General features: G+C 33.8%; 54 protein-coding genes, 1 other RNA gene and 7 pseudogenes (2 of these 62 only partly in view). 22 read left to right on the top strand and 40 right to left on the bottom strand.

The genetic code is table 11. The features are described from left to right. Positions 1 to 516: the 5' portion of a hypothetical protein gene (locus tag ABWU62_RS06500; protein ID WP_353287885.1), read on the bottom strand. The gene continues 636 nt to the left of window position 1, outside the view; 516 of the gene's 1152 nt are visible here — the first part of the coding sequence; it begins with the start codon at positions 514 to 516; its stop codon lies off the left edge, out of view. Between the two features lie 340 nt (positions 517 to 856). Continuing rightward, positions 857 to 1837: pseudogene (locus ABWU62_RS06495) on the bottom strand (IS256 family transposase); the annotation flags it as partial. Positions 1838 to 1918: 81 nt separating this feature from the next. Between ABWU62_RS06495 and ABWU62_RS06490 the strand changes: the two are divergent. Then, positions 1919 to 2924, top strand: a protein-coding gene (locus ABWU62_RS06490; RefSeq protein WP_353287097.1) for an IS630 family transposase whose coding sequence is annotated in 2 segments (ribosomal slippage) — positions 1919 to 2380 and positions 2382 to 2924 — 1005 coding nt in all. Because the reading frame shifts where the segments join, the coding sequence is not laid out codon by codon here. On the opposite strand, the gene ABWU62_RS06485 is transcribed toward ABWU62_RS06490, so the two are convergent. From ABWU62_RS06485 to dnaG, 4 genes and pseudogenes are all read right to left on the bottom strand, one after another. Further along, entirely contained in the window at positions 2887 to 3711 is an 825-nt protein-coding gene (locus ABWU62_RS06485) for an ankyrin repeat domain-containing protein (RefSeq protein ID WP_353287884.1), read from the bottom strand. The two genes, ABWU62_RS06490 and ABWU62_RS06485, sit on opposite strands and share 38 nt — an antisense overlap. A 34-nt stretch (positions 3712 to 3745) precedes the next feature. Next, a pseudogene (locus ABWU62_RS06480) lies at positions 3746 to 4045 on the bottom strand (DnaJ domain-containing protein); the annotation flags it as partial. A gap of 266 nt (positions 4046 to 4311) precedes the next feature. Further along, positions 4312 to 5616 (bottom strand): Na+/H+ antiporter NhaC family protein, encoded by a 1305-nt coding sequence (locus ABWU62_RS06475; RefSeq protein WP_353287882.1) that lies wholly within the window; start codon positions 5614 to 5616, stop codon positions 4312 to 4314. 98 nt (positions 5617 to 5714) lie between these two features. After that, positions 5715 to 7457 (bottom strand): DNA primase, encoded by a 1743-nt coding sequence (gene dnaG, locus ABWU62_RS06470; protein ID WP_353287881.1) that lies wholly within the window; start codon positions 7455 to 7457, stop codon positions 5715 to 5717. A 145-nt stretch (positions 7458 to 7602) separates the two neighbouring features. Here dnaG and ubiG point away from each other — a divergent pair, with 145 nt between their 5' ends. The 3 genes from ubiG to tsaB all read left to right on the top strand — a co-directional run bounded on the left by ubiG (position 7603) and on the right by tsaB (position 10612). Then, positions 7603 to 8769, top strand: coding sequence for a bifunctional 2-polyprenyl-6-hydroxyphenol methylase/3-demethylubiquinol 3-O-methyltransferase UbiG (ubiG, locus tag ABWU62_RS06465; protein ID WP_353287880.1), 1167 nt, complete (start codon positions 7603 to 7605; stop codon positions 8767 to 8769). Positions 8770 to 8876: 107 nt separating this feature from the next. Further along, the gene (locus ABWU62_RS06460; RefSeq protein ID WP_353287879.1) at positions 8877 to 10007 is read left to right on the top strand and encodes a cation:dicarboxylate symporter family transporter; all 1131 of its coding nucleotides are present in this window, start codon (positions 8877 to 8879) and stop codon (positions 10005 to 10007) included. Next, the gene (gene tsaB / locus ABWU62_RS06455; RefSeq protein WP_353288183.1) at positions 10007 to 10612 is read left to right on the top strand and encodes a tRNA (adenosine(37)-N6)-threonylcarbamoyltransferase complex dimerization subunit type 1 TsaB; all 606 of its coding nucleotides are present in this window, start codon (positions 10007 to 10009) and stop codon (positions 10610 to 10612) included. Before ABWU62_RS06460 ends, tsaB begins: the two co-directional genes overlap by 1 nt. Here the strand turns inward: tsaB and ABWU62_RS06450 are convergent. Further along, on the bottom strand, positions 10582 to 11166 hold the full coding sequence (locus ABWU62_RS06450) for an AAA family ATPase (RefSeq protein WP_353287878.1): 585 nt from the start codon (positions 11164 to 11166) through the stop codon (positions 10582 to 10584). The genes tsaB and ABWU62_RS06450 overlap by 31 nt on opposite strands. A gap of 235 nt (positions 11167 to 11401) precedes the next feature. Here ABWU62_RS06450 and ABWU62_RS06445 point away from each other — a divergent pair, with 235 nt between their 5' ends. Beyond that, positions 11402 to 12112, top strand: a complete 711-nt coding sequence (locus ABWU62_RS06445) for a class II aldolase/adducin family protein (RefSeq protein WP_353287877.1) — start codon at positions 11402 to 11404, stop codon at positions 12110 to 12112. A gap of 168 nt (positions 12113 to 12280) precedes the next feature. Here ABWU62_RS06445 and ABWU62_RS06440 read toward each other — a convergent pair whose 3' ends face one another. Further along, positions 12281 to 12928: a heme exporter protein CcmB gene (locus tag ABWU62_RS06440; protein ID WP_353287876.1), complete on the bottom strand. Its 648-nt coding sequence runs from the start codon at positions 12926 to 12928 to the stop codon at positions 12281 to 12283. Between the two features lie 108 nt (positions 12929 to 13036). On the opposite strand from ABWU62_RS06440, the gene ABWU62_RS06435 reads away from it, so the two are divergent. Next, complete coding sequence (locus ABWU62_RS06435; RefSeq protein ID WP_143689614.1) at positions 13037 to 13420, top strand: TraR/DksA family transcriptional regulator; 384 nt, start codon at positions 13037 to 13039, stop codon at positions 13418 to 13420. Here ABWU62_RS06435 and ABWU62_RS06430 read toward each other — a convergent pair. From ABWU62_RS06430 to ABWU62_RS06330, 20 genes and pseudogenes are all read right to left on the bottom strand, one after another. Next, positions 13410 to 13744: pseudogene (locus ABWU62_RS06430) on the bottom strand (IS5 family transposase); the annotation flags it as partial. The gene ABWU62_RS06435 and the pseudogene ABWU62_RS06430 sit on opposite strands and share 11 nt — an antisense overlap. A 111-nt stretch (positions 13745 to 13855) precedes the next feature. Then, positions 13856 to 15019 carry an ankyrin repeat domain-containing protein gene (locus ABWU62_RS06425; RefSeq protein WP_353287875.1) on the bottom strand — a complete coding sequence of 388 codons (1164 nt, stop codon included), beginning with the start codon at positions 15017 to 15019 and terminating at the stop codon, positions 13856 to 13858. 176 nt (positions 15020 to 15195) lie between these two features. Continuing rightward, complete coding sequence (gene ispG / locus ABWU62_RS06420; protein ID WP_353287874.1) at positions 15196 to 16476, bottom strand: flavodoxin-dependent (E)-4-hydroxy-3-methylbut-2-enyl-diphosphate synthase; 1281 nt, start codon at positions 16474 to 16476, stop codon at positions 15196 to 15198. A 16-nt stretch (positions 16477 to 16492) separates the two neighbouring features. Further along, positions 16493 to 17119: a TRP75-related protein gene (locus tag ABWU62_RS06415; RefSeq protein ID WP_353287873.1), complete on the bottom strand. Its 627-nt coding sequence runs from the start codon at positions 17117 to 17119 to the stop codon at positions 16493 to 16495. 176 nt (positions 17120 to 17295) lie between these two features. Further along, a complete protein-coding gene (locus ABWU62_RS06410) occupies positions 17296 to 17934 on the bottom strand; it encodes a hypothetical protein (protein WP_353287872.1) in 639 nt (212 codons plus the stop codon). Between the two features lie 121 nt (positions 17935 to 18055). Further along, positions 18056 to 20164 (bottom strand): FtsK/SpoIIIE family DNA translocase, encoded by a 2109-nt coding sequence (locus ABWU62_RS06405; protein ID WP_353287871.1) that lies wholly within the window; start codon positions 20162 to 20164, stop codon positions 18056 to 18058. Further along, complete coding sequence (locus tag ABWU62_RS06400; protein ID WP_353287870.1) at positions 20165 to 20443, bottom strand: YggT family protein; 279 nt, start codon at positions 20441 to 20443, stop codon at positions 20165 to 20167. Positions 20444 to 20589: 146 nt separating this feature from the next. Further along, positions 20590 to 21822 carry an IS256 family transposase gene (locus tag ABWU62_RS06395; RefSeq protein ID WP_353287327.1) on the bottom strand — a complete coding sequence of 411 codons (1233 nt, stop codon included), beginning with the start codon at positions 21820 to 21822 and terminating at the stop codon, positions 20590 to 20592. Positions 21823 to 21843: 21 nt separating this feature from the next. Beyond that, positions 21844 to 23046 carry a hypothetical protein gene (locus ABWU62_RS06390; RefSeq protein ID WP_353287869.1) on the bottom strand — a complete coding sequence of 401 codons (1203 nt, stop codon included), beginning with the start codon at positions 23044 to 23046 and terminating at the stop codon, positions 21844 to 21846. Between the two features lie 580 nt (positions 23047 to 23626). After that, positions 23627 to 24571, bottom strand: coding sequence for an IS110 family transposase (locus ABWU62_RS06385; protein ID WP_265022222.1), 945 nt, complete (start codon positions 24569 to 24571; stop codon positions 23627 to 23629). A 495-nt stretch (positions 24572 to 25066) separates the two neighbouring features. Then, complete coding sequence (locus tag ABWU62_RS06380) at positions 25067 to 25495, bottom strand: ClpXP protease specificity-enhancing factor SspB (protein ID WP_353287868.1); 429 nt, start codon at positions 25493 to 25495, stop codon at positions 25067 to 25069. Between the two features lie 16 nt (positions 25496 to 25511). Then, positions 25512 to 25847, bottom strand: a transfer-messenger RNA (tmRNA) gene (ssrA, locus tag ABWU62_RS06375). Positions 25848 to 26345: 498 nt separating this feature from the next. Further along, positions 26346 to 26786: an ankyrin repeat domain-containing protein gene (locus ABWU62_RS06370; protein ID WP_353287867.1), complete on the bottom strand. Its 441-nt coding sequence runs from the start codon at positions 26784 to 26786 to the stop codon at positions 26346 to 26348. A 157-nt stretch (positions 26787 to 26943) separates the two neighbouring features. Beyond that, positions 26944 to 27966: an Obg family GTPase CgtA gene (gene cgtA / locus ABWU62_RS06365; RefSeq protein ID WP_353287866.1), complete on the bottom strand. Its 1023-nt coding sequence runs from the start codon at positions 27964 to 27966 to the stop codon at positions 26944 to 26946. Next, positions 27954 to 29228 carry a phosphopyruvate hydratase gene (gene eno / locus ABWU62_RS06360; protein WP_353287865.1) on the bottom strand — a complete coding sequence of 425 codons (1275 nt, stop codon included), beginning with the start codon at positions 29226 to 29228 and terminating at the stop codon, positions 27954 to 27956. The genes cgtA and eno overlap by 13 nt, the downstream gene beginning before the upstream one ends. A 335-nt stretch (positions 29229 to 29563) precedes the next feature. After that, positions 29564 to 30562: a glutamate ligase domain-containing protein gene (locus tag ABWU62_RS06350; protein ID WP_353287863.1), complete on the bottom strand. Its 999-nt coding sequence runs from the start codon at positions 30560 to 30562 to the stop codon at positions 29564 to 29566. Between the two features lie 9 nt (positions 30563 to 30571). Beyond that, the gene (locus ABWU62_RS06345) at positions 30572 to 31183 is read right to left on the bottom strand and encodes an SURF1 family protein (protein WP_353287862.1); all 612 of its coding nucleotides are present in this window, start codon (positions 31181 to 31183) and stop codon (positions 30572 to 30574) included. 1 nt (position 31184) lies between these two features. Next, complete coding sequence (bfr, locus tag ABWU62_RS06340) at positions 31185 to 31661, bottom strand: bacterioferritin (protein WP_353287861.1); 477 nt, start codon at positions 31659 to 31661, stop codon at positions 31185 to 31187. A 53-nt stretch (positions 31662 to 31714) separates the two neighbouring features. Beyond that, the gene (locus ABWU62_RS06335; RefSeq protein WP_353288182.1) at positions 31715 to 32188 is read right to left on the bottom strand and encodes an RDD family protein; all 474 of its coding nucleotides are present in this window, start codon (positions 32186 to 32188) and stop codon (positions 31715 to 31717) included. A gap of 15 nt (positions 32189 to 32203) precedes the next feature. Further along, positions 32204 to 32839, bottom strand: coding sequence for an HAD family hydrolase (locus tag ABWU62_RS06330; protein ID WP_353287860.1), 636 nt, complete (start codon positions 32837 to 32839; stop codon positions 32204 to 32206). 125 nt (positions 32840 to 32964) lie between these two features. Between ABWU62_RS06330 and ABWU62_RS06325 the strand changes: the two genes are divergently transcribed. Next, a complete protein-coding gene (locus ABWU62_RS06325) occupies positions 32965 to 33120 on the top strand; it encodes a hypothetical protein (RefSeq protein WP_353287859.1) in 156 nt (51 codons plus the stop codon). Here the strand turns inward: ABWU62_RS06325 and ABWU62_RS06320 are convergent. Further along, a protein-coding gene (locus ABWU62_RS06320) for an IS630 family transposase (protein ID WP_353287829.1) occupies positions 33117 to 34122 on the bottom strand; the annotation gives its coding sequence in 2 pieces (ribosomal slippage) (positions 33117 to 33659 and positions 33661 to 34122; 1005 coding nt in all). The two genes, ABWU62_RS06325 and ABWU62_RS06320, sit on opposite strands and share 4 nt — an antisense overlap. Between ABWU62_RS06320 and ABWU62_RS06315 the strand changes: the two genes are divergently transcribed. After that, positions 34116 to 34259, top strand: a complete 144-nt coding sequence (locus tag ABWU62_RS06315; protein WP_353287858.1) for a hypothetical protein — start codon at positions 34116 to 34118, stop codon at positions 34257 to 34259. The two genes, ABWU62_RS06320 and ABWU62_RS06315, sit on opposite strands and share 7 nt — an antisense overlap. Next, a complete protein-coding gene (locus tag ABWU62_RS06310) occupies positions 34237 to 35082 on the top strand; it encodes an ankyrin repeat domain-containing protein (protein WP_353287857.1) in 846 nt (281 codons plus the stop codon). The genes ABWU62_RS06315 and ABWU62_RS06310 overlap by 23 nt, the downstream gene beginning before the upstream one ends. An 84-nt stretch (positions 35083 to 35166) precedes the next feature. Here the strand turns inward: ABWU62_RS06310 and ABWU62_RS06305 are convergent. Further along, positions 35167 to 35959, bottom strand: a protein-coding gene (locus ABWU62_RS06305; protein WP_353287093.1) for an IS5 family transposase whose coding sequence is annotated in 2 segments (ribosomal slippage) — positions 35167 to 35694 and positions 35696 to 35959 — 792 coding nt in all. Because the reading frame shifts where the segments join, the coding sequence is not laid out codon by codon here. 226 nt (positions 35960 to 36185) lie between these two features. Between ABWU62_RS06305 and ABWU62_RS06300 the strand changes: the two genes are divergently transcribed. Genes ABWU62_RS06300 through ABWU62_RS06290 form a run of 3 tightly spaced genes read left to right on the top strand, consistent with a single transcriptional unit; the run spans position 36186 to position 37939 of the window. Next, the gene (locus tag ABWU62_RS06300; RefSeq protein ID WP_007302681.1) at positions 36186 to 36533 is read left to right on the top strand and encodes a ferredoxin family 2Fe-2S iron-sulfur cluster binding protein; all 348 of its coding nucleotides are present in this window, start codon (positions 36186 to 36188) and stop codon (positions 36531 to 36533) included. Between the two features lie 7 nt (positions 36534 to 36540). Further along, entirely contained in the window at positions 36541 to 37554 is a 1014-nt protein-coding gene (locus ABWU62_RS06295) for a hypothetical protein (protein ID WP_353287856.1), read from the top strand. Continuing rightward, positions 37538 to 37939: a cytochrome c-type biogenesis protein CcmH gene (locus ABWU62_RS06290; RefSeq protein ID WP_010401557.1), complete on the top strand. Its 402-nt coding sequence runs from the start codon at positions 37538 to 37540 to the stop codon at positions 37937 to 37939. The genes ABWU62_RS06295 and ABWU62_RS06290 overlap by 17 nt, the downstream gene beginning before the upstream one ends. Positions 37940 to 37998: 59 nt before the next feature. Here the strand turns inward: ABWU62_RS06290 and ABWU62_RS06285 are convergent, their stop codons facing one another. Further along, complete coding sequence (locus ABWU62_RS06285) at positions 37999 to 41235, bottom strand: UvrD-helicase domain-containing protein (protein ID WP_353287855.1); 3237 nt, start codon at positions 41233 to 41235, stop codon at positions 37999 to 38001. A 74-nt stretch (positions 41236 to 41309) separates the two neighbouring features. On the opposite strand from ABWU62_RS06285, the gene ABWU62_RS06280 reads away from it, so the two are divergent. The 5 genes from ABWU62_RS06280 to holA all read left to right on the top strand — a co-directional run bounded on the left by ABWU62_RS06280 (position 41310) and on the right by holA (position 44673). Then, positions 41310 to 42176 (top strand): 4-(cytidine 5'-diphospho)-2-C-methyl-D-erythritol kinase, encoded by an 867-nt coding sequence (locus ABWU62_RS06280; RefSeq protein WP_353287854.1) that lies wholly within the window; start codon positions 41310 to 41312, stop codon positions 42174 to 42176. Positions 42177 to 42179: 3 nt separating this feature from the next. Then, positions 42180 to 42536, top strand: coding sequence for an Mth938-like domain-containing protein (locus tag ABWU62_RS06275; RefSeq protein ID WP_353287853.1), 357 nt, complete (start codon positions 42180 to 42182; stop codon positions 42534 to 42536). Next, the gene (locus tag ABWU62_RS06270) at positions 42530 to 43339 is read left to right on the top strand and encodes a metal ABC transporter permease (protein ID WP_353287852.1); all 810 of its coding nucleotides are present in this window, start codon (positions 42530 to 42532) and stop codon (positions 43337 to 43339) included. Before ABWU62_RS06275 ends, ABWU62_RS06270 begins: the two co-directional genes overlap by 7 nt. A 114-nt stretch (positions 43340 to 43453) precedes the next feature. Beyond that, positions 43454 to 43636 carry a hypothetical protein gene (locus tag ABWU62_RS06265; protein WP_015588477.1) on the top strand — a complete coding sequence of 61 codons (183 nt, stop codon included), beginning with the start codon at positions 43454 to 43456 and terminating at the stop codon, positions 43634 to 43636. Between the two features lie 5 nt (positions 43637 to 43641). After that, complete coding sequence (gene holA / locus ABWU62_RS06260; protein ID WP_353287851.1) at positions 43642 to 44673, top strand: DNA polymerase III subunit delta; 1032 nt, start codon at positions 43642 to 43644, stop codon at positions 44671 to 44673. Here the strand turns inward: holA and gltX are convergent. Beyond that, positions 44634 to 45983, bottom strand: coding sequence for a glutamate--tRNA ligase (gltX, locus tag ABWU62_RS06255; RefSeq protein WP_353287850.1), 1350 nt, complete (start codon positions 45981 to 45983; stop codon positions 44634 to 44636). The genes holA and gltX overlap by 40 nt on opposite strands. Positions 45984 to 45996: 13 nt before the next feature. After that, complete coding sequence (locus ABWU62_RS06250) at positions 45997 to 46149, bottom strand: hypothetical protein (protein WP_353287849.1); 153 nt, start codon at positions 46147 to 46149, stop codon at positions 45997 to 45999. Here ABWU62_RS06250 and ABWU62_RS06245 point away from each other — a divergent pair. The 3 genes from ABWU62_RS06245 (at position 46143) to ABWU62_RS06235 (ending at position 50687) form a co-directional block, all read left to right on the top strand. Then, a protein-coding gene (locus ABWU62_RS06245; protein ID WP_353287097.1) for an IS630 family transposase occupies positions 46143 to 47148 on the top strand; the annotation gives its coding sequence in 2 pieces (ribosomal slippage) (positions 46143 to 46604 and positions 46606 to 47148; 1005 coding nt in all). The genes ABWU62_RS06250 and ABWU62_RS06245 overlap by 7 nt on opposite strands. Positions 47149 to 47311: 163 nt before the next feature. Then, positions 47312 to 49141 (top strand): translational GTPase TypA, encoded by a 1830-nt coding sequence (gene typA / locus ABWU62_RS06240; RefSeq protein ID WP_007302691.1) that lies wholly within the window; start codon positions 47312 to 47314, stop codon positions 49139 to 49141. A gap of 328 nt (positions 49142 to 49469) precedes the next feature. Further along, positions 49470 to 50687, top strand: coding sequence for a CCA tRNA nucleotidyltransferase (locus ABWU62_RS06235; protein ID WP_353287848.1), 1218 nt, complete (start codon positions 49470 to 49472; stop codon positions 50685 to 50687). Here ABWU62_RS06235 and ABWU62_RS06230 read toward each other — a convergent pair. Both ABWU62_RS06230 and ABWU62_RS06225 read right to left on the bottom strand, forming a co-directional pair. Then, a complete protein-coding gene (locus tag ABWU62_RS06230) occupies positions 50671 to 52152 on the bottom strand; it encodes a hypothetical protein (RefSeq protein WP_353287847.1) in 1482 nt (493 codons plus the stop codon). The two genes, ABWU62_RS06235 and ABWU62_RS06230, sit on opposite strands and share 17 nt — an antisense overlap. Before the next feature lie 80 nt (positions 52153 to 52232). Further along, complete coding sequence (locus ABWU62_RS06225; RefSeq protein WP_353287846.1) at positions 52233 to 52571, bottom strand: hypothetical protein; 339 nt, start codon at positions 52569 to 52571, stop codon at positions 52233 to 52235. A gap of 76 nt (positions 52572 to 52647) precedes the next feature. On the opposite strand from ABWU62_RS06225, the pseudogene ABWU62_RS06220 reads away from it, so the two are divergent. Beyond that, a pseudogene (locus ABWU62_RS06220) lies at positions 52648 to 53653 on the top strand (IS630 family transposase). A 512-nt stretch (positions 53654 to 54165) separates the two neighbouring features. On the opposite strand, the gene ABWU62_RS06215 reads toward ABWU62_RS06220, so the two are convergent. Further along, entirely contained in the window at positions 54166 to 54591 is a 426-nt protein-coding gene (locus ABWU62_RS06215) for an HK97 family phage prohead protease (protein WP_353287845.1), read from the bottom strand. A gap of 78 nt (positions 54592 to 54669) precedes the next feature. Between ABWU62_RS06215 and ABWU62_RS06210 the strand changes: the two genes are divergently transcribed. Beyond that, a protein-coding gene (locus ABWU62_RS06210; RefSeq protein WP_353287093.1) for an IS5 family transposase occupies positions 54670 to 55462 on the top strand; the annotation gives its coding sequence in 2 pieces (ribosomal slippage) (positions 54670 to 54933 and positions 54935 to 55462; 792 coding nt in all). A 4-nt stretch (positions 55463 to 55466) separates the two neighbouring features. Here ABWU62_RS06210 and ABWU62_RS06205 read toward each other — a convergent pair. The 4 genes and pseudogenes from ABWU62_RS06205 to ABWU62_RS06190 all read right to left on the bottom strand — a co-directional run. Next, positions 55467 to 55601, bottom strand: a pseudogene (locus ABWU62_RS06205) (HK97 family phage prohead protease); the annotation flags it as partial. Between the two features lie 176 nt (positions 55602 to 55777). Beyond that, complete coding sequence (locus tag ABWU62_RS06200; RefSeq protein WP_353287844.1) at positions 55778 to 56191, bottom strand: hypothetical protein; 414 nt, start codon at positions 56189 to 56191, stop codon at positions 55778 to 55780. 352 nt (positions 56192 to 56543) lie between these two features. Beyond that, positions 56544 to 56939 (bottom strand): annotated as a pseudogene (locus ABWU62_RS06195) (transposase); the annotation flags it as partial. A gap of 34 nt (positions 56940 to 56973) precedes the next feature. Further along, positions 56974 to 57671 (bottom strand): annotated as a pseudogene (locus tag ABWU62_RS06190) (IS256 family transposase); its annotated part runs 283 nt beyond the window's last position; the annotation flags it as partial.

The raw sequence follows: 57671 nt of genomic DNA, 5'->3' as shown, positions 1-57671 counted from the left end.
TTTTTGTTTAAATCCAGCAATCTTTTTAAAATCTTCAGCTATTTTTTTGGCTGCACGATCCATTCGACCTTCAAGATTATGAATCAATTTTTTAATAATCTTCACTTCATCTTTACGCCCTTTTTGAGCTTTAAGCTCCCGGTGCAATTCAACAATAATTTTTACTTTATCTTCCAATGAAGAATTTTCTGGAAAAACATCTTTAAGTTCCCGATTCAATTCGACGATCTTTTCAAAATCTTTAGCTACTTTTTTAGCTGCACGGTTCATTCGATCTCTAAGACTACGATTTAATTTTGCAATAGTCTTGATTTTATCTTCCAGTGAAGAATTATCTGCTATAGAAACATCTTTTAACTTTTTCTCGAGACTTTGTTTAGTTACTTGCCTTTTGTAAGCTTTAAGTTCCTGGCGCAACTCATTGATACTCTTCACTTTATCTTCTAGTGACAAAGCGCCCGCAAAAGCATTTTGAAATTTCTTCTCAATATTTGATATATCTTGAAGTTGTACCATACCTACTATATAAAAGCTTATACTAAAATAAGTATACTGGATAATTATGTAAAAATGATTAACATATAAGGAGCAACTCTTTATGCGGACACTTATGATTATAGATTTTTAAATTTTTTCTTGTTATAAGGTAACTCTAATCGTTATTAAAAGGAGTAAATGTATCTAATACTAATAGCGAGATTGACTAGCCACAAGTTTCTCAGGATTGGCAAAATGCAAGAAAAAGTTATGAATATAGCAATTATACTGATGACGGCAGTTTAATTGTCACCTAGATATGTGCATGCTATGAAAATTAGAAGCGGGAGTGTTAAATAAACTGTGTCAAGCCGCATTTTTAGTTCAACTCAATTTTCAGTCTGTTGGGAAAGAAAATGTCAAGCTGAGACATAGTTAATGCCCAATTAGGCAAAGCTGTAGTCCACTTTTGCTCTACCTTTTTTATAGCACAATATACCTGTTTGTACAAGGCATTTGTATTAGTAAATGAGCCCTTAGTTTTAGTAAATTTCCTAATTTGTCTATGCAATCCCTCAATTGGATTGGTGGTGTAAATCAGCTTCCTAACTGGTCCAGAATACTTAAAATAACCAGACAAATTTTCCCAATTGTTTTGCCATGATTTTGTAACCAAGGGATATTTTTCACTCCATTTTTCTTCCAGCTCAAGCAAATAATTCTCAGCAATCTCTTTACTTGAAGCACGATATATTTTTTTCAAATCATTTATGAAAACTTTTACATCTTTGCTAGATACATACTTCAGTGAATTCCTTATCTGATGCACTATGCATAGCTGTACTTCTGCTTTAGGAAATACACTATTTATAGCGGTAGGAAAGCTTTTTAGCCCATCAATACAGGCAATTAGAATATCTTCTACTCCTCTTTCTTTGAGGTCATTTAGTACTCCCAACCAGAAGTTAGCTCCTTCACTTTCAGCCAAATAAAAACCTAATACTTCTTTTCTGCCATTTTGATTTATGCCCAATATATTATACATACATTTACTTATGCAATGTCCGTCCTCCTTGACCTTAAAAAACATGCCATCCATAAATACTATTGGATACACTGATTGCAGTGGGCGGCTGCGCCATTCATTGATTACTGGTAGCAGTTTATCGGTAATACTAGATATCTCTGCTGCTGATATTTTGTGGTCATATATTTCCTCAACATGTGAAGCTATATCTCTGTATCCCATGCCACTGGCATATGTGCTTAAGACCTTTGCTTCAAGTTCTGGATGTAGGCTTGTTTGCCTTTTTTTGACTATTTGTGGTTCAAAGCTTCCCTCCCTATCTCTTGGTGTTATACCAATTCCCGCTATACAAGCAACGAATAGACAATAATGGAAAAAAAGCCATACTGGAGTAAGTAAAATAGCGAGGTTTAGATGGCATTAAGATCAAAATTATTGGATGAAAAAGTGGTGGAATCAGCAAAAGAGATGTTGAAGAAAGTAAGAAATAATGCGTATGTTGCAAAAAAACTAAATGCTGTAATTGCAGCAAAAAAGCACAGTATAACAGCTGTAGCAAAAATATGTTGCATTTCGAGAAAGGCAATTACTACATGGATAAAGCACATAAAATTTGGAAGAGAAGAAAAATTATTTTCTCCACCTCAACGCCGTAGAAAAACTATATTGAACCAAAGTCAACTTGAACAAATTGAGGTGTGGATAGAGGAAAACCCCAATATTACTATTAGAGAAATGAGAATAAGAATCCAAGAAAGATTTGGTTTGAATATCAGCAAATCCACAATACATCGTAATATGCAAAGAATGAAATTCTCATATATCACACCAAGACCAGTTCATAGTGGACAGGATAAAAATAAGCAAGAGGAGTTTAAAAAAAAACCTCAATGAAACTATTGTCATGCATTCTGAAAAAGAGCTATTTTTCTTCGATGAATCACGGTTTGGTACACATTCAAAAGTTGGACATGGGTGGTTTAAAAAAGGCAGTAGGACACAGGTTAAGGTAAAATTAGGTAGGGAAAATTTTTATCTCTATAGTGCAGTTAATCCCAGAAATGGAGAGAATTTTAGCTTATTTGCACCAAACGTCAACACTGCTTGTATAAATATATTCCTTGAACAGATGTCGCAATATTTAGGAATACGAAAGGCTTTTCTCGTGATGGATTGCGCTAGTTGGCATAAGTCAAAAAGTTTAAAGATACCTAAAAATATCGAAATTATATACCTACCACCATACTCACCTGACCTCAATCCTGTTGAGAGGTTTTGGTTATATATAAAACAGAACATTTTGCGCAATAAAATCTACGATACAATTGTTCTGCTTGAGAGCGCTTTGTGTAAATTTATTACCTCTATTTCCCCTTCCACGGTTAAACAACTCTGCAATGCTTCTTATTTGGTTCATTAATAATGAGAGTTGGTATAAGCAACTCCACAACATAATTTAATCTTTCTATTCTTTTAGTTATAAGATATTCTTGAACATAGTTAAGTAAGAGATCAAACGGAGTTTTATCTTTTTTATTTTTAACATCAAGCCCTGCACCTTTACTAAGAAGTGACTCAACAAAACCTTGGTATTTCGGTTCATCTAAACACAACCATTTTAATGTATGATGTAAAGCTGTATTTCCTTCTTTATCTGTATAGTTGATATCTAATCTATCTAAGTACTTATTAAAAAAATAATCCAAAAACTTTTCAGATTGGTATTCATAAGCATAGCTTAAGATGTCATTTGGTGATATTTCTATCCTTCCTTCAAAGAGCTCGAAAATTTCTATATGATCGTACGCAATAGCAATTTGCACTAGAGATGTAATGTCATCAGCAGCAATTGTAACTTCCCTTATTATAGAAGAGCACTCTTCAAATTCACCTGACTTGATCTTTTCCAACAAGTTCAGAATAGTGTATATATATTCACATTCGGGTTCTACTTTTGTAAACTCTTTGAATCCTTCGGTTAATTCTTCAGTCTCTTTAGCTTTGCCTATCTCGCTTTTTTGTTCAATGCTCTTGTGTAGTTTTTCTGCTTGCTCTTCGTTTAATTCTTGATATTTCTGAGAAAATATATCATATATTTTGTCAAAACTTTTTATTTGATTCGTTCGTGCATCGGATTTAAGTGTATCTTTTTTTACCTTATGCATTTCTTTTCTTAATTTATCTACTTCTTCATAAAACTTTCTCATTTTTTTCCCATGACGACTCTCTCTTACAAGTTTGTTGACTAAAATCCTCTCCCCTATCGTACCGAGCTTTGTTTATTTGGTCAGATAAAATTTCGTATGCTACTGATATTTCCTTGAATTTTGTTAATTTCTCTTCAAGTTGATCTTGTTGATCTTCTTCCGACTGTAATAGTAGCTTTCCGTCCTTCTTTTTTGCTTTTAGCTCATCTAACTCTCTCCCTTCGTCAATCAATTTATCTGGATGAAATTCAAGTGCCAATTTTCGATATGCTTTTTTTATCTCATCTGAAGTAGCATCTCTTTTTACTCCTAATATTTCATAATAATCAGGCATTTGTTTCTCCACTATTTTGATACATTTTTTATAACATTAGCAATACTACGTCTTTATGAAAGAACTGGTGCTATATAAACATTTTAGCAAATATTGTAATAATTGTCAATTTATTAATAAATTGAGTGAAAATTTGTAGAAAAATAGGTTGTGAAAATGAAGGTTTAGAATTATTCCAACAACAGACTAATTTGTATATGAATGTGACTCAACTTTACAGCATAATCAGTTAGCATAACTTACACAAAGCTACAGAAAGAGTTGTGTTATATTTGTGGTAATTGAGAAGCTAAAACCGCACGACGTCTGCCATTAATAACTATTTCACTTATTGCAACTGCTGCAAAAACAAAACAATAATATACTTTTGTTAGTACAGCAATAGGTGAAAGAGAGGCAATGCTGCTTGCTAGCAATATTTGAGAACCATAAGGTAAGACACTTTTTGTGATCGCAGTAAATATCTCTAATAAATATGCACTACGGTGTGGTGCAATGTTATATCTTTGTGCAAGTCTTTTTGCAATATTACTAGTTAATAAAATAGCAACAATATTGCTGGAAACCAAAATAGTAAACATAGATGATATTCCTGCAATCATAAGTTCAGCTTGACTTCTTGTGAGATTCACCTCATCCGTGAATTTATCTATCTTTTTCTGACTGTATTCGTACATTAAGTGGCTTAATCCACTACTGAAAAGAATAAATATCATTACTTCATTCATCTTATTAAAACCCCTACATATGTCATGAGAATAATCAATAATAGAATAATCAAAAAAAGCTATTCCTAATATTCCAGCAACAACCATATTAACAGCTAATGTTACCAGTGTGTTTATTTCAAATAAACCCATAATTATTAAAGATATATAAGGGATAATTTTGACTATGGATAAATAATTCAGACTTGAGAGAGAAACAACTTCTGTGCTATTTGAAATCATTACTAGATAAGTAAGTATTATAAGACCTGTAACAGATCCTGTCTTTAGGGTTAGTTTTAGTTTATCCTTTACTGAAGCTCCTTGTGAAGAAGTAGCAGCAATAGTAGTGTCAGATATCATTGAAAGGTTGCTGCCAAACATAGACCCACCTATCACAGCTCCAACGCCCACTGCACAATCAAAAGCTCCATTTTGTGCTAGATTCACAGCTATTGGTGTTATAAGTGCAATAACTCCGATTGATGTGCCTATTGCACTTGCAATAAACGCAGAAATTAAAAACATTCCAGGAAGTAATAATTGTGCTGGAAGAAAGCAAATAGTTAAGCTAGCAATCACATTTATACTACCAAGCGATTGAGTAACAGTAGAAAATGCACCAGCAAGGAGAAAAATCAAACACACGGTAAGAGTAGTTTTATTACCCATACCTTTTATAAGAGTATCAACGCTATGCTGAATTTTGTTTTTATTGAATAGGACAGCAAAAAATAATGCTGGTAATAAGCAAACTAACGGTGAAATTTGATGAAGAGGATTGTCAAACCCAAAAAAAGAAAAATAAATACCACTACCAAGATATAAGGCTAAAAAAATAATGAGAGGAAGAAATGCAAACACTTGTCGTAATTAAATAAATTGAAAATATACTAGAATAAGCTATTTTAAGCAACTACTAATACAGTGTTTTTCTAATAATTTTGAACATCTTAAGCCATCTACTTTTGAATAAATTCCATTTGCATTTCTTGTATACTATCCTCTATTTGCTTTATTTGTTCTATCAGCCTTTCCTCTAAGTCAAAATTACCGCCCAGCCTTGCTTTAATTTTTTCTTCTTGTAATACATTTAATTCTTTCCGTAATACTATGTTATTCCAGACATTTTCTGCCGATCTCTTCTCGTTTAATTGACTACTCAGTACATTGGTTTTTTCAAGTATAAACTTTATAATACTAGACTCCTGTAACAGAATTTCTTTATTAAAGTTGCTCTCGCTAGTTACCATATTAATTATGCACTGTTGTAATTTTTTCATCTCCATATGAGTAAACTCAAAATGGGAAAATTGCTCGAAAAATATAGGATGATTTAAAAATTCAGAAAACTCTATTACTATGCGCAGAATTATAGCTTGATTTTGCTCTGCTTCAATTAATTTTGGAGATTTGTTGTAGAGATACTCCTCTTTTGTTTCTCTAGGTCTATTTTTAAAAATTTGCTTTTTAAAGCTACTTCTCAGTTCATTAGCTTTATTGTAAAAATAATCTCTATAATACCTTCTAATACTGCTATTACTGATAGCATTTACATATTCCATGAACTTGTATTCAAGAATTGAATATTTTTCCGGGGCAAATTTTTCATAATTTTGCAAATTGCTATCGATTATGTGATGCCATAAATATTCAGAGTGCAGTTCTGTTGAGCGATTAAAAGCAGATAGTACATCTTCCGTCTTATATTCTAGCTCATTGCATATATCGTATGGGTCCTTGTTGCTTGGCAAAGTCACGAACTCCAATGTGTATCCAGGCTCCAGTATCGGCAGAACAAGTTCTGCAATTCGAATAGCAGCATGACGTCCAGCACTATCGCCATCCATACAGATAGAAATTTCTTTAGCAAATTTCCAAAGATTTTTTATCTGCTCTGCAGAAATTGCGGTACCAAGCGGAGCAACTGTATTGCTAATTCCCGCTTGATGTAGTGCTATTACATCCATATATCCTTCAACAACAAATAGATGCTGTTTTTTGCGTATTTCACTCAAAGCAAAGTTTAATCCATATAAATTTTCTCTTTTCTTAAAGAGCTGACTCTCTGGGCTATTTAAATATTTTGGTTGTTGATCAGGACTAAGCGCACGTCCACCAAAGCCAATAACTTTTCCTGCAATGTTGTATATAGGAAATATCAGCCGGTCATAAAAATAATCATGAAAATTTTTGTTTACTAATCCAATATCAATTAAAATTTTGTCTTCAATACCTGAAGAGTTTAAATACTCTTTCAAACCAGAGCTTGGTGCATAACCTATTCTAAATTTATCTATGATTTTGAGTGAAATCTTGCGCTGCTTTAAATAATCTGCAACGCCCTGATTTTTTTGTGCAAACCGATTTGCAGCTAAATTCAATGCTAAAAACAGTTTGTTGTTCTCTTTAGCAACGCTGAGGTTTTTGGGTAACTCAACACCTGCAACAGATGCCAATTTTTCCAACGCTTCCTTAAAACTTAAGCCCTCAGTTTGTGAAATAAATTCAAACGCATCACCATGAGCTGAGCAGCCGAAACAGTAATATAAGCCCTTAATATTGCTGACCGAAAAAGATGGAGTTTTTTCGTTATGAAATGGGCAGAGTCCAACAAAACTATCTCCTCTTTTTATTAGCCTGACTTTTTTTCCTACTATGTCGGACAACAATAATTTTGACTTTATAATATCTATATGATCCATTTTACCGAATTAGTAGTGGTAGGATAAAAATTATATAGAATTTATGCATATCTGACTCGAAATTTATTCAGAAAGATCAGGAGAGCTTGACAAAAAGCTCAAAATAAATTACCCATATAAATATCCTTGAGTTACGATTTCTCATATGTCAGATGTAATATCGATTGCCTCGGACCATGCCGGTTATGAATTAAAATCAGAAATAAAGCCTTACTTGGAAACTTTAGGTTATACAGTGACAGACCGTGGCTGCACTGCCGAGCAAAAGAGTGTAGACTACCCTGACTATGCTGTTGAAGTTGTAGAAGATATAACAAATAAAAAAGCAAATTATGGGATATTAATCTGCGGTACAGGTTTGGGCATGAGTACTGTGGCAAATCGTTTTGAAGGAATCTACGCTGCTTTATGTAATAGTGTTGAGATCGCAAAATTAGCTCGCGAGCATGGCAACGCGAATATACTTTGTCTTGGTGCAGGGTTTACTGCGAGTGGATTAGCAAAAGACATAGTCAAACAATTCCTCGAAACAGAATTTTCAAAAGAAAGTAGACATAAAGAACGCCTTGATAAACTTAGCAATATTAGCAAGAAAAAAACCACAAAAACTTATAACGAAGATGAAATATCAAAATTCGCTAAAATAGCAGGTGAATGGTGGAATGAGAATGGCAAATTCAAGCCATTGCACATGATGAATCCTGTGAGAGTATCATACATTGTTGAGAAAATAAAAGAATTAAAAAAATGCGATTTAAAAGAACTATCATTGCTCGATGTTGGGTGTGGTGGTGGCATTTTGTCAGAGTCAATGGCGCGTATTGGTATTAGCGTTGCGGGAATAGATGTATGTGAGGAAAACATAAAAGTGGCACAGTCGCATGCGAAGAAAGTAGGGTTAAATATAGAATACACACACACTAGCATTGAAGAGCTAAGCAATGACAAGAAGTATGACGTGGTTTTGTTGATGGAGGTGGTTGAACATGTCGATAATTTAGAGTTTTTCATGAAAAAAGCAATAGAGCTGTTGAAGCCAGAAGGGCTAATTTTTATATCGACAATAAATAGAACTATTAAATCCTTCTGTCTTGCAATAGTCGGCGCAGAGTACATATTAAACTGGCTGCCAAAAGGCACACATAATTGGAATAAATTTCTCAAGCCATCAGAAATTGCAAATCATCTAAGAGAGAACAATGTAACACTGCAAAACATGGCTGGTATGGAATATAATGTAATAAAGCGTGAATGGAACTTGACCAAAGGTGTGGATGTTAATTATATACTTTGTGGAAACATTGTAATTTGAAATCTCATTCAAGTACTAGAAGGTAATGCAAATATTCTAGGTAGTTTTGCTTTACTTAGCAACTAACTTACCATATGTATGTCCATAGAATATCGCTATATCAGAATATGCTACAACTACTAACCTTACTTGCTGTTATCACTTCAGTCATATTTTTTGGTCATCTAGTTCCAATGGAAGTGAAAACCTTCTTGTATTCAATAAGCCTTAGTATAAAAGAGATCTTACTATTTATAATGCCTTTTATTGTTTTTGCATTAATCTTTAGTAGTGTTAACAATCTTAAGCAGTCGGCTATAAAGTTTATATTGTTACTTATTATAACGATTTTCTTGTCGAATCTAGCTTCAAGTTTAATAGCTTATTCTGTTGGGCATTTCATCACACAAAACACTTATTCAATACAAGATATAACGTATGAAGAAACAATTGTCCCTTTGTGGTCATTTGAATTACCACCACTGCTTTCTAACTTTCATGCCCTTGCTTATGGATTTACATCCAGCTTAATGGCATCTGTTTTGCTGCCAAAAAAAAGCAAAGAACTTTCGCACAAAATGTCAGATTTCATTTTGTTTGTTTTGAAAACGTTTTTGACGCCAGTTATTCCAGTATTTATACTTGGGTTCGCTTTAAAAATGCAACATGATCAGGTTCTATCTACAATATTTAGAGATTACTCAATAATTTTTATTATTATCATGTCTGTAACTTACCTTTATATCTTCCTCTTGTATGGAGCAGCTAATTCATTCAAGATCACAAGCTGGATAACCAGTATAAGCAATATGGTGCCAGCATTTATTGCTGCAATGAGCACGATGTCTAGTAATGTAGCCATGCCGCTTAGCCTTGAAGGAAGCAAAAAAAATGTAAAGCAACCTGATATAGCATCGTCTGTTGTGCCAATAACTGCTAGCTTTCATTTAGTAGGTGATTGCTTTTTTATTATAATACTATCAATGATAATGACTTTTGGTGGTGCATTGTCTGCAACAGACTATGTGACTTTCCTTCTCTACTTTCTGTTATTTAAATTTGCTATTGTTGCAGTTCCAGCGGGAGGGATTATGGTAATGTTACCTGTTCTTGAGAAGTATCTTAAATTCTCTCCAGAGATGCTTTCATTAATTACAGCATTGTATATAGTGTTTGACCCAATAATAACTTCAGCAAATGTTATGGGTAACGGTGCCTTTACTATAATGTTTACAAAGCTCTATGATAAGCTTAAGTGATGTCCATTCTAGCAATGAATACTGTAGGTGCTGGTAGTTCAATAACAATAGTTGATCACGATGGTAATTGTTTTGTGGAACGCAATTCTGCAAACAATAGTCATGCAGAATCATTTTTTCAAATACTGAACACTTTGTTTGATAAGCATAATTACAGCTACGATAAAATAGACCATTTAGCAGTGGTAGTTGGACCGGGAAGTTTTACTGGAATCAGAGTTGGTATATCAGCTGCACAAGGTATAAATCTTGCTACAAATAAGCCGTTATACGGAGTTAGTGCGCTGGAAGTTCAAGCATATGCAATATCGCTATTTTGTGCAAACAGCAAAAAAAATATTAAAGCTATAATCGAAGATGATCAAAGGTTTTATACGCAGTTATTTGATTTCAATTTGTTACCGCTATCAAATCCTGCTGTAGTAAGTGAACTCCAGCCTGAAATGGACTGCGTTACATATATGGATTGCAGTTTACCAAAGTTGGATTCTAGCCATACAGGACTATTAGTCCGTTATAGACTGAAAAATAAACAAAAATTAAATGGAGTTGAAGCTCTATACTTAAATGAGCCTCAGTATATGAAATTGTTGCCTATTGCGTAAATACTATCAATTTGGCCAAATTTGTACATCTGACTTACTATTTCCTCTGCTACTTCTTTTATACTCATATTTGAATTTTCTACCTCTATAGCATTTTGTGGTACAAATAAATCTTTCGCCCTAAATTTAATACTATTTATATTAGTAACCTTCCTATTTTTTCTTTGCTTTTTTGATATAGTACGCTCTTGTAATACCAATGGATTACACCTAAGTACTATAGGGAGGATTTTTGTGCTCATTTTTTTACTAAGCTCTATTATTGAATTATATATTCTTATGTTGTAATCATTATTTTTCATTAATTCATCAACAAATATATAATTTTTTGAGTCAATAGGATAGGCTTCTATTGCCTGAAGCATAACGTTTGCAGTGTTATATATTCTATCTCGAGCTTCTTTGGAAGCTTGATTATATTCAAGTCCACTTACAATTACTGCATTTATCATACTAGATAATACTATTGCTGTAGAAAGTTTACCACTTCCTGGAAGACCAGTGATATATATGAAAAATTTTGTTAGCTGTTTTTTTATGTCAATGTTTACCATATTATTTTTAATATTAAAACCTACATTTATAATAACATAAAAATAAGGCTTTAAAACATATGAAATATTACATAAAAAGTCGTTTTTATAGTTAAAATATTATGTAATCTAGAAATGTAAACTCTAATCACCTAAGGCAAGTAAAAGTGCTTAGTATTTTAACGTAGGTTCACCTTTTAGTTTGTAATAAACTTTTTTTCACATATAAATCATTAGAAAATTTTAGTCAAGAGCTATGTTATTAACAAATAGTGAGTTGAAAAGAGACCTAGTTAACGCCTATCAGATTTTATCTTATCTTAAATTAGATGATCATACTTATACTCATCTCTCTGTACGTTCTGAAGATAAAAAGTCATTTTATGTTTATCCGTTTGGTATACGTTTTGATGAAGTAGATGAAAGTTCACTAATGAAAGTATCGTTTGATGGGAATATAATTGAAGGCAAAGAATATCAATATAATAAAACTGGTTATATAATCCATGGCTTTATTTATCAGGCAAGAAAAGACATTCAAGCAATTTTTCATTTGCATACACCTTCCATTGTAGCGGTTTCTTCTCTAAAAGATGGACTACTTCCAATAAGTCAGTGGGCACTGCACTTTTATAATAAGGTATCTTACCATGATTATAATTCCCTTGCACTTGATGATGCAGAAGGAAAGAAATTAATAGCTGATCTGAAAGAAAATTTTGTCATGCTAATGCGCAATCATGGATCTATAACATGTGGTCAGACTATACAAGAAGCAATGTTTTATACGTATCACTTAGAACAAGCTTGTAAAACTCAATGCTTGACGCTAGCAATGAATAGGAAGTTGTCAATTCCAAGTGAAGAAATTTGCTCAAAAGCTGTAAAGGATCTTCTGTCTTTCGAAAGCAATCTTGGCGAGAGAGATTGGCACGCATGGGTTAGGTTGATTAAAGGTAAGTTATAAAAGTTTCTGACTCTTCGATAGATATTAGATTTCTTGCATAACCAGCCAGTCTGAAATCCAATAATGGTTTCACACGCTGTAATTCATGCAAGAAGTCTAATGTCTCCATCTCTACTTAAGTTAACACCCTTAACTAAGCAGATACAAGTAAATAACTAGTAAGTTTTTTCAATCCTGCTCCACAGCAAATTTTAACGCTATGTGAGTAGTTATAATGCTGTTAACAATTAAAATGACAAAAATTAAGATGGTGATTAGTAGTGTATAAATATTCAAGGATAAATTTTCAAATTGAGTTAGCAATTTAAAATATATAAAAGTTGGCATTATTATTGGCAAAACAAGAATTTGTGATACTCCTGATGCTAAGTTATTTCGACCAATCATTAATGCATTTCCAGTAGCTGAAATATTAATGATTATCAGCGTATTAAATAATAAAGACACTCCAACCGCTATTGAATGTTCAATATTATTGCCTAGAATTGCAAAGCTGAACATGAAAGAAATCACTGAAATCGGTAACCCAAATAACAACCAGTGAGCGAAGATTTTATAAGCAACTATCAGCCTAGAAGAGAGTGGCTGTACAAAGATTTGCTCTAATATTCCATCATGATAATCAGATGTAAATAAATTATTTGTAGAGATCTGCAAAACAAATGTAGCACATATCCATGTTAATGTTAATATGACTTCTTGTTTACTGTTGTTTTCAAGTGTATATGAAGATAAACTTAACATTATAATAAAAATACATACCATATAAGTAAGATTATTATTATTTATTACTAATTTTTTTACCGAACTAATCATACCAGGATTTTAAATGTTTATTATAAATTATAGTGTTTACTTTGAGGGTAGTATAATTTTTTGTGTTTACAAGTTATATAAGTTTTAATATATTTTATTGATAATGCTATGGAAAAATTAATAAAAATAAAGTTACCAGAAGATTACGTTCCTTCAGAAAATGAAGAATATATGAACGTAAAACAACTGGAATACTTTAGCTTAAAGTTACAATCAATACTCTCTGAACTGGAGAAACAAGATCTAGAAGATAGTAGTATTTATTCTGATAGAGATAGTGAAAATGGAGAATTAATTAAGCGCCGAAAAGATAGAAAAGAAAAAATTAAGGAGGCGTTGGAAAAAATAAAATTAGGCATTTATGGTTACTGCGATGGAACGGGAGAAGAAATAGGAGTCGAAAGACTTAAAGCTAATCCGCTTGCTATGTATTGTATTGAAGAACAAGAGAGAATAGAAAAAGAAAAGAACGTTTATAACATTAATGATTAGAACTTGTCCGGGAATTCAAGCATATTTCTCTCCTTAACATAACTCTACTCATAGCCAGATATATGAAATTTTCAGTGAGTAAATCTTATTCTTTCGATAGTCTTCTATTCCTAAAGCAAAAGTCCTTTCTACAACCCACCTTCTTGGCTGTACTTTAAACCCCTCATTGGTAGTAGCTAAGGCGGTGTATCTTTGTTGACTTAGAACCTACATGAAGGCCTTTTGACAATCTCAATATCCATACCATATTCTTCCTTTATATGATTTTTAAATTTTCTCCTTGGTATCCCATCACATTTTTTTAACTATAGTATATTTTTTTCTTACTTTCCTGTATGATACTCTGAAGTAGCTTTCTATTCTTGTCCATTCCCTTTGACTTAGGTCTGCTGGATGCTTTTTTCTCATCTTTACCCAGTACTAAAACTTTAGATATTATAGCCTTTTACTAATCCCTGGACAAGCTCTAGCTTCGGTAAACTCAGTAGAAGGTTCTTTTGCAAAAAATGCAGCATGTACAGCATTTTTAATAAAAAAACATGCAGCAAGTGCAAATATTGCTGTCGGTACATAGCGCAAAGGAGAAGCTATACTAAAAAAAGTAGCAGAAGCGACGATTAAGCAACAACAAGTCAGTATCGTTTGATCACGTAGATAACGTCTATCAACTCCACCGTATTCAGCCATCAACCCTTTAACTTTATCATTGCTACCGTATGGCAGAGTAAGCGTTTTAATCAAATTCATTACACCATTATTAGTGAAATATGGAGCACACTCTATAACTCTGGAGCCATTAACCTTCTGATTAGGATCTGCACCACACTTTAAAAGCAACTCTACATTTTTTTCCCGTTTATCGTTTTTATAACAGATTGCTTTATATAATGGATTTTTACCATCTCTATCTAGCATATTAGGATTACAACCATATTTCAAGAGTACTTCCACAGTACTATCATCATTACAAAAAAGCGCTGGAGATAATGGATTTCTACCATTTCTATCTAACATATTAGGATCAGCACCATATTGTAACAATAACTCTACAATTCTGCTATCATCGATAACCGTATAATAGTATAACGAAGCTTGATTATGTAATAGCTTTATATTAGGATCAGCACCATTTTCTAAAAGAAGTTCCAAAATACTATAATTTCTTGAATCTTTAGCTTGCATTAAAGCAATAGATAATGGAAAGTAAATACAAATAAGTTCTTCATTGATGTAATCACCAAATCTTCCGTCTTTACTGCTTTTGAATTTGGAAAAAAGCTTTTCAAGACACTTTATATCCTGATTATATAGAGCTATATATAAGTAAAACCTCAAATCTTCAGGCGAATTAATTCCATTTAAATTTCCGTCAGTTAGATTTGTTACCCCTTCTATATTTTCCTTAGTGAGAAATTCATATGCAGTACCTAACTGCTTAAATTTTTCTTCATTTTGTTTCTTCACAACACCACTTTCACCTGAATGTTTATCAGGATGATATTCCAAAGCTAATGTTCTATAAGCTAATTTAATTTCTTGTTCACTGGGCGCATCGCTTGATTGAAAACCTAATATTTTTAAAGCTTCGTCTCTTCTCATAACATTTCTTTAGGAAATCAAAGTATATAGTTTATTATATAATATCTATGATATAAAATCAAGTAATTCCCGATAATCTAGAAAAGCAAATTTTTCCATTAGCTGGTTTTTAGAAAAATTTAACTCCCTCTTATAAAACTTATTTTCAACATTAGATTACATTAATCATGAACCTGTTACGTGTAATGCTCCTCCACATAATCACTAATAATTTCCTTAAATTCTTCAAAAATATTATCACCTTGTAAAGTTTTGAAATATTTGCCGTCTTTGTAGACTGCTGAAACAGGTTTTTCTCCATACCCAGGCAGGCTGATCCCAAGATTTGCATGTTTGCTCTCTCCAGGACCATTTACTATGCATCCCATAACAGAAATGCTCATATGCTCTACACCTGGATTCTTTTTCTTCCATATCGGCATATGAGTTTTTATGTAGCCATTTACTTCCTCAGTTAATATACGAAAACGATCGCTACTTGTGCGTCCACAACCAGGACATGAACTCACCTGAGGGTTAAAATGACGTAAACCTATAGACTGTAGTATTTCCTGACATACTACCACCTCATTAGTGCGTGATTCACCAGGGCGCTGAGTTAAAGAAGCCCGGATAGTGTCTCCAATACCATTTTGCAATAAATAAGTAAGCCCTGCTGTGGTATTTACTACGCCTTTGTTACCCATACCAGCTTCGGTTAAACCCAAATGCAGCGCATAATTGGAAGATTTTGCAAGTGCCGTATAAACTAAAATTAAATCTTGCACTTTACTGACTTTACATGAAATGATTATTTTCTCTGCATTAAGACCAATCTTTTCAGCTTTTTTTGCACTACCAAGAGCAGACATTACAAGCGCCTTACGTAATATAACATCAGAAGTTTTTGGATTACTAGACAAGGAGTTTTCATCCATTAATTTTTGTGAAAGGTACTTATCAAGACTACCCCAATTTACTCCAATTCTGACAGGAAGATCATGCGTTATTGCATACTCTATAATTTTTTCAAATTTCTCATCACGTTTATCACCAAAGCCTACATTACCTGGATTTATCCTAATTTTACCCAGAATTTTAATGTTGTCTGGATAATCCTGAATCAGCCTGTAGAGTTCATATTGTCCACAGCCTACTAATATCTTACCATCAAAGCCTTCTTTATTTATTTCCTCTACTATATAAGGTATTGCTTTTGCTACTTCCTCTGAGTTCAAAGCAATTCGCACCAATTCTGAACCTGCATGCGCTAGTTCTATTACTTCTTTTGCATATTTCTGAGCACTGCTTTTTATGTTGTCAGAATCTATATGTGCACCAAGTGCCATGGATTGAACAACTATAGGATTATTTCCACCTATCTTCACTTGTCCAACTTTTACAGTATGAGTTTTATGCCTGGAAACCGGCGATGACTCATATGCATCATCACTCAATGTCAGGTCTCTATCTAGCATATTATTAATCGTGACACTATTTTACTGTGTCAACTACACTGCCAAATGAATTTGAACCATTTAAACTATGCTGTGGTGTTCTATTTAGATCAGTAATAGAATCATGAGAGCACGTTCTTCTTGATGGACTTTCTTTTATAGTAACATTTATAGGGGAAACTTTTTTTTCTCGTGTTGAAGTAACTTTTTTCCCTTTTTGTTGTTCACTTTTATGCTGCTTACTTTCATACTGAGAAACTGGCTCTTGATCTATAAATACAGCACCCTTTAAACGTACAAGATTAATACCATGCTGATTGATCATAGCATCCTCCCCATCTTCAACTATGCAAGCTCCCACGTTGTTTGGCTCGTTATCAAGGCTAGCAATTTTTTTTTCTTTTAATTTTTTGATTAGATCTTCTTTATTTATAGCTAGATCTTGTAACTTTTTTTTCTTGAGAATCCCCCTACGCTTTTCATATAATTTATACGACTCAGCAAAATCCTCATCTGCATTAAAGTTTGCACCACCAGGATTACCAGGAGGTATGTACCTTTTACTAAGCCTCACTTTAGACTTAGCTTCAACATCATGTACAGTAAAGAAACTAGAAACCAAAAATATTAATATAAATAAAACTTTAGAAAAGATCTTAAGCATACTATAGTGAATATTGTGCTTTAAAAGATACCAATTAACAAACTTCAAGTAAATCAGAATCTCTACTAACTTTATAATACAAACATCTTTCTAAAAAATTTACTACCAAAACCTGCACAATCTAAAGAAAGTTTAAGGTGTTACAAATTTTACGTAACACCTTTTCAAGAAGAGCATTACGCTCTTACTTGTTGTAAATTATTATTCAGTTTTTCGGTATCACCTACATTACTAAACTTCCCATTTGGTTTATCTTGACACAAGTCGTTTTTCTTCTCTTTATCAAGCTTAACTCCCTGATAGATACAGAATGCAACAAAACTAGCTATCGCTGTTACAGCAACAGCAGTAGCTATGGTGCAAATTATTATTGCTTGTTCTTGTCCCCCTACCATGTCTGCAAATGTCTCTACCTTTTCTTCCAGGCCTGTGAATTTTTCTTGTAGACTATCGAATTTATCTGATAGTTCTGTAAAACTTCCTGACAAGTTATCGAATTTATCCGACAGATCTGCCGGCAAACCTTCAAACTTACTTGACAAACCATCGAATTTTTTCGACAGCTCTGTAAAGCTTTCTGATAAACCATTAAATCCATTTGATAGCTCTCCTGATAAACTGTCAAACTTACCTGACAAACCATCAAATCCATTTGATAGCTCTGTAAAACTTCCTGACAACTCTATTACTTGTCCTGGTGAACCTTCAAAGTTTTCTAATAGCTTATTTATTTCTGTTACTTTCCCTTGTAGCTTTGCAATTTCTAACTTATCAAGACCTTGCAAGTTATACTTAATGTTCTCAAACCATCCCATTTTTTAACCCCCTAGCTAATTAATATATTATAATTTTACATTCCCAATGTTTAAATTATTATTAAATTAACTATCATTATCTATTGATCTTAAAATAACTTTCCTTGGTTTAAGTTAGCGGTTATTCCACCAATATCTCTCTCTTTCCTGAGTAACTTGGAGCACTGACAATACCTTCTTTCTCCATTCTTTCAACAATATTTGCAGCTCTGTTATAGCCTATTCTAAGTTGCCTTTGAATGTAACTAGTTGAAACCTTTTGATCTCTCTGAATAATGGCCACTGCTTGATTGTAGAGGTCATTTTCTTCATCTTCTGTTTCACCTTCTGATTCCGCAAAAGAATTTTCATCTTCTTGAGTGATTTCCTCCATGTAGTTTGGCTCACCTTGAGTTTTTAGATGATCAACTATATTTTGCACCTCGTCATCACTTACAAATGGACCGTGAACTCGAATAATCTTGCCACCAGAAGCCATATAAAGCATGTCACCCATACCAAGCAATTGTTCAGCCCCTTGTTCACCAAGTATTGTACGGCTGTCTATCTTAGAAGTAACGGCAAAACTGATTCTCGTTGGAAAGTTTGCTTTGATCACTCCTGTTATCACATCTACAGATGGGCGTTGTGTTGCCATTATGATGTGTATCCCTGCAGCACGAGCCATCTGAGCTAAACGTTGAATAGAGCATTCTATATCTTTGCCAGCAACAAGCATCAAATCTGCCATTTCATCCACAATCACTACAATATACGGAAATGTCTCCATTTTAATCGGTATTTTTTCAAACAAAGGTTTACCCGTTGTTGAGTTAAACCCAATCTGTACAACGCGCTCCAACTCTATTCCATTATTCATCGCTTCTGTGATTTTTTGATTATAGTTTATTACATTGCGCACATTTAAATATGACATCATACGATAGCGATTTTCCATCTCTTTCACTATCCACTTAAGAGCAATAACAGCTTTTTTTGGCTCTGTTACCACTGGCGTTATTAGATGCGGTATTGAATCATATATTGAAAGCTCAAGCATTTTTGGATCAATCATTATCATCTTGCATTCATCAGGACTTAGTCGATAAACAAGCGACAGAATCATCGTGTTAATCGCAACTGATTTACCTGAACCTGTGGTTCCTGCAACAAGCAAGTGGGGCATTTTAGTCAAATCTGCAATAACTGGCTTTCCGCTTATTTCCTTGCCAAGTGCAATTGGAAGATTTAAGTTTGCATTTTGGTATTCTGGCGATTCAAGTAAATCACGCAGCATCACAATCTCTCTCTCCTTGTTCGGTAATTCTATTCCCATGGCATTTTGTCCACGAATTATTGAAATACGTGCAGAGAGTGCACTCATTGAACGTGCAATATCATCTGCAAGACCAATCACTCTTGCAGATTTTGTACCTGCTTGTGGTTCAAGTTTGTATAAAGTCACAACCGGTCCATAACATACACTTATAATTTTTCCTTGCACGCCAAAATCACTCAGCACCTGTTCGAGCAGAGATAAATTCTTATTGCTCTCTAATGCATTCAACTGTTTTCTCTGCATAGATTCTTCTACTTTAGAAAGTAAGTGAATGCTTGGAAACTCAAACTCACTAGAAGGTGGTTTAAAAATCTCTTCGGTAGCTTTTTTCTGTCTTTCTTTTGGTTGTTGTCTAGTGGTTCTATATTTTCCCTCTATTACTAATGGTGCTATTGAATAATCAGTAGTTTTACGTAACCTGAAAAACAGAATCTTTGTAAAAAGAGAAAATATTTTTTTACATAGGAAAAGCAAAGAATAAACCGTTCTCTTCCAACCAATCAATCCTACAACACCTATTGATGCTACTACTGTGAATATGTAAAACGGGCAGTGGCCAATTAGAGTATTGCCGACTATTCCACTGTGCATGTACCTAGCAGTGATACCGAGCGAAAGTTGCGCTAATGTAGCACATATTCCTAAATTGATTAATATTAAATAGAGAATCTTCAGCAGCCTTTTTGATATCAAAAAGTAAACTATGGTTGTAGCTATTGTAATACTAGTGAATCCAAGAAATTGAACTAATATATCAGCTAAATATGAACCTACTATCCCACCTAAATTTGTTACTTCCTGATCTGTAACTGTATTTAAGGATGGATCTTTATAATTATAGCTAAAAACTGATATATATATATACATTAAGAGAAATACGTATATTACTGATTTTAGGTATTTTTTTAACATCTACTTAAAGTAGTAAGTAATTGTATATTTTACAAAGTGAATTGCTATTATCAATATCATTACGGATAAATCTAATCCATTGAACGGTTGTATATACCTTCTGATAACCCTTAGTGGAGGATAGGTGAGTCGATTTAAAGTTTGCATTATGTTACTTACAATCTCATTATACATGTTAACTACATTAAATTTAATTAGCAAATCGAGAACAACTGAGCATATTAGAATGAAGCTGTAGAAATCTAGTAGCAGGTTAAGTAAGTATATGATTGGGTGCATATTACTGATTTATACTAAAACCTATTATGTGTAGTGATATGTATAAAATCAAGCCCCACAATAATTTTTATGCTGAAACAGATGTAAATAATAACTGATTAGTCTGTTATCAGGGAGTGTTAAATAAACTGTGTCAAGCCGCATTTTTAGTTCAACTCAATTTTCAGTCTGTTGGGAAAGAAAATGTCAAGCTGAGACATAGTTAATGACCAATTAGGCAAAGCTGTAGTCCACTTTTGCTCTACCTTTTTTATAGCACAATATACCTGTTTGTACAAGGCATTTGTATTAGTAAATGAGCCCTTAGTTTTAGTAAATTTCCTAATTTGTCTATGCAATCCCTCAATTGGATTGGTGGTGTAAATCAGCTTCCTAACTGGTCCAGAATACTTAAAATAACCAGACAAATTTTCCCAATTGTTTTGCCATGATTTTGTAACCAAGGGATATTTTTCACTCCATTTTTCTTCCAGCTCAAGCAAATAATTCTCAGCAATCTCTTTACTTGAAGCACGATATATTTTTTTCAAATCATTTATGAAAACTTTTACATCTTTGCTAGATACATACTTCAGTGAATTCCTTATCTGATGCACTATGCATAGCTGTACTTCTGCTTTAGGAAATACACTATTTATAGCGGTAGGAAAGCTTTTTAGCCCATCAATACAGGCAATTAGAATATCTTCTACTCCTCTTTCTTTGAGGTCATTTAGTACTCCCAACCAGAAGTTAGCTCCTTCACTTTCAGCCAAATAAAAACCTAATACTTCTTTTCTGCCATTTTGATTTATGCCCAATATATTATACATACATTTACTTATGCAATGTCCGTCCTCCTTGACCTTAAAAAACATGCCATCCATAAATACTATTGGATACACTGATTGCAGTGGGCGGCTGCGCCATTCATTGATTACTGGTAGCAGTTTATCGGTAATACTAGATATCTCTGCTGCTGATATTTTGTGGTCATATATTTCCTCAACATGTGAAGCTATATCTCTGTATCCCATGCCACTGGCATATGTGCTTAAGACCTTTGCTTCAAGTTCTGGATGTAGGCTTGTTTGCCTTTTTTTGACTATTTGTGGTTCAAAGCTTCCCTCCCTATCTCTTGGTGTTAGCAGCTCAAATGAGCCTGCACTCGTGCGTAAAGTTTTTGCGTTTCTCCCATTTCTTCGGTTATTTTCTTCACTTTCAGCTGACATGTAGCTTTCTATTTCACCTTCCAGACTTGCCTCTAGCAACCTTTTTATAAACGGTGTTAATGCTCCATCTCTTCCTGTCAATGGTCTTCCTTCTCGTATAGATGACAGGATATTTGTTTCTAATTCTTTATAATCTACCAAACCAGTAGTTCTATTTGCTTGACTCATATCAAACCTCCATTTTTTATATCAATTTATTACTTTTTTTTTCGGTTTGACACACTTTTTTGAACGTTCCCGTTTATCAACAGAAATGTCCACTACTTGCTGCCTTGGATTCCCTTTACTGTAAAATTCTTCAACTTCCTTCAGTGCCAATGTTACATCTCGAAGCACAATTGATGTGTCACAGCTATGCGGAACTTGCTCTCTAAAATATCCACTGACTGAATAGTAAGAGATGGCAAGGTTCATCAAATCAAGCACATCATTTCGTCCTAATTGTGCAATGCCTGTTTTAGAACAAAAACCAACCACTCCAATATTAGCGTCAAAAAATATGTATCTATTGTTTTCTCCCTTATATATTAGCACAGCATGCCCGTCTTTATTGAGCTTTCCATCTTTATAATGATAACGGCGGCGGCAGCTAAACACTATATAATGCTCTAATTCTGTATTATCTAATGCATGCTCAAGTTGCTCTTGAGAAATGGAAGCTTGTTTTTTTGTCTTAGGGTCAAAGGAAAATTTTTGTTTATTTAGCAAGATGTTGTCAGACAAAACAAAACTTTTACTCTTTTTAGCATCATAAAGACATAAAATAGGCAAGCACTCTGATAGAACCAGTATCAAATGTAACTGCCGTTCTTTGTCTTTCTCTCCATTAAGGTAATCTATAATATCTTGCTCAGTTATTTCATAATTTAGTCTATCAAAAAAGCTTAAAAAGTCTTCTTTACTTTCTAGCTTCATAGAAACAATTAAGTTACTTAATGGGTTACATAATCCGTTTTGAGGATTAAAGCCTAGAATTTTTCTATACCATCCACTCAATGTTGGCATATTCCCTATGGCTTTGGAAATATGTCGATTTAATTTGAATATGATTCCATCTTCCCTCTTAAATTTTTGTGTATACTCTTCATAAGCGGACTTTACCTGAGCATATGATATTATTTCTGTGTAGTGATATTTCCCTTTGCTGTCTTTATAAATTCCTTCTATATTACAAGTAATGCCATTCTCTATATCTTGCGTGATAACAAAGTCTTCAATTTCAATAGTTTGGTTTAAAAATTCTGCAATATCTCTTTTTGAAAAAGTTCGATCAAAGGCCTTTCCATTAGCGTTTTTAAAAAAGACTCTGACCTCATTTCCCTTGAGAAGATGAATTTTTGATATTTGCGATCCACAAATATCGTTGACGTACTCTTTTATATATGTTGACATTACTGCTAGCTAATATTTTAATAATATATTGAGTATAGCATAAGATATTAAAGCTTTAAGGATTTTTATTAAAATTTAATAAGATGTTGTAATCTTTGATTCCAAGTGAATAAAAAATTTATTGATAGGGAAACAAGTAACTGAGATATGTATACCGTATGAGTATCCGCTGCAGAGTGGCAAAATAAGATAGACAAGAAAAGACACCTAAATGGATGTCATCCGAGTAGCTGACGCTGGCATCTGGCCTTTTCACGCAAAAAATGTTGTAAAGTGCTTACCAACCTAGTTGGATCCAGTGTCAAGCACCGGGATGACAAGAAAGAGGGCACAGGTTTCAATATTTGCACATCAGCCATCAACTATGTTTTTTAAAATTTTTTGAATTTAGTCTCATTTGTTGATAATTTTGTATTTTTATTCAATTGAAAAATGTATTTTGGCAACAAAAACCCTAGTTTATACAGAAAGAAATTTATATCAAACAGCAAGCACTGCTTAGATTTTATGGTTAACGAATATGTGCTTTAAATGTGTGTAGACGCACATATTCGTTAACCTATTTTCTATACAGATTTTTTTATTTCATATTAATTGCTTCTTTAAGTCTTGCATTGGCAATTACTATGATTTTTCGCATTAGAGCTGTTATAGCTACCATCTTCTTTTTACCTCTACCAATAAGATCAGAATAAAAAGCACCAAGTGCAGATTTAGATCTTGCAGCAGCCATAGCAGCTGTGAAAAGCTTTGCACGAACATTGCTTCTACCACCTGTTATCCTTCGGTAACCAATAGTTTTACCGCTTTCTTTTGGATGTGGAGCAACTCCAGCAAGACTTGCAACTTCTTTTTTGTTTAGGTGGCCAAGTTCTGGCATTAGACACACAAAAACTTGTGATAACTTGAGACCTATTCCTGGCACTGTTCTCAAGATCTTTTGACGCTTTTGTAACTCTGGATTTTTATCAATAATTCTTTGTATGGCATCGTTGAACTCATTTATCTGACTGGTAAAAAAGTCTATTGTTTTTTGGCAACTTTCCTTTATATAGTCGTTTTCAGGTGCTGCAAGCCTACATTTCTCTTGAGTTCTCATTTGTGTAATGTCATCACGACGTTGACAGAGTGCAACTAAGGCGGTTTGTTCTTTTGACATAGGCACAAATAGAGATAGAGCACTATAGCGTTCAAAACCATATTGAGCAAGGGCTCTTGCATCTGATTGATCTGTCTTTGCTAAAGTTCCATGTGATATGATAAAACTTTTTACTTTACGAGTATTAGCTCGATGTACAGCAACATTCTTATCAACAAGAAAATGTGCTAAGCCAAGCTCATATTTTCCAGTGTTTTCTAAAGTTACTAGAGAATTAGGTAGGATATCTGAAAATTTTTGAAACAACTGTTGCCAACCAGTAGCATCATTGTCAAACTTGATAGCGCTCCTTTGGTTATAAGCTGCAGCAACATTTTTAAATTTTCCGATATCAATGCCAATGAAATTTTGATAAGATGTAATCATAATAAATAACCTCGATAGTTTAATTAATTTAAGATTGTAAACGGGTGCATACATATGTCCCATGCAACTATTCAAACGTATCGAGAGATGGGGCTAGTTTACCTTGATGGCTACGGTTGTAATACCAACTTTCATTCGGTCGCACACGCCCGTGATAGCCCTATTCCTATAGTGAGTAGGGTTATCTTTCCCTCTTATCTCTTTTATATCACATTTTTAACTTACAACTTTCCTGAACAGATACGTTTGATCAAACTTAGTGAAAAAAGTCAAGATTTTCAATAATTTATCTAAAATCTAGAATTACGAGTTAATAGGATCAACTTAGAAGGAGAAGAAGATTTTACAGATTGTTTGAAATACAAAGCAGTTTCTTCTTTTTAAAAAACGTAGAAGAAATACTCAAATAAGAACCTCACAAAATTTGAAAAGTTCTTAAAATCTAAAAAATTATGTCCAAGAAAAAGAGAAAAATTTTAACTCTTGCATAAGCAACTACTTATCGTAAAGTTGATCTATAGATATGATACTGCCATTTGACGATTTTTCAGCACATTCTTCATCTTCGTATTCTTTATCAGAATCAACGCTAAATACTAAAGTATCTCCTGAAATTTTATCATGAAACTCACTAATAGCAAAAAACGGTACAGTGACTTGTTCTTGTTTTCCACGAAAACTCAAACTGACGCTAAACTTATCCTCAAGAACTTTTAGACCATAAAATTGATGCTGTAATATAATAAGCATTTGAGTAGGGTATGATTCTTTCAAGTAGGCTGGTATGACAATACCATTAAATCGCGTAAAAAACAGTATCTCTAAGTGAGGAATAAAAACATTATCTAATATAGTATCTAGAGCCTTTTTGATAACTTGAAATTTAGCATAACTAAGCGACTTCTGATAATCTGTTTTATCCATATAACCCTTACATGTTTGAGGGAACTTCTGTTACCCGGCGTTCCCTAAACCGTGCTTATAGCAATGAAGTTATAGTGCCTAAATTAAGCAGCTAATGCAACATTGTCTTCAGCAGCAAAGTTATCGTTTGCATCTAAATTGTGAACTCTTAGCGGTGGTATCTAACCGAGCAAAGCTACCATCTTTACTATGCATGTCGATCCTTACTCGCCCCCGTATTAACAGAAAATATGGTGGAGGCGCCGAGTACTGCCCTCGGGTCCAATACACCTATTACAAGGTAATTTTATTGCCATAGTACAAAAAAATGTACATCTCTATTATACAGTAGTATTGAATAAATGTCAAGTTGTTGAACGTAAAATCGGTTGTCAGCTAAAAAACTAATAAAAAAATTGCTTCGCCTATTCATCTAACCTTAGTATAATCACAGTAGAGGTATTTTTAGAGCTCAAAATCTATCTTCGTCTGCAGACTTTTCTATCAAACAATTAAACTAAGTGAAAAATGTAGCGTATCTTCTTCAGCGCGCATGGGTGCACACATATGATTAATCTCTGTCGTATGTGCGTTACATTTTTTCTGTTCTTTATTAATAAATATGGGGGGTTCTATGCCTAATTCTTAGCAAAAAAACTACTCAAATGCTTTGGTAGCTATTGAATTTCTGAGTTCAAGAAAGCAAGAGACAGTGTGAGAAATGGCACAAGCCGAAAAAAAGATAAGTTGTAGAGCAGAAAATGCAGACAATTGTGGAAAAACTGCCTGCGTAACTAGGCTACAAATTAGTTTTTCTTATCATAATTAAATCAATGCAGCTGCACTTTCTAATGGAATTTCTTTATATTCGTCAGAAAAAAAGCGGATATGAAAGAGGAGTGTCATATTGATCTTGTGAATCAATCTCTACTTCTTGCTCTGATAACATCTGTGATGTCAGTCCTTCATCAGATAAAAGAATTTTTCCTGTAAGAATTTCTATTACTTCTTCCCTTCCATTAGAAATAGCATAATCTAAAGGAGTCTTTCCTTCATTATCTCGTACATTAACATCTACTTCTTTCTCTATAAGAAGCTCTACTACTTTTACACAGCCACTTCCAGATGCTAAACATAGTAAGTTACTTCCATCAAATGAATTAGCATTTATATCAAATCCACTTTCTTCCCATGCATTGTACATATTAACATGATGCTGCTGCAGCTCACTTTTTAATTTTTCAATTATGCTAGATGAATCTACTTTGCTATCATCATTAATCGTCCATAGTGTTTTTTCTAATGCCGACAATTTACTCATAATGTTCTCCGATTTTTAAGACTAAATACTAATTATAGTATTAAAGCAAGATATGAGGATGAAAACATTCGATGTAATGACTACTATGCTATAGGTATTAATATAATTTAAAACTGCAATTATTAAATTAGCTATCTGTCTACTGAATCTATGTCTTAAAAGGATCATACACATCAATTTTTTTAGGGTCGCTTTTTTTCATTTTCTCACTCAATACCCTTAGGATCTGCTGTAAATCATCGTCGATTGATAAGCACAGTACTTCTCTATCAAGATAATTGGCTAAATGATTCTTCTTCTCAAGAATTTCTGCTTCCTCCAATAAGTCGCATTTGTTTAATACTACAGTTTCTTCCTTTTTAATAAGGTCGGTATTGTAAAGCTTCAGTTCATTATGTGTACAATTATAAGCTGAAATAACGTCATCGTGAGTTACATCAATTAAGTGAAGTAAAATTTTGCACCTTTCGATGTGCTTTAAAAATTTGTGTCCGAGCCCAACTCCAAGATGAGCATCAGCGATTATTCCAGGAATATCTGCTATCACAATTTCGCTATAATCCACTTTTGCTACACCTAAATGTGGCCTTATAGTAGTAAATGCATAATCGCCTACTTTCGTATCAGAGTTTGAGCAGCGGGTTAAAAATTTAGATTTACCTGCATTTGGCATACCAATAATCCCAACATCAGATAAAACTTTCAGCTTCAATACTATGTTTCTTTCTTCGCCAGGATGACCATGGGTAAAATGCCTTGGTGCCCTATTGGTAGCAGATTTAAAATTGGTATTCCCAAGCCCACCTTTTCCACCTTGCACTACTTGAAATTCTATGTCAGGTTTATCAAGATCTACTATTATTTCCTCACTTTCTTCATCGATTATTTGTGTACCAACTGGAACTTTAAGTATAATATCTTTTCCATCTGTACCAGACCTATCTCTACTCGTACCATTTTTTCCACTACTCGCTTTAATATGCCTTCGACAACGAAAATTAAGCAAAGTATTGAGATTTGCATCACCGACAAAAACTATATCTCCTCCCCTGCCCCCATTACCACCGTTTGGACCACCAAACTCAACGAATTTTTCTCGACGAAAACTCGCGCAGCCATCGCCACCATCACCTGCTTTTAAATATAATTTAACTTCGTCTATGAAGTCCATGCCAACCCACGATAATATTTAGCATTTTCTCCTAATGAACTTTCTATTCTCATCAATTCATTATACTTTGCAAGCCTATCAGAACGCGACAGCGAGCCAGTCTTTATTTGCCCACAATTCGACGCAACCGCTATGTGGGATATTGTTGTGTCTTCTGTTTCACCTGAGCGATGTGAAATAATAGCCCTGTAGCCATTTGATTTTGCCATTTCAATAGCAGCAAAAGTTTCCGTAAGCGTTCCTATTTGATTTGGCTTGATTAGTACAGCATTTGCCATTTTCTCCTCTATTCCTTTATTTATTAGTTCACAATTTGTAACAAATAAATCATCCCCGACTAATTGAATTTCACTTCCCAATTTTGCAGTAAGTAATTTCCAACCTTCATAATCATCTTCACTAATTGCATCTTCTATAGAAATTATTGGATATTTTTCCACGAGGTCACAATAATACTGAACCAATTTCTCTGCAGTGAGCTCTTTGTTTTCAAATTTATAAACTCCATTCTCATAAAAAGTAGATGCAGCAACATCAAGACCCAGTGCAAAGTGATTTTTCATCGAATAACCGGCAGATTCCACAGCCTCAATTATCAGATTAAGAGCTTCTTCAGTGCTGCCAATGTTTGGTGCAAAACCACCTTCATCTCCTACGTTTGTGCTATAACCTTTTTTCTTAAGAATGCTGCGCAAGTTATGAAATACCTCTGCAGATATTCTGATTGCTTCACTGAAAGTTTCAGCACCAACGGGAAGAATCATAAATTCTTGAAAATCGAGTTTATTATCCGCATGTACTCCACCATTAATTACGTTAATTAGCGGAACTGGCATCTGCTCTTCCCCTACTCCCAAATACTTATATAACGGCATTTTAAAACTGTTTGCTGCTGCTTTTGCAACAGCAAGAGACACACCCAAAGTTGCATTTGCTCCAAGTTTAGATTTATTTTTTGTTCCATCTAGTTCAATGAAAACTTTATCAATTGCACTCTGGTTTGCTGCGTCCATGCCAACAATTTCATTTGCTATCACTCCGTTTACGATTTGAACAGCTTTCAGCACTCCCTTACCACAATACCTTTTTTCATCCTGATCTCTCAGTTCCAATGCTTCTAGTTTACCGGTCGAAGCCCCAGAAGGGACAGCGGCTCTACCTGTTGCTCCATCACATAGTTCTATTTCTACCTCAATTGTTGGGTAACCCCTGCTATCTAAAATTTCTCTTGCCAATACACTACTAATTGTCTTTTTCATCATGCTAAACCTCTACTAGATTCACAATTGTGTGCACGTTCGGAAAATGTCACCCCAGCGCTGTAACATTCCAGTGTACGAACATTGCAACCTACAAATAAACAGATAATTTGAGTAGCAGATGTTGTCATTCCAGTGCTTGACACTGGAATCCAGTTTTTATTATACAGCCACGTATTTAAAGTTAAGTTTTCTGGATCCCAGTGTCTGGGCACTGGGATGACACCATTCTTAATGGAAGCTATCCCCATATCGCAATGTCTGTACAGTTGTTTGCCTAGACACTTGGATCCAGTTTTACTACACAATTTTATCATATAAATCACCAATGCTTAAGTTTATTTTACTAGCAGCAGCTTTGCAGCTTCTCTTGCTAGCTTAGCTATATTACTACCAGCACCAATAAATAATACTACATCTCCTGAATTTGTCGAATTACTAATAAAATGTGAAATGAGTAGAGCATCATTCATAATCTCTACGTCATTAAACCCACTACTGATCAAGGCTTTTTGTATATCATCAATTCCACAGCCAGGAATAGGCTTATCTTCTGGAGGATGGACAGGAGTGAGAATTACATAATCAAACATCATGAAAATTCGTACAAACTCATCAAAAAAATTACGAATACGAGCAAAACGAAGCGGCTCAATAATTCCTATTACCTTTCCTTTAGTAGTTAAACGCGCTGCTGCCAGGGTTGCCTGTATTTCATTTGGATGGTGAGCATAATCCTCGATTAACTTAACACCTTTAATATCAACAATTAAAGAAAATCTCCTTGCTACTCCTTTGAACTCCAAAAGACCTTTTTTAATTTCTTCATCACTAATTCCAAGTTTCACTGCAACTGATATTGCAGCTAGGGCGTTGCTAACTTTATGCATTCCTATTGCATTTGATAGCACTACATTCTTTATAATTCTGGTACAAGGGTGAATATCTTCTTTTTGTCTTTCGAGAGCGAGTTCTTTTAATCGAAAGACTATATGTATATTATCGTCATCAATTTCAATACGCTGAACTAATTTTCTAATTATATCAAATTTAGTCTTCCAACCTGCATCTGATAAATCACATTTTTCCTTCATTATATGCTCTCTTACCATGTGCACTTCTTTCCATATTACCTCTTCTAGTATATCCGCGCATATTGATTTGCTGTTACATTCATCAAAACGGATTCCGGAACAACAATAGTAACTTTTTCCTTCCTTAGTATGACTCATTCCATAATAAGTGTATTTACAATACTGACATACAATTAATTCTTGTAATAAGTATTTACTTCCACTTTGTTGCATGTTTTCTATTTGTAGCTTTTCTTTTTCCATGCTACCTCTCTACGACTTATATCTATTTTGCCTATAGTAAAATATACACATAATTAGCCAAATAAAGGAAAGTGCAAACCAAGTAACTGCATACTCCAAATGCTTAATTGGCTGTATAGTCAATTTTCCACCAAAATTGTCTTGCCACAATATACATTTCTCTAGCTTAATACCTAGATCATTGGAGATTTCTTCTGTACTTAAGGTAAACCACGTATTTGAAGCAATATCATTTTTGATAAACCAATTTTTGCTACCATCACAATACAAAACGCCACCGACAGCTACTTTTTCAATTTTTGCTTTTTCTTCTTTTTTCTCTCTTACTATTCCTTTATTCACTAACATGTAATGTCCAGTGGTAAGCAACATAGGAGACAGCACGTGATAGCCACGTTGCCCTGCAAAAACATATAGTTCCATGTCACTTAGAATTCCATCAATCTTAACGTATCTGTAGTTAAACTTTGCAAGACTATCACTGGGCAATAGATGAATAACTGGAAGATCCATATTTTTGATAATATTATTCTTCCAATTTAATCTAAATAATTGCCATAACCCGAGTGAGAAAAGAAGTAAAAAAGGTATAATGAAAATAAATACTGTTTTTCTTAACACTCTATATTTGTGTTCTTAAGTAATTTTCAATACCAATAAGCTCAATGAGGTTAATTTGTCCTTTAATCCAATATAAGTGCTCTTCCTCATTTTTCAGTAGTTCTTCTAATAACATTACACTAATCACATCCTTTTCTTTTTCAGCAACGGAAATTGCCTCTTTGATGCCCTTTATACCTCCTTCTTCCAACTTAAAATTATCTTCTAAGATTTTCTGTATTGTATCTTTTGTGAACTTTCCTTCATACTTCGAGATTTGATTTGTATCTTGAAAATTTGGCACACCCTTAAGCAGTAAAATTCTTTCTGCTAGCCTATTTGCATGCTCAAGTTCTTCATTAAGCTCGTTTTTCATCTTTTCTGCAAGTTTATTAATTCCGCTATCTTTAAGAATCGCAAAATGCAAAAGATACTGGCGTACAGAAGTCAGCTCATTTGTAAGTAATTTATTCAAATGTTCTACTATTTCTTTATTCATAACCTTTCTTTATCTAATATACCAATGTAATCTACATAACAATCAAGGTCACATCAATTTATTTTTCTCACAACAATCGTATCAAATAGCACATCATGAAATGCCTGTTTCCTCTGAGAGAAGCAAGCAACTAAATACCAACTGAAGGTAAGCATAACTACAATTACTTCTAGTGTATTTAAAACATTTACTAACGTATGAAAAAGTTTGATAAGAGTGATAATTAAATTATTTAGCAGAGGAAGGAAAAACTGAGAGATACTACGATCAAATGCTAAGCTCAAACCTATTTTAGAATTATCTAAAGTGATAGTACATATATTCATTAACTGTTGACCAGGAGTTGCTTGGGCTTTTGAAGATATAAAAAACGTAAAGTAACTACAATTTAGACACATGTACGATAGATGTAAAATTAATGGAAAATCCCCTAATAACAGTACAATCAGCAAAGTTGGAATTAATAAAATTACTACATCTATTAAATATGCACAAAAGCGCCTATGCACACTAGCGATCTCTGTAATAGCAGTCATTACCACCTAATCTTTCAAATACTTTACTATGAATTCTGTAAGTTTATCAAAATATTGAAAATATAACAAATCTTCATAACCTCTTATTGATTGGCCGTATATAATAGGTAAGCAATTGGCATTTTGTGCACATAGAATGTCTGTAATGCTGTCACCAACGAAAAACACATTTTCTCTATTTATAGGTAACGTACTCTCCTCCAGTGCAAATAGCAGTGGAGTTGCAGATGGTTTATCTTCTGCAGTATCACATGAACCCACTATTCTTTCAAAGTAAGAATCTAGTTTAAAATAGGCAACTTCTTGACGTAAATTAGTATTTTTCTTATTGCTAACTATCGCTAGATAAATATTGTGGCTTTTGAGTGTCTGCAGCATTTTCTCTACTCCTTCGTTCAGAGTAATATTTTGTAACAGTGCATTATCTAGGTATTTTTGATATATCTGGTTCGCTTTTTTCCACTGATCACCAAACAAATTGACCATGTAGCTCTTTCTTGATTCATGAGAATTTCTATCAGCAACTTTGTTACTGCATCCCATTGAACTCAAGGTATGCTGAATGGCATTAGAAATATTATCTTGAGTATCAACTAAAGTATTATCCCAATCGAATACTACTGCTAATGGGCTATTTTTCATTTTTATATTGTGACGTATTTTAAGCTAATAAGTAAATAATATTTTGATGATAAAGCTTCTATGTTAATCATTTTTACATAGTAGCCTAATATACTGGTTATATTATATGCTTTCAGGTAGTAGGTATGGCACAGTTTAAAGACACACCAAGTGTTGAAAAGAAATTCAAAGATGTTTTTAAACGTTCTCCAGGTGCTTTTCCAGAAGGTACATCATTAGAAGAAAAAGTTGATCATATAGCAAAAGGAACAAAGGCTATTAATACCAACTCTCATTATTAATGAACCAAATAAGAAGCATTGCAGAGTTGTTTAACCGTGGAAGGGGAAAGAGAGGTAATAAATTTACACAAAGCGCTCTCAAGCAGAACAATTGTATCGTAGATTTTATTGCGCAAAATGTTCTGTTTTATATATAACCAAAACCTCTCAACAGGATTGAGGTCAGGTGAGTATGGTGGTAGGTATATAATTTCGATATTTTTAGGTATCTTTAAACTTTTTGACTTATGCCAACTAGCGCAATCCATCACGAGAAAAGCCTTTCGTATTCCTAAATATTGCGACATCTGTTCAAGGAATATATTTATACAAGCAGTGTTGACGTTTGGTGCAAATAAGCTAAAATTCTCTCCATTTCTGGGATTAACTGCACTATAGAGATAAAAATTTTCCCTACCTAATTTTACCTTAACCTGTGTCCTGCTGCCTTTTTTAAACCACCCATGTCCAACTTTTGAATATGTACCAAACCGTGATTCATCGAAGAAAAATAGCTCTTTTTCAGAATGCATGACAATAGTTTCATTGAGGTTTTTTTTTAAACTCCTCTTGCTTATTTTTATCCTGTCCACTATGAACTGGTCTTGGTGTGATATATGAGAATTTCATTCTTTGCATATTACGATGTATTGTGGATTTGCTGATATTCAAACCAAATCTTTCTTGGATTCTTATTCTCATTTCTCTAATAGTAATATTGGGGTTTTCCTCTATCCACACCTCAATTTGTTCAAGTTGACTTTGGTTCAATATAGTTTTTCTACGGCGTTGAGGTGGAGAAAATAATTTTTCTTCTCTTCCAAATTTTATGTGCTTTATCCATGTAGTAATTGCCTTTCTCGAAATGCAACATATTTTTGCTACAGCTGTTATACTGTGCTTTTTTGCTGCAATTACAGCATTTAGTTTTTTTGCAACATACGCATTATTTCTTACTTTCTTCAGCATCTCTTTTGCTGATTCCACCACTTTTTCATCCAATAATTTTGATCTTAATGCCATCTAAACCTCGCTATTTTACTTACTCCAGTATGGCTTTTTTTCCATTATTGTCTATTCGTTGCTTGTATAGCGGGAATTGGTATTATATACATTATCTCTTAGTTTATTCCTTTCTTGAGATCATGTACAGGTTCTAAGAGGAATGATGATAATGGAATTTTTAATTCTCTCCTTGATTCTTTGTATAATCCATTGCAAAGGTTAGATTTAGTTGTGAGGTTACTTGGTAGAGATAAAGTTATACCGGAAGGTTTAAATGGTACTCCTGCGTTAAATAGACTAGTAGATACTATTGTTGAATGTAATCATAAAGAAGCTCTAGATCTCCTAGTCGAAAATAACATAAAAATTTCAAGTATTACTTTACAAAATATCGTTACAAGCGATTGCAATGAAAAGATTTTTGGTTGCTTTTTACATAAAAATAAAATTGACTATCAAGATGAAGGTGGGGATACAGCTCTACATCATGCTTTAAGAAACTTGCACTCCGATAAGTCAATGCTTTGCAAAGTTGAATCACTTGTGAGTTCAGGTGCAAGATTTGATGTTAAGAATGACAAAGGTGAAGCTCAGTTTGATCTTTTGATTGAATATGTTGAGGAGGGGTTTTATGGTCAAACATCAAGGTTAAGTTATGCTTGGAAGTTGCTTAACAAATGTGAAAATATAAGAGAGCTAAAATATAAAGATGGTACTCCTGCATTAGATAAACTAAATGAGCTTCGTATTAAGTGTCGTAATACTTCTATAATAGTTGCTTCTACGTTAGCAGTAGTAGGAGTTGCTTTAGGAGTAGCTATTGCAGCCTACTCAGGAATGTTAGCGGTAGGGATAGGAGTTGGAGTTTGTTGTCTTGTTGTTGCTGCAATCACATATCATTATAGTAGTCCCGCAAATTTACTTAAAGATAGCAATTCTGAAGTTGTAGTTGATCAAACGCTAGCGGTAAAATTATAACTTAAGATCAGAAGAAATGGCAGATCAAGTTCAATAATGCTAATTTAATAATATATTTACTAAAATCTCAAGCTAAGAGCCTGTTCATAATCTTTTGAGGAGCAAGGCAGTAAAAGCTAGAACGACCATTTGTAGTCTAGTATTGAGTTTACGCTCGCAATTTTTCCATAACCGTCTACACTTTTCCAGCCAAGCAAAAGAACGCTCTACAACCCACCTTTTTGGCAATACAACAAAGGTATGTAATTCACTTCGTTTTATTACTTCAACGGTTGCACCAATAGTCGTTTTTATTTGAGTTGCAAAATTTTCTCCTGTATAACCTGCATCAACTAGTATATTTTGAACTTCGGAAAGATTTTTTCTTGCGTTACAAATCATCTCTACAGCAGCAGTACGATCTCCGATATTAGCTGTAGTAATATAAATTGCATGTGGCAAACCTTGCGTATCTACTGCAATATGACGCTTTATTCCTGAAATTTTCTTGCCGGCATCATAACCTTTTTCTTCAGCAATATCGGTGTTTTTTACACTTTGAGCATCAATGATGCAGAAGCTTGTTTTTGTATTCCGACCACTGTTGAAACGAACCTCTCCAACTAATTTTTTTTAAGACAATTTCTAGAACACTTTCTCTATCTTCATTCGGTTTTTTACTCCATCTCTTGAAGTAATCGTAACAATTGCGCCATTTTGGAAACTCTTTTGGTAGCATTCGCCACTGACAGCCACTTTTTAGCACATAAAGTACACCGCAAAATAACTCATATAAATCCAGTTTTCTTGGTTTTGTTTTTTTTCTACAGGATTCTAGATCTGGTAATATAATCTCAAATCTTTCCCGACTTATATCACTTGGGTATACACTCCTCATATATCCTAACTTATATACATTATCTCTTAGTTTATTCCTTTCTTGAGATCATGTACAGGTTCTAAGAAAATTCCATGCTTGCAATTATGTGAGATGCTGGTGGTATCTGTCTTACTTTCCTAATAGGAATACAGATTACAAGAGATAGGCTATGGAATTGCAAAGAGTTTGCAAATAATAGTTATTATTTGTAGAATATAGAGAAGTTAGTAGAGATTTTAATAGTATGCCATCCGTTACTTTTATTTTACCTGATGGAAGTAAGAAAAGCTATGAAGCTGCAGAGGGAGAAACTCTGCTTAATTTAGCTCACAGAAGTGATCCAGATCTGCTTGAAGGTGCATGTGAAGGCTCTCTTGCTTGTTCTACATGCCATGTGATTGTTGATTCAAAATTTTATGATGTTGTAGAAACACATAACCCTATATCTGATGAGGAAAATGATATGCTGGACCTAGCTTTCGGTTTAACAGAGACATCGAGGCTTGGATGCCAAATAAAAATCACAAAAGATATTGACGGTTTGTGCGTAACCGTGCCCAGAGGTACAAGAAATATATCATTAGATAAATAAGAGGATAATGCGTAAAATTTTTATCTATATTCTCATCTCCTTACCTTTGTTTATTCCTCTAGCGTATAGTGGTTTTTGGTATTTTTCTGCATGTAAGGTAAAAAATCTTTTAACTGATTACGTTAATGACGAAAAAGTTGATATTTCACATGATTTTAGCGGATTTCCTTTTAACCTAATTCTTCGTGTAACGGATCCAAAATTCTCTAATGAGCAATTAACTGCTTCATCTGAAGCTTTAGTGATAAAAAACAGATTATTTGATAAATCAGTATATATTTACATACCAAGCAATAAAATTAGCATTGCTGTCCGTAGTGATGAGAAAAAGAATATAAAGTGTCACACACACGTGAGTAGCCACTTTGTTGTTAAGCTAAATGATTTACCATCTTCATTAAAATTTAACAGAAATAGCACTGTAATAGACTATATAGATACATTTCGTTACGAAGATTATGGATTAAAATGTGATGTTTTAGAAAATCAGCAAAGTGTTATAACTGAAGTGAGTGATAAAAGTAATTATATTCAATTTCACCTCGATAAAGAACTAAACGAAAATACTAAACTAGAATTTGATTTTTATACTTATCGTTATAAACATACTGCACATCCTGAAAATTACCTTAGTGTTGACGCTAAATTAGATTATGAATTTGTAAACCATATTTCAGTTTCTAAGATTAATTTCAACATAGAAAAATTTTTGATTGAGAGTAATAACTTTTCTATTGCTGCGAATGGTGGAGTAAGTAATTACAATTTAGTTACATCTTCATTTGAAGATAAAATCAATGTGGCCATATCAAATTATAAAGAATTAATTTCGTTTATGACTAATGATTCAAAGGCTGCAGATAAATTGGAAAAATCAATATCTTCCTTATCAGAAAAAATCACTGATAACGACATTCAATTTTCAATAAAGTACGACAATAATGTAGGTTCAGGCTTTATTGGAAAATTATCCACTACTGATTTTATCACTCAATTTACCGAGAATGAGAATAGTAATTAGCTTACTTTTTACATTGATATTCCATTTAAGTATAAATGCTTTTACTTTGGATGATAAACTAAGAGACGAAAGCATGGAAGAGCGAGCAAGTAGCTTATTTGCAGTAATAAAGTGTCCAGTATGCTCTGGTGAATTATTATCCGAATCTGAGTCTCAAGTTGCATATGGTATGCGTAAGACAATTCGCAAGAAGATCAGTGATGGATATACTAACGAGCAAATAGTTTCAGAGTTAAAAAATTCTTATGGAGATTCAATTATCATTGTACCACCTGTAAAATCTAGTACCTACATTTTATGGTTTATTCCTTTTATAATTCTTCTTATTGGATGTTTTCTAATACGAAAATCAGTTCAGAAAATAGATAAAGTAGTAAAAAGATAACTATAGAGTAAAAGTGAGTTTACAACAAATGCAAGTAGCTACTATACGAACATTTGAGTTTAGATCAAAGATTGTAAGGTTAAATCTTCCATCCAAATAACCACGCACTCTACCTGCTTATCTGGGTAGACTTCTTGCACTAAGGTTTTATAGATCAACATTTGCTTTTTTATTTCATTTGATGAGGAAATAGAAACGTTATGGTATGATTTATAGTCAATTATGATTGCTTTGTCTTCTGTTATGCACAGTCTGTCTAGCCGCACTAATACTGGTTTTCCGTCAATTGTTCCACTAAGTGGAATTTCTGATTTGCCCTCCAAGTCGAACAGGTAATCATATTTCTCGTTAAAGGCTAATATTTTGCTGTAAATTTCATCCTTATCTTCACTAGTGTTTATGCTATCAAGATATTTACTAACCCAATTTTTTCTCCTGTCTTTCTCTATCTTGGGCATATATTGCAATATACTGTGAATTATTAAGCCTCTTGCATAGCTGTCTGTCGTCCCAATGCTCCTTTTTGTCATTCCAGCACTCTCATCTGTCATCCCAGTGCTTGACACTGTCTTTTTTTCTCCAGGTTCCAGCGTCACGTGCTGCAATGACATTGATAGGTTTGGCAGAGGTGAAATTACCGGAACATTAAAATAATCACGTTTTTTATAAATAGAAGGGTAGTTTGCATTCATGCATAGCACTTCAACTTTTTCTTTAAATATCGGCTGTAAGTATAGTTTTTTCTTCTCATATAATCCTCCATATTGAATAACTAGATCATACCAAGAGCCCTTTTGCACTGGCTCTTTGCCTAAAATATATAACTCATCTTCAGCACGCGTGAGTGCCACGTATAGCAAACGCAAATATTCGTTATAATCCTCTAATTTTTTCTCTCTTTTTACTTGATTACAATAAGCATTATTATTTTTGCCACACCAAAATGGTGCTTCCGTTCCATCAAATACAATACTTTCGCTGTTTCTTGGCACTGTATTTGTGTCAACTAAAAACACTATTGGAGCTTGTAGACCTTTTGACTTATGAATTGTCATTATTCGTACAGCATTGCGTTCTGATTGCATATCGTTTTTAATCTCATGATTATTTTCTTTTATCCACTGAACGAATGCTTGAAGAGATGGGTGCTCAAATTGCAATACGAGGTTCATAAATTCGTCTAGGACCTCGAAGCACTCAAGACCTAGCCTTGCAGCAAATTTTTTCTTACCTTTGCGCAATATATGTGTGAATAATGTAATAGGGGATTCTGTTTGAGATAAATTAATCAGATAGTTTAATTCATTATAGATAACCTCATGATAATCTCGGATTTTTTCCCATAATGACTGTTCTTTACGATCATATGCAATATTAAATAAATCGTCCTCAGTGAAGTTAAATAGCGGTGATTTTAAAACATTTGCAAAAGCCAGATCATTTGCCTGGAGGAGCAAAAATTCAGCCAAAGCTATTAAGTCCTGCACAGCTATGTAATCCATAATTCTAAAATAGTCTCGGCCTATAACTGGTACATTTACTTTTTTTAGTTCGCTAATTATGTAGTCAACTAGCGCATTTCGCTGCCGTACCAGAATCATAATGTCCCTTGGTTCTATGTGGCGATCTTTAGCGACTAAAATCCGACCTTCGTTTAACCAATTGTAAACTCTATGGGCTATTGCCTGAGCAAGTAATCGATCCGTTACTACATAATCTTTCCTCTGTGTTAAATGAATTTGTAAGGCTTGCTGCTCTTCCTCTTTATAACTTGGCAATAACGGCCAAATTTCAATGTATCCTTGATCATTTTCTCTATGTGGAATATGTTTTATCTCGTTATCATCAAAAGATATTTCTTCACGAAAATTGTTGAATATTTTGTCTACAAGAATCAAAATTTCTGGAGTTGAGCGAAATGACTTTTCAAGTTGACATGATATCCAATCTCTACCACCAGTTTTTGTGTGAAAATACTGCTGCATGTAATTAAATAGATGGGGATTTGCTCCTTGAAATCTGTAAATGGATTGTTTTACATCGCCAACAACGAATAAAGTTCTCTTTTCGTCACCACCGGTGAAAAATTCATTGCAGAGGTTTGTTATAATTTTCCATTGACTGATACTATTGTCTTGCGCCTCATCAACAAGAATGTGGTCTATTTTTTGGTCTAGATTAAACAATATCCAATCTTTATTGCCTGGATTGCTAAGGAGATTTGTTGCTAAATTGATGATATCATCATAATCAAGCAGTGCATTCTTTGATTTTTCATTATTATATAGATCAACATATACTTTAAGTATACTAAGTAAGCTGCTGGTTCTTTTGAATATTTGATAAGAGTTCATGTTTCTCATATAAGTAAATACTGCATTTTGAATGCTTTCTATCATTTGCTCTACGTCTTCAAATTTTTCCAAAGTACCCTTTGTTATAATGGATGATATGCTCTTTTTTTCGTACGATTCTGATTTGAGAAATACTTTAGCTAAGTTCTCTATCTTGTTGTTATTCAACTTTATTCCGGTGTCAAGCACTGGGATGACAACATTTGGTACGGACGATTTTGTGCTATTACACCAATCATAAAGTATCGCACTGTAACTTTGATCTCTTTTGCTTCCCTTACTTAATATTTTAGCTAATCTTTTTATCTGCTCAATCGTTTCACTCTGTAAATCGTGAATCTTATCTGGGGCGCTTAGTTTATCTTTTATATATCCTAAATTATTTTCTAGAGCTGATCTTTTTATACATAAGGTATAGAGCAAATCACGCAGCTTGTTTTCATCAATTTCAGCTGCAATGATATTGATATCGTCCTGCACAGTTTCGTTATGAAGCGTTTTTTCAAATACGATGGAATGCAATTCTTTACATTCGCTTAACGTACAATTTGGAGCGATATCAGCTTCTGTAGGAAAGCTGGAGATTAATTTGTAACAAAAGGCGTGTATAGTTTGAATAGTAAGACCAAGATTTTCCAGTTCAGAAAAAAGCCTTCTTGCTCTTGTTAAATAATCTTTATTTTCTCTGGTCACGCACTGGGCTAATTGTTCTAAATCTGCAAATAATATACCCTCTGGACATATTGCCCACTTACTAAACGTACTATAAATCCGATCCTCCATTTCATTTGCTGCAGCGTTAGTAAATGTTAAGCAGAGAATATTTCTCTTATTTTCTAACAGAAGTCTTAATACTCTGTCTATTAAGATCTTTGTTTTACCTGTACCAGCGGATGCACTTACCCATACAGAGAAGTTAGGATTTATGGCATTTGATCTCATTAGGAGTATATAAAGTTTGACTGAAGTGGCATTTTAAGTATAGTAAATAAGATAGTGTTAGTGAAGATATACAGATGGAAAGTTTTTGTGTAAAGGCTCCTGCAAAGATCAATCTTTTTTTACATATTATAAATAGAGAAGAAGGAGGGTATCATTTAATTGAAAGTTTGGTTGTCTTTGCTAAACTTTCTAATTTTTTAGAGATAAAAGTAGGAGAAAAAAACTTTAGATATGATAACTCTACAGTTGAATTTGTAAATTCTGAGTTTAAAATAAATTATCGATATAATACTATAACGAAAGCGTTGAATCTACTGCTGAGGTATGCTCCTATACACACTAAAGTCACTGTGAAGGTTATAAAAAATGTACCAATTGCTGCGGGATTTGGTAGTGGGTCCTCAGATGCTGGAGCTGTGATACGCACGCTAGGAGAGCTGTGGGATATTGATAGGCAAATTTTAAATGATATAGCTTTAAGCGTTGGTGCTGATGTGCCTGCAAGTGTAGATAGTAAGCCAGTTTTTGTTAGAGGTGTTGGTGAGGAATTATGTCCCATTAAACAATGCTCTTTACCCATAAGTCTGGTACTTGTGAAACCAAAAAAAAAGTTTTTGAATACATCAGAAGTATTTTCCAAGTATAAAGAGGATTTCTCTAATCCAATTAAGTGGAGTGATAACACTGAGGAGAATTTGTTAGAGCTTCTTAAAGAGACAAAAAATGACCTTCAAGAAGCAGCAATAGGTTTTGTACCTGAAATTCAGAATGTAATATCAACACTAGAGTCACAAGAAGGTTCTATGGTTTCTCGCATGTCAGGCAGCGGTGTAGCGTGCTTTGGAATGTTCGATAGTGAAGAAAGTGCAAAAGCTGCAGCGGCAAATATCAAAAAGGAATGTCCAGAATGGTGGGTGTGCGACACGCAATTAATAGTTTGATTTATGCCCTTAATTTCCAAGAAGAAAAATCTTATAGATGGTTACAGGGAAGGAAGGTTTTGGATAAATAATCAAGAATATCATGGCTCAATTATAATTTTTCCTAAAAAGGTGATTAAATTGAAAGAAAGTGATATAAATATCAAGGAACATTTTAAATCTTTTTTAACAGAGGAAATAGAAATTTTGATAATAGGTACTGGTAAAACACGCAATATACCAAGTTCTTCAGTGAAGTCCTATCTTATGGAACAAAAAGGTTTAAATTTTGAATTTATGACGACTAGTGCAGCATGCAGAACCCATAATGTTTTAATATCTGAAGATAGGTTTGTTGTCAGTTATCTGATAGCATGTTAGAGATATTTACACAGAGTTTTTTTATAAAAAGTTTAATTGCGGTAATTATGATTAGCCTAGTAACCGGAGCTCTAGGGTCATTTATGATATGGCAAAGGTTATCGTATTTGGGTGATAGTTTATCCCATTCTTCATTGCTTGGTATTGCACTTGCTTTGATCTTTAATATCAGCCCATCGGTAAGTATAATGCTCATTGCAATTATGTTTGCTATACTACTCTCTCTTAATTTTAATAAATTATACTCTGCTGATACGATATTGAACATAGTTACCAATGTAGTTTTATCATCGAGTTTAATACTTATGTCTTTTCTTCCATCAGGTAATAATAGTATTATTAGCTCACTTTTTGGTGATATATTAATGATCGACCGAAATGATATAATATCAATTTTTCTAACCTCCGTAATAGTTACTTTGATATTAATATTTAGATGGCGCTATTGGCTGATGATTTCGATTAATCAAGATTTGGCAACAGTTGAGAAAGTAAATGTTAATTTTGTTAGGCTAGAATTTTTGATTATACTTGCTATCTTTATTGCAATTTCTGCTCAATTAATAGGAATATTACTCATTGCTGCATTTTTGTTAATACCTGCTGCATCAGCAAGACTCATTTCAAAAACTCCGATGCAAATGATTATTGTTGCAACAGTTTTTTCTGTGATTTCTGGAGTATCAGGTTTGATATTATCTGCAAGTTTTGACTTATTAACTGGACCTGCAATTATACTTATTGCAGCTGTGTATTTAATCATTGCTTATTTTATAAGATTGGTGTTAAGTAGATCGACTTAATTTTAGTCTCGGAAGTTCATAATTCATTAACAAATGAGTGTAACTATCTGAGCGTAGAGTAGTTTTTGCTACGTTATTTTTATGTGCTAATTGTTAATTTGTGGAGTGAAAGATATGGCCGAAGGATTTTTTTCTAGATATATAGGACAGCCTATAAAAAATTTTTATAATTATGTTACGGGAAAGAAAGAAGTGTCTGATGATATGCAGAATACAGCAAATCAAGAAAGCTCAGAATTGTTGGAAACTGATGTGCAATCAAATGATGTACCACCAAGTAGTGATAATATAATATAGATGGCATGAGAATCACGCCATCTAAAGTTAAAAAATTCCTTGAGAAACCCGATACTTTAAGTGGTGTATTAATTCATGGGAGTGACAATAGTAAAGTCGATATTTTTGTACAGGAAATAATTGCCAACTTGAATGAGTATTCAGTTCAGGTGATGGATTTTGCAGTAGTAAATAAGTCGCCTGGCTTGTTATTTTCCGAGTTGGCAAACATTTCGATGTTTACTAAAAAAAGGTTAGTTAAGCTGATAAATGTCAGTGGAAGTATATCTAAAGAGTTAAGAAACATATTGGATCATAATATAGGCGATCATTATATAGTGATGATAGCAAACGATCTTTCATATAGCTCTGCAACTAAAAGTTATATGGAAAGCTCAAAAATTTTCGGTGTAATTGCCTGCTATAAGGACAGCAGTAGCAATCTTTGTGATATTATATCAAGTTACTTGAAGCAAAATGATATAGAGTACACAAGTGAGATAATCTACCACTTGCAGTCTTATTTTAATCATAGCAAACTGCCTATATATTCAGAGCTTGAAAAATTAGTTTTATATCTAGGAAAAAGAAAAGATCTTAAACTTGCTGATATAGATCTATGCTTTTCAACCTCCGGCAATGATTATGTTACACTTGATAATCTGTGCTCTGCAATAGTGAGTAAAGACATGGGACAATTCATCAAAATTTCCGATGTATTGATATTACAAGAGAATTTTTCACCGATAGCGTTAATCCGTATTATATCAAATTATTTTCTACGACTAGAAAGCGTTTTGCTGTTAATACAAGGTGGAATGAATGAACAAGCTGCAATTGACCAGCTGAGTCCTCCATTGTTCTTCAAGCAATTGCAGAGTTTTAAATCTCATCTAAAAAGTTTGCAGCTTTCAGAGCTTAAGAAGATCTTAGAAAATTTGATGAGCTTGGAAGTGACCTGTAAAAGAACTGACTTGGACCATAAAATGATCTTTCAGCATGAGATTAACTGTTGGTGTCATTCAAATACATCCAGTGCATTTAAACCTTTTGTATGATTTTCTTCTAACCTTGCAACAATGTTCTCTCTACCGATAAAAATTAATAATTTAGCGAGTTCTGGACCTGTTTCTGTTCCTGTTAAAGCGAGGCGCATCTGCATAAATAGATCTTTTGCCTTTATGTCAACTGTCTGTCGAATATTTTTAACCCACTCTGATAATGTGTTTTCATTACAATCACCTTTAGGCAATGAACTTAGCGCTATTTTTATAAACTCTTTATTAAGAACCACAGGCTCTATACCAAATTTGCATATTTTCCACCATTTGGCCACCTCAGAAAACTTTTCTATATTACTCCTTATAAAATACCAAAACTCTGAACCAATTTGACTTAAACTATCTTGCACCATTTCAAATGGCATTTGTTGCAGTACTTTGCTATTTAGCTTATACATTTCACTCAAGCTGAATTGTAAAGGTGCTGAGCTAAATTTTTTAATATCAAATGAGTCAATTAAAGGCTGCATATTAATATGAGCTTCTATCGGATCAGATGTTCCAAGTTTTGCTAAATAGCTAGTTAGCGCCATTGGTTCAATCTCATCTTCTCTTATGGACTTAATATCCAGCCCGCCTTTCCGTTTCGATATTTTGCTATCATCAAAGTGTAGTAGGGGAAGGTGGGCAAAGATAGGAATTTTCGCTTTTAATGCTTGAATCATTTGAATCTGAACTGCGGTATTAGTTACATGATCTTCCCCACGTACAACATGGGTTACATTAAAGTCAATGTCGTCAATAACAGAAGGTAGCATGTACGTATAAATTCCATCTTCTCTTTTTACTACAGGATCGCTGATATGAATTGTTGCAATATTTATTTCGCCTTTAACTTCATCATTCCATTTTACAGTTTTATTTCTATCCAATTTAAATCTGAAATGTGGTTTTCGTCCTTCTTGCTCATAACGAATTTTCTCTTGCTCAGTTAAAAGCAACGCACCTTTATTGTAAATAGGGGGAAGACCTTGTTTTAATTGCAATTTTCGTTTAGTGTCTAATTCTTCTCTTGTTTCATAACATGCATAAATATGACCTTCTTTCATTAACTGTAAGAACACCTCGTTATAGCGCTCAAAACGCTCTGATTGCTTAAAACTTGAATTCCAATTTATGCCAATCCATTTTAGGTCTTCTATGATATTATCTACATATTTGATATCTGAACGCTCAAGATCAGTATCATCAAAACGTAGTAAAAATTTTCCATTTTGATTACGTGTGTACATCCAACAAATGAGTGCAGTGCGTATGTTTCCTACATGTAGGTAGCCAGTTGGGCTTGGAGCGAATCTTGTTAGCATTTAAATGATTACTTTAGTTTATTTTAATTTTATATAAATGTACTGCTAAAGCAAGATTCTTCTTTGTCTTGGTGTTATACCAATTCCCGCTATACAAGCAACGAATAGACAATAATGGAAAAAAAGCCATACTGGAGTAAGTAAAATAGCGAGGTTTAGATGGCATTAAGATCAAAATTATTGGATGAAAAAGTGGTGGAATCAGCAAAAGAGATGCTGAAGAAAGTAAGAAATAATGCGTATGTTGCAAAAAAACTAAATGCTGTAATTGCAGCAAAAAAGCACAGTATAACAGCTGTAGCAAAAATATGTTGCATTTCGAGAAAGGCAATTACTACATGGATAAAGCACATAAAATTTGGAAGAGAAGAAAAATTATTTTCTCCACCTCAACGCCGTAGAAAAACTATATTGAACCAAAGTCAACTTGAACAAATTGAGGTGTGGATAGAGGAAAACCCCAATATTACTATTAGAGAAATGAGAATAAGAATCCAAGAAAGATTTGGTTTGAATATCAGCAAATCCACAATACATCGTAATATGCAAAGAATGAAATTCTCATATATCACACCAAGACCAGTTCATAGTGGACAGGATAAAAATAAGCAAGAGGAGTTTAAAAAAAAACCTCAATGAAACTATTGTCATGCATTCTGAAAAAGAGCTATTTTTCTTCGATGAATCACGGTTTGGTACACATTCAAAAGTTGGACATGGGTGGTTTAAAAAAGGCAGTAGGACACAGGTTAAGGTAAAATTAGGTAGGGAAAATTTTTATCTCTATAGTGCAGTTAATCCCAGAAATGGAGAGAATTTTAGCTTATTTGCACCAAACGTCAACACTGCTTGTATAAATATATTCCTTGAACAGATGTCGCAATATTTAGGAATACGAAAGGCTTTTCTCGTGATGGATTGCGCTAGTTGGCATAAGTCAAAAAGTTTAAAGATACCTAAAAATATCGAAATTATATACCTACCACCATACTCACCTGACCTCAATCCTGTTGAGAGGTTTTGGTTATATATAAAACAGAACATTTTGCGCAATAAAATCTACGATACAATTGTTCTGCTTGAGAGCGCTTTGTGTAAATTTATTACCTCTATTTCCCCTTCCACGGTTAAACAACTCTGCAATGCTTCTTATTTGGTTCATTAATAATGAGAGTTGGTATTAGTTGCTACAAAGTACAGCGAACATGAAACCTTTTTGTTAGAGTTCCATGATCTGCCTAAAATACTCTGAAAGCACGGCTTTAGTTATTTACTCTAAATATATTATACGTATACTTGTTATTAAATTAAATTTGAAATGATAAGAAATGAGTGAATTTAAATCGATCCGCAATATTGCAATAATTGCACACGTTGACCACGGAAAAACTACTTTACTTGATAACATGTTAAAACAAAGTGGCACGTTTCGTGAGAATCAAGAAGTTCAAGAACGAGTGATGGATAGTGGTGATCAAGAACGTGAACGTGGGATTACAATACTTGCAAAATGTACGTCAATAATGTGGGGTGATGAGAAAATCAATATCATTGATACACCAGGACATGCGGATTTTGGTGGAGAGGTAGAAAGGGTGCTCTGCATGGCAGATGGTGTATTACTACTGGTTGATGCTGCAGAAGGTCCAATGCCACAGACTAAGTTTGTGTTGTCAAAAGCACTAAAGGCAAATTTAAAACCGATTGTGATAATCAATAAGGTTGATCGACCAGACAGCAGAATTGATGAAGTACTAAATGAAATATATGAGTTATTTTTTAACCTTGATGCAACCAACGAGCAACTAGATTTTCCAGTACTCTATGCTTCAGGTAGAAATGGTTGGTGTGCTAAGGAGCTATCTGATGAGAGAAAAGATTTAAGCCCATTATTTTCAACGGTGATAGATTACATAAAACCTTCCGTTTATGATCAAAATGCACCTTTTGCTATGCTAGTTACTTTACTTGAATCTGATAAATTTCTTGGCAGAATATTGACAGGAAAGATTTACCAAGGAATCGCGCAAGTTAACTCAGATCTTAAGGTAATTGATCTTGATGGTCAAGTGGTTGAGCGAGGGAGATTAACTAAGTTACTCTCATTTTCTGGCTTAAAACGCGTTCCAGTAGAGCAAGCTGTAGCTGGTGATATCATTGCCATTGCAGGACTTGAGAAAGCTTCAGTTTCAGACACTATAGCAGCACCAGAAGTTACAACTGCGATCAGCTCAACTCCAGTTGACCCGCCAACAATGGCGATTACTATAAGCGTTAATGACTCACCTTTTGCTGGGCAAGAGGGAACAAAACTTACCTCAACTGTTATAAAAGATCGTTTATATGCAGAAGCAGAAACAAACGTTGCAATTACTGTAACTTTGGCTCCAAGTGGTGAAGCATTTGAAGTAGGTGGACGTGGTGAGTTGCAGCTTGGGGTACTGATTGAAAATATGAGAAGGGAAGGTTTTGAACTTTCAGTTTCACGGCCTCGAGTGCTGTTTAAAGAAGAAGATGGCAAAAAACTTGAACCTATAGAGGAAGTAGTAATTGATGTAGATGATGAGTATAGTGGAATCATCATGGAAAAACTTAGCTTTCGAAAAGGTGAAGTAACTGACATGAGACCTTCTGGTAGTGGCAGAACTAGGTTGACATTTTTAGTGCCATCAAGGGGATTAATTGGCTATCAAGGAGAATTTTTAACTGATTCTCGCGGCACTGGTATAATCAACCGTTTATTTCACAGTTATGCTCCACATAAAGGTTCAATTTCCGGAAGGCGTAATGGGGTTTTAATTTCAACAGATAAAGGAGAAGCAGTAGCGTATGCAATTTTCAATCTGCAAGATAGGGGAATTATGTTTGTTAAGCCACAAGATAAGGTATATTGTGGTATGATTGTCGGTCAGCATAGTCGTGACAATGATTTAGAAATAAATGTACTTAAAGGTAAGCAATTAACAAACGTAAGAGCTTCAGGTAGCGATGAAGCTATAAAGCTTACTCCACCAAAAATAATGACACTGGAGGATATGATAGCATATATAGACGATGATGAATTGGTAGAAGTAACTCCAAAATCTATACGTTTGCGTAAGAAGTTCCTCGATCCAAATGAACGTAAGCGTGCAGGAAGGGCGAAGAATAAAGAGTAATCAACGTTCCTGATAAAAATCTGGATGAGCTACTCGGATAACACCATCATAAAGGGAACCAGTGTCAGTTACTTGAGCAGGTACTGGGACGACAAGAGAAGGCTACAAAGGTGTCATGCAAGTGGCTCATCCAGCTTTTTTATAATCATCGAAAACATTGTATTTTAACATTACTTTTATACTTATAAGTTTCTAGGCACTGGGTCTGTTGTAGACTTACTTTTACTTTACCCCCTTATTTTACCACTCCGCCTGTATATTTTTATATGAGGATTTTTGCAAAAGTTTCGCATTTTTTGTAACATGATTTTCAGTATGTGTAACCTAAATGCAAATTGATCACGAAACTAGTGTAATTATTGAGGCCATAGAGAAATTTGGTGGTGAGGCAAGGCTTGTTGGTGGATGTGTTAGAGATTCAATTTTACAGCGTGAAATTCACGACATTGATCTTGCTACTAATCTGCTGCCTAATCAAACAATTAAAGCGCTCAAGCTTTGCAATATAAAGAGTATTCCAACTGGTCTGAAACATGGAACTATCACTGCAATTTTACACAAGAGGTCCTTTGAGATTACAACGCTAAGGCATGATGTAAAGTGTGACGGTAGACATGCGAAGGTAGAGTTTACTAATGATTGGCAAGCTGATGCTTCAAGGCGCGATTTTACGTTTAATGCTCTTTATGCAGACAAGCATGGCCATATATACGACTACTTTGGTGGCATTCAGGACTTAAAAGCACGAAAGTTAAACTTTATAGGTAACGCTGAAGATAGGATTAAGGAAGACTATCTACGTATTTTAAGAGCGTTTCGTTTTCACGCTAAAATATGCATAGGAGATTTAAGTGATGAAATATTGGATGTGTGCAAAAAGCATTCACACATGATTCAAAACCTCTCCGGAGAGAGAATAAGAGAAGAAATATTTAAGTTGTTGGAATGCAATGATCCTGCTCCAACACTTAAGAGCATGCAAAAATATGATGTTTTACAAAAAATTATTCCAAAAGAAGTAAAATGCGAAATTTTATCTTCACCACTTCTTATCAACACTAAACCTCCTACAAAACCCTCAGCGTATGGCCATACGCCTTTCCTAGATGATGCACTAACAAAATTAGCGTTGCTTGTTAGGACTGCTGAAGATAGAGCGAGTCTTGGGGAAGAAGTGAGCAAGTTTTTACGTCTTTCAAATAAGCAAAAGAAAAAAATATTATTTTTATTATCAAACAATATCAAAACAGAGCTTTCAGAAAAAGAGCAAAAGAAATACATATCTTTATTTGGTCAGGAATTATATTGTGACTTGATAAGGATTTGTGGTATTGAGTCTGGAACAAATGTTGATGAGTATATTTCATTTGCTAAGATGTTTAACATTCCAAAATTTCCTTTATCTGGTGATGATTTAATAATCATAGGTCATCAACCAGGAAAAAATTTAGGTAGAAACTTGGAATTGCTACGACAACACTGGGAAGACAGCTCCTACACTTTAACAAAGGAGGAGCTGTTGCTTTATGCTAAGAGCCTACTCTAGTTACTCTCTGAATGTTTGATGAAGTAGTGTGACTCATGGAAGAATTAGGTGGTAATTTGTATTTTTTTTGAGCTTTCTCTGTTAATTGATACTCGTTTACTCCTCCTTGAGTCTGATTACACATTCCCTGATCTGGGGATAAAAATTTATCTCTTATACTTGATGCCAGTACTTGAACCTTATCTGAAAAACATTTCATTTCAGCTTCCGTTAACTTCTGCACAACAAATTTTTTGACTGAATCATTATTGCTATTATTTTTGTGAGCTAAAAAGTCTGTGAAAGAATGTATTACTGCTTTACTATCTTCTTCATTTAAATATAACCCTTTTGCACACTCTTCAACAAAAAATACCTGTTCGATAGAATGCTTTTTACCAACTTTTTCAACAATTGTGTTAACCTTAATTTCTATAATCGCTCTTCCAGATTTCATCAAATTACTTTTCAATAACTCAAGTAATTTATCACTTTCAAATTTACCATCACCTTGATTTGATAAAGATTTTATAGTTTCATCAAGCACGTTATGGCAAAAGTGTTTTCCTTCAAATTCAGGAAAACCTTCTTTCAACTCCTTGTTTTTCTTAGATAAAAAGTTATTGAGATCCTCATTACCAAGAAGCTTGTTCTTGACTTTTGAAAAAGTTGATTTACTAGATCCTGTAGTTGATTTTGCAGTAGATGCTCTACTCATTGTATCCGGTGCTTTATTTTTTTTATTAATAACTTCTGACTTTTTACTATCATTTTTTTGCCTGTTTTGTAAATTTTGTTGTCCACCTTCAGCTATTGAACTTTCAATCTGTTGATTTTTTAATGTCAAATTTTCATTAAGTGTTTTTGTACTATCCGTAATAGATAATACTGCAACACTTTTCGCTTTTTCTTGTTCTGCACTCAGATGTTCAACTTGTTCTTGCAACTTTTTATTCTCCCCTTGTGAAAACTCTAAATTTTTCTCCAAATCTGCCTTCTGTTTTTCTATTTTAGCTCTATTTTTTTCTAATGCCTGTACTTGTTCTTGTAGACTAGTAATCTTACTTTCTAATTCTTTTTTCTCTGTTTCAGTAGCATTTAGTTTACTAATTGAATCACTTTTGTCTTTCTCTAATTGTTGTTTAAGATTCTCTACTTCAGCATCTTTTTTCTTAGCTTGTTTTTTCAATTTGTTAACTTCATCTTCTAAGTCTTTTTTCTTTTTTTCAGCAGTATTTAGTTTACTACTTGAATCTTTTAATTGATTTGTTAGATCAGTATTTTTTTGCTCTAATTGTTGCTGAACACTTTCCAATTTTTTTTCTAAATTTAGTATTTTTTCCTCAGCTTGTGTGAATTCTGCTTGTTTCTCCTTAAGTTGATTTTCTAGTTGCTTTATCTTAGTATCAGACTCGTTGTTTAACTTACTAAATTTACTCTTAAGTTCTGTGTTTTGCGCTCGTAGGCTTTTATTCTCTTTCTTCACAGTTTCATTTATGTCTTTATTTGTATCAGTAAGTGAAATAATTAAAGTGCCTTGCTCTTCTATTTTTTTCTTTTGTGCAATTATAGTTTGCTGTTGTTCGTTATTTTAGTCTCCATTTCCTTTTTCTCTTGTTCTAATACTTCATTTAATTGCGTTAAACTACATATTTTCGCATCTTTTTTTTCTATCTCTACTGAGAGCATTTCTATTTTATTCGCAAATTCTTTACTGCGCTCAGTTAATTTTTTCTGCAAATGTAATATCTCCTCAGACTTCCCCTTAAACTGTGCTGAAAATTCTTCTCCTCGTTTTTGTGTAATTTCTGCCAATTCTCTATAGTTCTTTGCCAGTTCTTTAATTGTGGAGTTTAATTGTTCTTTTTCCTCTTCTAAAAGATCACTCTCTAACTCTAATACCAATTCCCGCTATACAAGCAACGAATAGACAATAATGGAAAAAAAGCCATACTGGAGTAAGTAAAATAGCGAGGTTTAGATGGCATTAAGATCAAAATTATTGGATGAAAAAGTGGTGGAATCAGCAAAAGAGATGCTGAAGAAAGTAAGAAATAATGCGTATGTTGCAAAAAAACTAAATGCTGTAATTGCAGCAAAAAAGCACAGTATAACAGCTGTAGCAAAAATATGTTGCATTTCGAGAAAGGCAATTACTACATGGATAAAGCACATAAAATTTGGAAGAGAAGAAAAATTATTTTCTCCACCTCAACGCCGTAGAAAAACTATATTGAACCAAAGTCAACTTGAACAAATTGAGGTGTAGATAGAGGAAAACCCCAATATTACTATTAGAGAAATGAGAATAAGAATCCAAGAAAGATTTGGTTTGAATATCAGCAAATCCACAATACATCGTAATATGCAAAGAATGAAATTCTCATATATCACACCAAGACCAGTTCATAGTGGACAGGATAAAAATAAGCAAGAGGAGTTTAAAAAAAAACCTCAATGAAACTATTGTCATGCATTCTGAAAAAGAGCTATTTTTCTTCGATGAATCACGGTTTGGTACACATTCAAAAGTTGGACATGGGTGGTTTAAAAAAGGCAGTAGGACACAGGTTAAGGTAAAATTAGGTAGGGAAAATTTTTATCTCTATAGTGCAGTTAATCCCAGAAATGGAGAGAATTTTAGCTTATTTGCACCAAACGTCAACACTGCTTGTATAAATATATTCCTTGAACAGATGTCGCAATATTTAGGAATACGAAAGGCTTTTCTCGTGATGGATTGCGCTAGTTGGCATAAGTCAAAAAGTTTAAAGATACCTAAAAATATCGAAATTATATACCTACCACCATACTCACCTGACCTCAATCCTGTTGAGAGGTTTTGGTTATATATAAAACAGAACATTTTGCGCAATAAAATCTACGATACAATTGTTCTGCTTGAGAGCGCTTTGTGTAAATTTATTACCTCTCTTTCCTCTTCCACGGTTAAACAACTCTGCAATGCTTCTTATTTGGTTCATTAATAATGAGAGTTGGTATAAGTCTTCAATCTGCTGTGCTTGATTATTACAGAGCCCAATAAACACTTCGAGTACCTGACTTACACCTTTCAGTTCCTCATTTAATTCTTTATTCTTATCCTCTAATTCCTTTTTTCCTTCAAATTCTGAACTAGCTTGGAAGTTTTTACCCTCTATTTTATCATATTTAGTCTGCGTAGTTTTATTTTTACTCATTATCTCAGTCTGAACTCCATTATCCACAATAACTTTATTGTGGTGTAGGATACTCTCTGCCCATTGATTCCACCTCCCTGGCAATATTCGTCCGATTGTTTTTAGATATAGCCAAGCAAGAACAGTGGACAAGCTGTATTTTTTTTCCTTTTGTTTAATACTAGGTTCGTAATGAACCTTATTGTTAGCATTTAGCATAAAATTACCTAATTTTTAAAGTATTAAAGTTATATATATTAATATAATTATTAAATAAATTATAATATAAATGTTAAATTGTGTGAAAGTTTTTATAGATTTTAAGCAGAAATACACATGTTCGTAAGCACAGAATTTGCTTTTTCTATTGCTCTTGCTAACATTTCTTGTTCATTGTTCTGATTTTTCACGTTGATTACCTGAGCTGCCAAATTTGCAGGGAAAGTGACCAAACTAACTTCCCATAGCTCCACTTGTCTTAACACTCGAGCTCCGCTCTCATGATCAACATCATACTCTATTGGTATATAGCCAATCGAAAGTCCGTTAATAGTTCCAGTTTTGAGCATTAAATATGCTTCCTCTGCTTTTTGAATACCCAAAAGCAAATGTGCAGTTATATATAGGCCAATATCATTTTCGCAAATATCTGTAATATTACCTATAGGCTCGCTCGGATTATGCTGCCAAAGAAGTTTTATCTGACTTTTATTTAAGTTGTTCTTAGAACCTGTACATGATCTCAAGAAAGGAATAAACTAAGAACCTGTACATGATCTCAAGAAAGGAATAAACTAAGAGATAATGTATATAAGTTAGGATATATGAGGAGTGTATACCCAAGTGATATAAGTCGGGAAAGATTTGAGATTATATTACCAGATCTAGAATCCTGTAGAAAAAAAACAAAACCAAGAAAACTGGATTTATATGAGTTATTTTGCGGTGTACTTTATGTGCTAAAAAGTGGCTGTCAGTGGCGAATGCTACCAAAAGAGTTTCCAAAATGGCGCAATTGTTACGATTACTTCAAGAGATGGAGTAAAAAACCGAATGAAGATAGAGAAAGTGTTCTAGAAATTGTCTTAAAAAAAATTAGTTGGAGAGGTTCGTTTCAACAGTGGTCGGAATACAAAAACAAGCTTCTGCATCATTGATGCTCAAAGTGTAAAAAACACCGATATTGCTGAAGAAAAAGGTTATGATGCCGGCAAGAAAATTTCAGGAATAAAGCGTCATATTGCAGTAGATACGCAAGGTTTGCCACATGCAATTTATATTACTACAGCTAATATCGGAGATCGTACTGCTGCTGTAGAGATGATTTGTAACGCAAGAAAAAATCTTTCCGAAGTTCAAAATATACTAGTTGATGCAGGTTATACAGGAGAAAATTTTGCAACTCAAATAAAAACGACTATTGGTGCAACCGTTGAAGTAATAAAACGAAGTGAATTACATACCTTTGTTGTATTGCCAAAAAGGTGGGTTGTAGAGCGTTCTTTTGCTTGGCTGGAAAAGTGTAGACGGTTATGGAAAAATTGCGAGCGTAAACTCAATACTAGACTACAAATGGTCGTTCTAGCTTTTACTGCCTTGCTCCTCAAAAGATTATGAACAGGCTCTTAAATGCTCCGGGTAATATCAGATCATTTTGCTTATCAACTATATTAAAAACGCTCGCATAGCCAGAAAATACTCCGTTTTCTTCTATGCTTTTTATTGATAATGGTGAATAGAGAAATTTCTTATTCATAAGTCCTCCTTGTAAATTATGGTATTGGGTTTGCCAGCGCTCTGAGCCAGCTTAAAATGTTGTATAGATTGTTTTCCTATATCTCAGGATGAGTATAAGACACTGCAATATAATTCTATTGTATGCAGTGCTTTGAAAATGGGGAAGTACTTTTTTTAGTTATAGAATTTGTCGTTTTATGTACAGAAGGGTAGGGTTTGCTGCGCGTTAGGTTGCTCAACAGCAGCGTTTTCCAGATTTGTAGAAACAGCTTCATTTGTAGGATTAATTATTTTTCCTAAAAGGAAGCCAAATCCCAAAGAAACAGCGGCTATAAAACCATTCATTAATGACTCTGTCCATGTTTCTCCCTCGTATTCTTGATAGATTTTAGAATATATCATTGTGCCTAAGAATACTCCAATCATTGATCCAACCAGTTTACTTGTTTCAGCTACTCTCTGTCTTCTCAACTCAACTTCTCTTAGAATTTCATTATTGGCTTCATTCGGGTTTAAATTTCTTTCCAACTCTTCTGATGTTTTCTCCTCAGCATCTTGGGATTTTATTGATGAACTTTTCTGTAAGTTTTCTAATTCTTGTGTGTCCATCAACACCTCACTATTAAAGCTTAAGTACAAATCATACAGCACTATAATTGTTTAGTCAAGGTAAATACTAGTATATTAAGTAAATATTTACTATATTAATATGAATACTTAAATTCACAACTAATTGTTTGGGGAAATAAAAAGATTGTGTTTTGTAGGTGATTTGCGTAGCGGAAGGTGTTACCCCAGCTTTACAACACTGGGATAACGATAAAGGTAGCTATATGCTCTGTCCTTGAATATTTTGTTGTTCAGTGACAACATTTTCCAAATTTGTAGGAACAGCAAAACGATTAGTCAATGCTCTTCTTACCAAAGGGGAGTGTTAAATAAACTGTGTCAAGCCGCATTTTTAGTTCAACTCAATTTTCAGTCTGTTGGGAAAGAAAATGTCAAGCTGAGACATAGTTAATGCCCAATTAGGCAAAGCTGTAGTCCACTTTTGCTCTACCTTTTTTATAGCACAATATACCTGTTTGTACAAGGCATTTGTATTAGTAAATGAGCCCTTAGTTTTAGTAAATTTCCTAATTTGTCTATGCAATCCCTCAATTGGATTGGTGGTGTAAATCAGCTTCCTAACTGGTCCAGAATACTTAAAATAACCAGACAAATTTTCCCAATTGTTTTGCCATGATTTTGTAACCAAGGGATATTTTTCACTCCATTTTTCTTCCAGCTCAAGCAAATAATTCTCAGCAATCTCTTTACTTGAAGCACGATATATTTTTTTCAAATCATTTATGAAGGGAACGTTCAAAAAAGTGTGTCAAACCGCATTTTCAATTCAACTCAATTTTTAACCTGCCAGGAAAAAAGATATCAAGTTGAGACATAGTTAAAGCCCAGTTAGGCAAAGCAGTAATCCACTTTTGCTCTACCTTTTTTATAGCACAATATACCTGTTTGTACAAGGCATTTGTACTGGTAAATGAACCTTTAGTTTTAGTAAATTTTCTGATCTGTCTATGCAACCCCTCAATTGGATTGGTGGTGTAAATCATCTTCCTAACTGGCCCAGAATACTTAAAATAACTAGATAAATTTTCCCAATTGTTTTGCCACGATTTTGTAACTAAGGGATATTTTTCACTCCATTTTTCTTCCAGCTCAAGCAAATAATTCTCAGCGATTTCTTTACTTGAAGCACGATATATTTTTTTCAAATCATTCATGAAAACTTTTACATCTTTGCTAGATACATATTTCAGTGAATTCCTTATCTGATGCACTATACATAGCTGTACTTCTGCTTTAGGAAATACACTATTTATAGCTGTAGGAAAGCTTTTTAGTCCATCAATGCAGGCAATTAAAATATCTTCTACTCCTCTTTCTTTGAGGTCATTTAGAACTCCCAACCAGAAGTTAGCTCCCTCACTTTCAGCCAAATAAAAACCTAATACTTCTTTTCTGCCATTTTGATTTATACCCAATATATTATACATGCATTTACTTACGCAATGTCCGTCCTCCTTGA

The organism is Wolbachia endosymbiont (group B) of Gerris lacustris, from assembly GCF_964028355.1.
GTDB lineage: Bacteria > Pseudomonadota > Alphaproteobacteria > Rickettsiales > Anaplasmataceae > Wolbachia.
Note: the sequence above shows the minus strand (reverse complement) of the source record. Positions and strands in the feature narration are given on the sequence as shown.

What these genes read in the sequence shown, in the direction of transcription:
- ABWU62_RS06280 (WP_353287854.1), top strand. Translation starts at nt 41,310, where the DNA reads ATGGAAAGTTTTTGTGTAAAGGCTCCTGCAAAGATCAATCTTTTTTTA.
- ABWU62_RS06300 (WP_007302681.1), top strand. Translation starts at nt 36,186, where the DNA reads ATGCCATCCGTTACTTTTATTTTACCTGATGGAAGTAAGAAAAGCTAT.
- ABWU62_RS06295 (WP_353287856.1), top strand. Translation starts at nt 36,541, where the DNA reads ATGCGTAAAATTTTTATCTATATTCTCATCTCCTTACCTTTGTTTATT.
- tsaB (WP_353288183.1), top strand. Translation starts at nt 10,007, where the DNA reads ATGTCCATTCTAGCAATGAATACTGTAGGTGCTGGTAGTTCAATAACA.
- ABWU62_RS06435 (WP_143689614.1), top strand. Translation starts at nt 13,037, where the DNA reads ATGGAAAAATTAATAAAAATAAAGTTACCAGAAGATTACGTTCCTTCA.
- ABWU62_RS06200 (WP_353287844.1), bottom strand. Translation starts at nt 56,191, where the DNA reads ATGGACACACAAGAATTAGAAAACTTACAGAAAAGTTCATCAATAAAA.
- ABWU62_RS06440 (WP_353287876.1), bottom strand. Translation starts at nt 12,928, where the DNA reads ATGATTAGTTCGGTAAAAAAATTAGTAATAAATAATAATAATCTTACT.
- ABWU62_RS06450 (WP_353287878.1), bottom strand. Translation starts at nt 11,166, where the DNA reads ATGGTAAACATTGACATAAAAAAACAGCTAACAAAATTTTTCATATAT.
- eno (WP_353287865.1), bottom strand. Translation starts at nt 29,228, where the DNA reads ATGATGAAAAAGACAATTAGTAGTGTATTGGCAAGAGAAATTTTAGAT.
- ubiG (WP_353287880.1), top strand. Translation starts at nt 7,603, where the DNA reads ATGTCAGATGTAATATCGATTGCCTCGGACCATGCCGGTTATGAATTA.
- ABWU62_RS06410 (WP_353287872.1), bottom strand. Translation starts at nt 17,934, where the DNA reads ATGGGATGGTTTGAGAACATTAAGTATAACTTGCAAGGTCTTGATAAG.
- ABWU62_RS06275 (WP_353287853.1), top strand. Translation starts at nt 42,180, where the DNA reads ATGCCCTTAATTTCCAAGAAGAAAAATCTTATAGATGGTTACAGGGAA.
- ABWU62_RS06265 (WP_015588477.1), top strand. Translation starts at nt 43,454, where the DNA reads ATGGCCGAAGGATTTTTTTCTAGATATATAGGACAGCCTATAAAAAAT.
- ABWU62_RS06390 (WP_353287869.1), bottom strand. Translation starts at nt 23,046, where the DNA reads ATGTCAACATATATAAAAGAGTACGTCAACGATATTTGTGGATCGCAA.
- ABWU62_RS06330 (WP_353287860.1), bottom strand. Translation starts at nt 32,839, where the DNA reads ATGAAAAATAGCCCATTAGCAGTAGTATTCGATTGGGATAATACTTTA.
- bfr (WP_353287861.1), bottom strand. Translation starts at nt 31,661, where the DNA reads ATGAATAAAGAAATAGTAGAACATTTGAATAAATTACTTACAAATGAG.
- ABWU62_RS06445 (WP_353287877.1), top strand. Translation starts at nt 11,402, where the DNA reads ATGTTATTAACAAATAGTGAGTTGAAAAGAGACCTAGTTAACGCCTAT.
- ABWU62_RS06400 (WP_353287870.1), bottom strand. Translation starts at nt 20,443, where the DNA reads ATGCACCCAATCATATACTTACTTAACCTGCTACTAGATTTCTACAGC.
- ABWU62_RS06485 (WP_353287884.1), bottom strand. Translation starts at nt 3,711, where the DNA reads ATGAGAAAGTTTTATGAAGAAGTAGATAAATTAAGAAAAGAAATGCAT.
- ABWU62_RS06235 (WP_353287848.1), top strand. Translation starts at nt 49,470, where the DNA reads ATGCAAATTGATCACGAAACTAGTGTAATTATTGAGGCCATAGAGAAA.
- ABWU62_RS06415 (WP_353287873.1), bottom strand. Translation starts at nt 17,119, where the DNA reads ATGCTTAAGATCTTTTCTAAAGTTTTATTTATATTAATATTTTTGGTT.
- ABWU62_RS06325 (WP_353287859.1), top strand. Translation starts at nt 32,965, where the DNA reads ATGGCACAGTTTAAAGACACACCAAGTGTTGAAAAGAAATTCAAAGAT.
- typA (WP_007302691.1), top strand. Translation starts at nt 47,312, where the DNA reads ATGAGTGAATTTAAATCGATCCGCAATATTGCAATAATTGCACACGTT.
- ispG (WP_353287874.1), bottom strand. Translation starts at nt 16,476, where the DNA reads ATGCTAGATAGAGACCTGACATTGAGTGATGATGCATATGAGTCATCG.
- ABWU62_RS06285 (WP_353287855.1), bottom strand. Translation starts at nt 41,235, where the DNA reads ATGAGATCAAATGCCATAAATCCTAACTTCTCTGTATGGGTAAGTGCA.
- ABWU62_RS06405 (WP_353287871.1), bottom strand. Translation starts at nt 20,164, where the DNA reads ATGTTAAAAAAATACCTAAAATCAGTAATATACGTATTTCTCTTAATG.
- dnaG (WP_353287881.1), bottom strand. Translation starts at nt 7,457, where the DNA reads ATGGATCATATAGATATTATAAAGTCAAAATTATTGTTGTCCGACATA.
- ABWU62_RS06350 (WP_353287863.1), bottom strand. Translation starts at nt 30,562, where the DNA reads ATGGAAAAAGAAAAGCTACAAATAGAAAACATGCAACAAAGTGGAAGT.
- gltX (WP_353287850.1), bottom strand. Translation starts at nt 45,983, where the DNA reads ATGCTAACAAGATTCGCTCCAAGCCCAACTGGCTACCTACATGTAGGA.
- ABWU62_RS06425 (WP_353287875.1), bottom strand. Translation starts at nt 15,019, where the DNA reads ATGAGAAGAGACGAAGCTTTAAAAATATTAGGTTTTCAATCAAGCGAT.
- ABWU62_RS06315 (WP_353287858.1), top strand. Translation starts at nt 34,116, where the DNA reads ATGCCATCTAAACCTCGCTATTTTACTTACTCCAGTATGGCTTTTTTT.
- holA (WP_353287851.1), top strand. Translation starts at nt 43,642, where the DNA reads ATGAGAATCACGCCATCTAAAGTTAAAAAATTCCTTGAGAAACCCGAT.
- cgtA (WP_353287866.1), bottom strand. Translation starts at nt 27,966, where the DNA reads ATGGACTTCATAGACGAAGTTAAATTATATTTAAAAGCAGGTGATGGT.
- ABWU62_RS06290 (WP_010401557.1), top strand. Translation starts at nt 37,538, where the DNA reads ATGAGAATAGTAATTAGCTTACTTTTTACATTGATATTCCATTTAAGT.
- ABWU62_RS06460 (WP_353287879.1), top strand. Translation starts at nt 8,877, where the DNA reads ATGCTACAACTACTAACCTTACTTGCTGTTATCACTTCAGTCATATTT.
- ABWU62_RS06270 (WP_353287852.1), top strand. Translation starts at nt 42,530, where the DNA reads ATGTTAGAGATATTTACACAGAGTTTTTTTATAAAAAGTTTAATTGCG.
- ABWU62_RS06250 (WP_353287849.1), bottom strand. Translation starts at nt 46,149, where the DNA reads ATGCCATCTAAACCTCGCTATTTTACTTACTCCAGTATGGCTTTTTTT.
- ABWU62_RS06385 (WP_265022222.1), bottom strand. Translation starts at nt 24,571, where the DNA reads ATGATTACATCTTATCAAAATTTCATTGGCATTGATATCGGAAAATTT.
- ABWU62_RS06395 (WP_353287327.1), bottom strand. Translation starts at nt 21,822, where the DNA reads ATGAGTCAAGCAAATAGAACTACTGGTTTGGTAGATTATAAAGAATTA.
- ABWU62_RS06380 (WP_353287868.1), bottom strand. Translation starts at nt 25,495, where the DNA reads ATGGATAAAACAGATTATCAGAAGTCGCTTAGTTATGCTAAATTTCAA.